The organism is Azospirillum soli, assembly GCF_017876165.1.
Classification (GTDB): domain Bacteria; phylum Pseudomonadota; class Alphaproteobacteria; order Azospirillales; family Azospirillaceae; genus Azospirillum; species Azospirillum soli.
The window spans coordinates 1-57,671 of the sequence record NZ_JAGINQ010000023.1 but is presented as its reverse complement, the minus strand read 5'-3'; the positions used below and the strand labels follow the sequence as shown (position 1 = coordinate 57,671).

Here is a 57,671-nt window from a genome sequence, read left to right as displayed (position 1 = left end):
GCGCGGTGGCCTTCCTGGCCGGCTTCGCCGTGCTGCTGGGGGGGGGCATCACTTATTACTGGTCGCCGCACCGCGCCCCGCAGTCGCGCAACTTCGACATGGCCCGCCTGCCGCACCGGCAGTGGGAAAGCGTGATGGCGGCGGTGACCGCCAACACCTACGCCGCGAAGCTGGAGTTCAAGGACGGCAAATGGACCGTCGAAACCCTGGCCCAGCCGGCGCCGAAGCCGTAAGTCGTCTTCAGGCCGCCGCCTTACAGACCACCGTTTCCGGCGAGGGCCACGCAGACGCGGTCCTTGCCCTGGAGGCTGCCGCAGCCGCCGCTGTCCTGCGACACGAAGCGGATGATGACGCGCTCGCCATGATTGGCGACGTTGGCCGGCAGAACGGCCTCGGCCACCAGCGTTTCGACCGAGCGGGACGGCTCCTTGCCCGGCTTCGCGGCAGGGTTCTTCGTCGTTTTCCAGCGGTGATCGGCCGAGGCGACATACTGCGCGGAAGGCTTTGCCTCTCGGGTCCGGAGCGCAGGCGCCGATTCCAGTTTGGCGACGGCGACCGGCGCGGGTGCCGGCTCCGGACGGGATTCGGGTTTGGGCGTGTTGGTGGGCGCAGCGGAGGGCGCGTTGGCCGGGACGACCGCGACCTCGATGGCGGTGGCGCCGGAGGACTGCGACGGCTCGCGCGGGTCGGTGCCGCGCAGGACGGGGGTCAGCGCCGCGACGTACATCTTGGTTTCGCGCGGCAGTTTCTGCTTGCCGGCGAGGTGGGCGGCATAGCAGGCCGGGCCACAGTTGTAGGCGGCGAGGAAGCCCGGCGCACCAAACAGGTCGTACATCTCGCGCAGGTACGCGGTGCCGGCCATGATGTTGTCGCGCGGGTTGGACGGGTCGGGGCCGAAGCCGTATTGCTGACGCACCATCTCATAGGTGCCGGGCATCACCTGCATCAGGCCGATGGCGCCGGCGCGGCTGGTGATGGTCCGGCCGTTGACGGTGGCACGCCCGCCGCTTTCCCGCATCATGACGGCGCGGATCCACTTCTCCGGCATGTCGAACCGTTCCGACGCCTCGCGGATGTGCGGGACCCAGGGGGCCAGGGGATCGTTGGGGTCGATCGGGTTGATCGCCACCTGCGGAGCCGTATCGGGCGAGGTCGCCGTCTCCGGAGCATTCGAGGCGCAGCCCGCCACGCTGAGAGCAAGGAACAGGGCGGCACCGGCGGCGCGAGCCGTCGCGAAGTCTCGATAAGCCACGAGGGAGGGTCCGTGCTGGTGGCGCAGAGATCGAAAGTGTTACCACTTCTTTGCGATGTATAGGCGGTCGGTGTCAAGCAACAACGCGGCTGTATTGCCCTCGACCTACGTATGTCCGCATTACATCAGTATCCGAAATGGTTTTCCCGAAAATGCCGTTAGTTTGCTTTTTGCCGGATTTTGTCCGATCGCGCAACCCGGATTTGACGCGGATTCGGATGCACGGGAACATGCGATTCTCTGGTTTTGCTTGCGATCAAAACGTGCGCCGACGCGTGACGGGGCGCGGACCCAACCCCTTGACTTGGAAGGGGCGAGTGCATATTGAATGAACGTTCATTTAGCATTGTGACCGCATGCCCGACAGCACTCCTCTACCCGCCCCCCGCCGATCCCGCCGCAAGGAGGCCCGCCCCGCCGAGGTGATCGAGGCGGCGCGCGACCTGTTCATCGAGCGCGGCTTTGCCGCGACGAAGCTGGAAGACGTGGCGAGAAAGGCCGGCGTCAGCGTCGGCCTGCCCTACCTCTATTTCGAAAACAAGGAAGGGCTGTTCAAAGCGGTCGTGCGCGAATCGATCCTCCCCCAATTCCGCATGGGCGAGGAGATGCTGGAAAGCTTCACCGGCACCAGCGAGGAGTTCCTGCGCATCCTCGCCGAAAAATTCTGGGAGATGGAGCGGAGCCCCAGCGCCGGCCTTTCCAAGCTGGTGATCGCGGAGGCCGGCAACTTCCCGGACCTCGCCCGCTTCTACATGGAGGAGGTGGTGCTGCGCAGCCGGCGCTTCTTCGCCCGCATCCTCCAGCGCGGCATCGACCGGGGGGAATTCCGCCCCATGGACGTGGAGCAGATGGCCCGCGTCGTCGCCGCCCCGCTGACCATGCTGTCGCTGTGGAACCGCTCGTTGCGGGCGTTCGAACCCGATCCCGCGGACGCCGCCGCCGAACCGTATCTCGACGCTTACCTCGACCTCATCCTGAACGGCTTGAAGGCCGTGCCCAAGGACGCTTCCCATGACTGACATCACCGCCCCTTCCCGCAGCAACCTCCGCCGGTTCGTGCTGCCGGTACTGCTGGTCGCGGCGCTGGGCGCCGGCGGCGCCGTGTGGAAGACGCGAACGGCCGGAGATGCCGCCGCCGTCCCGGCGGTGCAGGCTCCCCTGCCCCCGTCGGAACGGCCGGTCGAGCTGGCGGCGGTCGAGGTGACGCGCGTGGTGCCCCGGCGGCTGACCGAGACGGTGCGCCTCAGCGGGTCGGTGGAGCCGCTGAACCAGTCCCTGGTGAAGTCCGAGGTCGCCGCAAGGCTGGTCGAGGTGCCGGTGCGCGAGGGCCAGGCCGTGCGCAAGGGCGAGGTGCTCGCCCGTTTCGACACGGCGGAGCTGACCGCCAAGCTGAACGAGAAGCTGAGCAACCTGGAAGGCGCCAAGGCGCAGCTGGTGCTGGCCGAAAAGACGCGCGCCAAGAACTTGGCGCTGCGCCAGAAGGACATCGTCGCCGAAACGAACCTGGATCAGGCGCAGAGCACCTTCCGCTTCCAGCAGGCCACCGTCGCCGCGCTGGAGGCGCAGGTGGAGCTGGCGCGCAAGGCATTGCGCGACGCGGTGGTGGTCAGCCCCATTGACGGCACCGTGGCCGAGCGCGTGATCAACCCTGGCGAAAATTTGGCGGTGAACACCAAGATGTTCTCCGTCGTGGATCTCAGCCGCGTGGAGGTCGAGGCGACCGTGCCGGCCGACGACGTGGCCCGGCTGAAGCCCGGCCAGTTCGTGCGTCTGCGCGTCGAGGGCTTCGGCGAGCGGGACTTCGAGGGGCGCATCGCCCGCATCAACCCCGTGGCGCGGGCCGGAACGCGCGCCATCCCGGTCTATGTCAGCCTGGACAACGCCGACGGGTCGTTGCGCGGCGGCATGTTCGCGGCCGGCGACGCGGTGGTAGCCGAGGCCGGGCACGCCTTCGCCCTGCCGCCCGCCGCGCTGCGCCACGACGACCAGGGCGACTTCGTTCTGGTGGTGGCCGGCGACCGGGTCGAGCGGCGCAAGGTGGAGAAGCGCGGGCTCTGGTCGCGCGGCGACCTCGTGCAGGTCGAAGGTCTTCAGGAGGGCGACGTCGTGGTGACCGCCCCCTTGCCGGGCCTCGCCGCCGGGCGCGCCGTGAAGGTCGTGGGGAGCTGAGGACCAGCCATGCCGATCACCCGCATCAGCGTCGACAACCCCGTCTTCGCCACCATGATGATGGTGGCGCTGATGGTGCTGGGCCTGTTCTCGTACCAGCGGCTGAACGTCGATCAGTTCCCCGACGTGGATTTTCCGCTGGTCGTCGTCTCCACCGAATATCCCGGCGCCAGCCCGGAATCGGTGGAGACCGACGTGACCCGGCCCATCGAGGACGCCGTCAACACCATCGCCGGCATCAAGACCCTGACCTCGCGGTCTTATGAAAGCCGGTCGGTGGTCATCGCCGAATTCGACCTGAAGACCGCTTCTCATCAGGCGTTGCAGGACGTGCGCGAGAAGGTGGCGGCCCTGCGTCCGGCCTTCCGGGACGAGGTGAAGGACCCGCAGATCACCCGCTTCAACCCGGACGACCAACCGATCCTGTCCATCGCGGTGAAGTCGGACATCCGCACGCTCCGCGATCTGACGACCATGACCGACCAGATCGTGCTGAAGCGTCTGCAGAACGTGCGCGGCGTCGGGCGGGCGACCATCGCGGGCGGCGTAAAGCGTCAGATCCAGGTGCGGCTGCGGCCGGAACGGCTGGAGGCGCTGGGCGTCGGCGTCGATCAGGTCATCAAGGCGATCAAGGACGAAAACCAGGACCTGCCCGCCGGCACCGTGTCGGGCAGCGGGTCGGAGCGGGTCGTCCAGGTGGACGGCCGTGTGGTCGATCCGCGCCAGCTTCTCGACCTCATCGTCACGCGGCGCGGCGGGGAGCCTGTGCGGCTGCGGCAGGTGGCCGAGGTGCTCGACGGGCAGGAGGAGCAGGAGTCGGTCGCGCTGTTCAACGGCCGGCCCGCGCTGGCCGTCGATGCGGTGAAGGTGCAGGGCGCCAACACGGTGGAGGTGGCGCGCGGCCTCTACAAGGCGCTGGACGAGCTGCGGCGCGACGGGTCGCTGCCGAGCGACGTGGTGCTGGACGTAGTGCGCGACACCTCGCGCGGCATCACCAACTCGCTGGACAACGTGCAGCGCACGCTGGTCGAGGGCGGCGTGCTGACCGTGCTGATCGTGATGGTCTTCCTGGGGTCGTGGCGCAGCACGGTCATCACGGCGCTGACGCTGCCGGTGGCGGTTCTGGGCACCTTCGGGGTGCTGGCAGCCTTCGGCTTCACGCTGAACGTCATGACCATGATGGCGCTGTCGCTGGCCATCGGCATCCTGATCGACGACGCCATCGTGGTGCGCGAGAACATCATGCGCCACCTCGGCAAGGGCCAGGGGCACCGACAGGCGGCGCTGGACGGCACCAAGGAGATCGGTCTGGCCGTGCTGGCGACGACGCTGACCATCGTCGCGGTGTTCCTGCCCGTCGCCTTCATGGGCGGCATCATCGGACGCTTCTTCCTGCAGTTCGGCATCACCGTGTCGGCGGCGGTGCTGATCTCCCTGTTCGTGTCCTTCACGCTGGACCCGATGCTGTCCAGCCTCTGGTACGACCCGGCGGCGCACGGACAGCACGGGCGGGGGTTCTTCGGCCGCTTCGCGCGGGGGTTCGAGCGCGGGTTCGAGGGCGTGGCGCGGCTCTACGGGCGGGTGCTCGGCTGGGCGCTGCGCTGGCGGTGGCTGGTGCTGGTGCTGGCGCTGGGCATCTTCGTCGGCAGCTTCTTCCTGGTGCCGCGGATCGGCGTGGAGTTCGTCCCCGCCGCCGACCTCGGCGAGACGATCGTCGAGGTGGAAACGCCGGTCGGCTCCTCCCTCGACTACACGCAGGCCAAGCTGCGGCTGGTGGAGGCGGCGGTCCGCGAGTTTCCGGAGGTCGCCTACACCTACACCACCGTCAACACGGGCGCGTCGGTCGGCAAGAACCGGGGCAGCGTCTACGTGCGCCTGAAGCCCATCGGGGAGCGCAAGCGATCCCCCAACGACCTCGCCCAGCCCCTCCGCGAGCGGCTGGCCGCAATCCCCGGCCTCACCATCGGCATCGGCATTCCCGGCGTGGGCGGCGTGCAGAAGCAGATTCAGGTGTCGGTGCAGGGCCGCGACATCGCGGAACTGGACCGAATCGCCCAGCAGGTCACCGCCGCCATGGGCCGCATCCCCGGCTTCGTGGACGTGGACAGCAGTCTGAAGGCGGCCAAGCCGACCCTGTCGGTGAGGCTGGACCGCGAGCTGGCGAGTGATCTGGGCGTCGGCACGGCGCAGGTGGCGAACACGTTGCGGCCGCTGTTCGCGGGCGACAAGATTTCCACCTGGAAGGCCCCGGACGGCGAGACCTACGACGTGTTGGTCCGCCTGCCGGAAGGCGACCGCGTGGGCCGCGCCGACCTCGACCGCATCTACCTGACGGGTTCGAACGACACGGCGACGGGGGCACCGCGCATGGTGCCGCTGTCGCAGGTCAGCCGCGTGGACACGACGCTGGGCGCCTCGCAGATCAACCGCCGCGACCTGTCGCGCGAGGTGAACGTCATGGCCAACGTCTCCGGCCGCCCGGCCGGCGACGCGGGCAAGGAGCTTCAGGCCGCCATCGCGGAGATCAAGCTGCCGCCCGGCTACCGCATCGTGTTCGGCGGCTCCACCAAGGACATCGCGGAGACGACGGGCTACGCGGCGCAGGCGCTGCTGCTGGCGGTGATCCTGATCTACCTGATCCTGGCCTCGCAGTTCGGCAGCTTCCTCCAGCCCGTCGCCATCATGGCGTCGCTGCCGCTGTCGCTGATCGGCGTGTTCCTCGGCCTGCTGGCCTGGGGATCGACGCTGAACATCTTCAGCGCCATCGGCTTCATCATGCTGATGGGTCTGGTGACAAAGAACGCCATCCTACTGGTGGACTTCGCCAATCAGGCACAGGCGCGCGGCGCGGACCTTCGGGACGCGGTTGTGGAGGCCGGCGTGATCCGGCTGCGGCCCATCGTCATGACCACCATGGCGATGATCTTCGGCATGATCCCGCTGGCGCTGGGCATCGGCGAGGGCGCGCAGCAGCGGGCGCCCATGGCGCACGCGGTGATCGGCGGGCTCATCAGCTCGACCGTGCTGACCCTGCTGGTAGTGCCGGTGATCCTGACCTATCTGGACGCGCTGTCGCGGCGGCTGAAGCGCTGGTTCGGGCGCAAGAACCCGGACGCCATGGCGCATGGCGCGGCGGCGGAGTAAGGACGCTTCAGAGCAACGACCGAAGGGCCAGGTGACCGCCCAGCACGAGCAGGCCCAGGAAGAAGCAGCGCCGGAACACCTCCGGCCGGACGCGCAGCCGGAGCCATTGGCCCAGCACCATGCCGCCCAGCGCCGGTGCCAACGCCAGCAGGGAGGCTCCGGCGAGCGCGCCCTCGAACACGCCGTGGTGGGCAAGCCCGGCGGCCAGCGCCAGCGTCGAGATGGTGAAGGAGAGGCCGAGCGCCTGCACCAGATCCTCCTTCTCCAGGCCAAGTGCCTGGAGATAGGGAACGGCGGGGATCACGAAGACGCCGGTCGCGGCGGTCACCAAGCCAGTCGCCACCCCGACCAGCGGTGACAGCCAGGACTCGGCGTGGTCCGGCACACGGAACCGCAGCGGGGACAGCCCCACGACCGCGTACACCATCAGGGCGACGCCGAGCGCCGTCACCGCGTCACCGGACATGCTCGTGGCGAGAAAGCCGGCCCCCGCCCAGGTTCCCAGGCCAATGGCCGCCATCATCGGCCACAGGCGGTCCAGCAGTTGCCCGAACCGGGGACCTGCGGCCAGTTGCCAGACGTTCGTCACAAGCGAAGGCACGATCAGGAGAGAGGCCGCCTCGGCCGGCGCCAGGACGAGGCCCAGAAGCCCCATGGCGACCGTCGGCAGGCCCAGCCCGATCATGCCCTTGACGAAGCCGGCCAGGAGAAAGGCAAGGGCTACAACGGCCAGAAGGGAGGGAGGTGTGTCGATCATGGGGAAGACTTGATCGCACCCCCGGCAACGGGACAATGTGGATGTTCCTGAGCCTGCCTTCGGCTGAAGCGAAGGCTCATTCATCGCCGTGGAGCGGCCATGCGCTTCGACCTCACCGACCTGCGCCTGTTCCTGCACGTGATCGAGGCCGCCAGCATCACGCATGGGGCGGAGCGGGCGCACATGGCCCTGGCCTCCGCCAGCGCGCGCATCCGCGGGATGGAAGAGACGCTGGGCGTGCCGCTGCTGGAGCGCGGACGCCGAGGGGTGCGGCCGACACCGGCCGGTCAAGCCTTGGCCCATCACGCCCGCATCATCCTGCAACAACTCGAACGCATGCGGGGGGAACTCGGCGAGTACGCGCGCGGCCTGAAGGGGCATGTGCGCCTGCTGTCCAACACATCCGCGCTGACCCAATTCCTACCGGAGGCGCTGGCCGGCTTCCTCGGCGCCCATCCCAACATCGACGTCGATCTGGAGGAGAAACCCAGCCACGAGATCGTGCGGGCGGTGGCCGAGGGGCTTGCCGACATCGGCATCGTGACCGATTCGGCCGATCTGGCCGGCCTGGAAACCTTTCCCTTCCGGGTCGATCGGCTGGTGCTGGTGGTGCCGCGCGGGCATGAACTGGCGACACACCGCCAGATCGCCTTCCGCGAGGTGGTCGGGTACGAGTTCGTGGGATTGAGTGCGGGCAGCGCGCTTCAGGAACACCTCAACCAGCACGCCATCCGCGCCGGGCATCCCCTGAAGCTCCGAGTGCGGGTGCGCGGCTTCGAGGCGCTTTGCCGGATGGTGGAGCATGGCGTCGGCCTCGGCGTGGTGCCCGAGACGGCGGTGCGGCAGAACGGGCGCTCCTCCGCGATCCGGGCCGCGATCCGGGCGGTGCGTCTGACGGATCCCTGGACCTTGCGGAAACTGACCATCTGCGTGCGCCGGTTCGACGCGCTGCCGCTCCACGCCCGGCAGCTGATCGAGCACCTGAAGGATCAGGGCGGCAAAGCGCCCTGACCTTCGGTGCGATCACTCCCCGCCCGGCACCGGCTGGGCATCGTGGGCGGCGTCCGTGCGGCCCTTCCACAGCCGCGCGGCGAAGCGGCCGGCGTCCTCCATGTAGAGGTACAGCACCGGCGTGATGTAGAGCGTCAGAAGCTGCGACACGCACAGGCCGCCGACCACCGCGAGGCCGAGGGGCTGGCGCAGCTCGGCGGCGGCGCCGTGGGCGACGGCGATGGGCAGCGTGCCCATGATCGCCGCCATGGTCGTCATCATGATCGGGCGGAAGCGCAGCAGGCAGGCCTGCTCGATCGCCTCGCGCGGCGGCATACCTTGGTTGCGCTGGGCGTCGATGGCGAAGTCGATCATCATGATCGCGTTCTTCTTCACGATGCCGATCAGCATCAGGATGCCGATGATCGCGATGACGCTGAGTTCCTGCCCGAACAGCATCAGCGTCGCCAGCGCCCCGATGGCCGCCGACGGCAGGCCCGACAGGATGGTCAGCGGGTGGATGAAGCTTTCGTACAGCACGCCCAGCACGATGTAGATGACCAGCACGGCGGCGAACAGCAGCAGGCCCTGGCTCTCCTGCGCGTCCTGGAACACCTGGGCGGTGCCGGCGAAGCCCGTCGTGATGGTGGCGGGAAGGACCATCTCCTGCTCGATCCGGCGGATGGCGGACACCGCATCGCCCAGCGACGCGCCGGGGGCGACGTTGAAGGACAGGGTGACGGCCGGCAGCTGGCCCTGGTGGTTGACCGTCAGCGGCCCGGCCGTGCGCCTCACACTGGCGAAGGCGTCGAGCGGGACCAGCTTGCCCGTGCTGGAACGCACGTAAACGCGGGACAGGGCGCTGTCGTCCTGCTGGTACTTCGGCGCCAGCTCGATCAGCACCTGATAGTCGTTGCTGGGCGTGTAGATGGTCGAGACCTGACGCTGGCCGAAGGCACTGTAGAGGGTCGAGCGCACCTGATCGACACCGATGCCCAGCGTCGCCGCCTTCTCGCGGTCAATGTGGACGTAGGCCTGCGGGCTGTTCAGCTGAAGGTCGCTGGTCACGTCCTGAAGGATCGGCACGTCGTGCAGGGCGCGCTCCAGCCGGCCGGCCCACTGGTACAGCTCCTCCAGGTTCAGTCCCTGGATGGTGTATTGATAGAGGCTCTTGGACGAGCGGCCGCCGATGCGCAGGTTCTGCACCGGCTGCATGAAGACCTGCATGCCGGGCACGCCGCCCAGCTGGCGGCGAAGCTGCTGGATCACCTCGGTCGCCGGGGGACGCTCGGCACGGGGCTTCAGCACGACGAACATGCGCCCGCCGTTCACCGTGGCGCCGCCCGCCCCGACCGAGGAAGTGACGTCGGCCACCGCCGGGTGGGCCTTGATGATGGCGGCCACCTGCTGCTGGCGCTCGGCCATGGCGGGGAAGGAAATGTCGGGCGCCGCTTCGGTGGACACCTGGATCTGGCCGATGTCCTCCGTCGGGAAGAAGCCCTTGGGAATCGCCTGGAACAGAAGGACCGAGCCGACCACCGTGCCGACCATGACGAGGCCCATGATCGGCTTGTGCTTCAGCGACCAGCGCAGCGTGACCGCATAGCCCTTCAGCAGGCCGTTGAACCCGCCCTCCAGGATGCGGCCGAACAGGCCCTCCTGCTCCCCGTGCTTCTCGCGGGACAGGAAGCGGGAGCACAGCATCGGCGTCAGGGTCAGCGACACGAAGGCCGAGGCCGCGATGGCCATGGTCACGACCACGGCGAATTCGTGGAACACGCGGCCGACCACGCCGCCCATCAGCAGGATGGGGATGAAGACCGCCACCAGCGACAGGGTGATGGAGATGATGGTGAAGCCGATCTCGCGCGAACCCTTGATGGCCGCCTCGAACGGCCGCATGCCCTCTTCGACGTAGCGGACGATGTTCTCCATCATCACGATGGCGTCGTCCACGACGAGGCCCACCGCCAGCGTCAGCGCCATCAGCGAGATGTTGTCGATGGAAAAGCCGAACAGATGCATGCCGCCAGCCGTCGCGATCAGCGAGATCGGCACGGCCAGCGCCGGGATCAGGGTGGCCGACAGGCGGCGCAGGAACAGGAAGATGACCAAGACCACCAGCGCGATGGTCAGGCCCAGCGTGAACTGCACGTCCTCCACGGCCTCGCGGATCGAGGTGGAGCGGTCGTTCATCACGTTGACGGTGGCGCTGGGCGGCAGTTGGGCGCGGAAGGTCGGGATCTGCGCCTTCACCCGGTCCACCACGTCGACGGTGTTGGCGTCGGGCTGGCGCTGAACGGCCAGCACGATGGCGCGGGTGCCGTTGTACCAGCTGGCGGTGCGGATGTTCTCCACGCTGTCCAGCACGGTCGCCACGTCGCCCAGCCGCACCGGCGCGCCGTTGCGGTAGGCGACGATCAGGTCGCGGAAGGCGGCGGCGTCGGGAAGCTGCGGGTTGGCGGCGAGGATCAATTGCTGGCGCGCGCCGGACAGCGTGCCGACCGGCGTGTTGGCGTTGGCGGCGGCCAGCGCCTTTTGCAGTTCGTCGATGCCGATGCCGCGCACGGCCAGCGCGTTGGGATCGACCTGGACCCGCACCGCGTATTTTTGGGAGCCGTAGACCAGCACCTGCGCCACACCCGGCAGGGTCGCGATCTTCGGCTGCACCACCGTTTCGGCGAAGTCGTTCAGCTGCGACAGCGGCAGCGTCGGCGAGCTGAGCGCCAGGAGAAGGATCGGCTGGTCGGCCGGGTTGACCTTGCGGTAGCTGGGCGGGTTGGTCATCTCCGTCGGCATGCGGCGCTGGACGCGCGCGATGGCCGCCTGTACGTCGGCGGCGGCGGCGTCGATGTCCCGCTCCAGCACGAACTGGATGGCGATGGAGGTCGAACCGAGATTGGACGACGAGGTGATCGTGTCGATGCCGGCGATGGTGGAGAATTCGCGCTCCAGCGGGCTCGCCACCGAGGCGGCCATGGTCTCCGGGCTGGCGCCGGGCAGATTGGCGGAGACGTTGATGACCGGGAAGTCCACGCGCGGCAGCGCCGCGACGGGAAGCTGCCGGTAGGCCGCGAGACCGCCCAGGACCATCGCCGCCGTCAGCAGGATGGTCATCACCGGGCGGCGGATGCACAGTTCGGACAGGTTCATGACGCGCCTCCGGTGACCGGGGCGGGGCCGCCCTCGCTCCTCTTGCGGCCCTCGCCGGGCTTCTCGCCGCCGCGGTCGGCGACCTTGGCGCCGGGGTAGAGGCGCGACTGGCCGTCCACCACCACGCGCTCGCCCGCCGACAGTCCGCTCGCGATGACGGCGAGGCCGTCCTGGGTCCGGCCCACGGTGACCGGACGGACCTCCACCGTGTCGTCGGGCTTGACGACGTAGACGAAGCGGCCCTGCTGCCCGGTCTGCACGGAGTCATCGGGCAGAGTGAGCGCCTGCGGATCGACGCCCAGCGTCAGGACCACGTCCACGAACTGGCCCGGCCACAGGCGGGTGTCGGCGTTGGGGAACTGGCCCTTGACCAGAATGGTGCCGGACAGCTGGTCCACCTGACTGTCCACGAAGCTGAGAACGCCTTCGGCCGGCGGACGGCTGTCGCCGGGGATGCCGGCGCTGACCGGCAGCTTGCCCGTCTCCATCGCCTTGCGGATGGTCGGCAGGTGGCGTTCCGGCACGTTGAAGGCGACGGTGATGGGGCGAAGCTGAGTCAGCGTCACCAGCGGGTTGGCGTCGGCCGCGCGGACCATGGCGCCCGGCCGCGCGTTGACCGCGCCGGTGCGGCCGTCCATCGGCGCGACGATGTGGGTGAAGCTGAGCGCCACCTTGGCCGCCTCGATGGCGGCATTGTCGGCCTTGACGGTGCCCTCCAGCGCCTCGGCGGCGGCGACAGCGGCGTCATACTGCTGACGGGCGACGGTGTTGGAGCGCACCAGTTCCGAATAGCGCTTCACGTCGCCGCGTGCCTTTTCCAAGTTCGCCTTGTCGCGTTCGAGGTTGGCCTGGGCCTGACGGAGCTGAGCCTCCAGGGCGCGCGAGTCGAGGGTGAACAGCGGATCGCCGGCCTTGACCTCCTGCCCCTCGGTGAAATGGACGGCTTCCACCACCGACTCCACGCGCGCCTTGATGGCGATGGCGGCGAGCGGCTGGACCGTTCCGATGGTGCCGATTCGCTCCGGCATCGGACGGGCTTCCACCGGCCTGATGACGACCGGCACGGCGCGGGGACCGGCGGCCGGAGCCGCGGCCTTGGATTCGCCGGTGCCGCCGGCCCTCTGCGTGTACCAGTACCCGCCGGCACCCAGCACAACCAACAGCAGCGCCAGCAGAAGAATGCGTCTCGTCACGTGGAACTCCCGGCTCGCTGGCCCGGCATCCTGGCCAGTGCATTGAGGGCGCCGGCCCTTGTCATGGTGTCAGCTGTCTTGATGTCAGCGTCGACGGAAACCGCGTCACCGGCGAGAACGGTTTCTAGGATTCCCTTCCGATCAGTAGCCATTATGGCAGGTCGCGCTTTGCACGTTAATGTCCACGGAGGGGGATTTTCGTAACAGATTGTAACAGCATTGTCGGAAGCCAATACCCCCGCATGCATGGGCCCTTGCAGACGGCGCAGGATGGCGGGAAGATCGTTGAAAATCCGTTGTCCGGCATGAGCCTGGCCGGGCATCAAAACAGGGAGAGTTCACACGATGACCGCGATCAGCCTGCGTTCCCGCCTAGCCTCGTCCCTTTGGGCCGCAGCCTTCGGCGTCGGCCTTGCCGCTACCCCGGTGGCCGCCGTCGCCGAGACCTGGGACATGCCGACGCCCTACCCCGACACCAACCTGCACACCATCACGGTGCGCCAGTTCGCCGAGGACGTGAAGACGGCCACCGGCGGCAAGATCCAGATCACCGTGCATTCCAACGGCTCGCTGGTGAAGCACCCGGAGATCAAGCGCGCCGTCCAGTCCGGCCAGGCGCAGCTGGGCGAGGTGCTGATCAGCAGCTGGGCCAACGAGGATCCGCTCTACGGCCTCGATTCCGTGCCGTTCCTTGCGACCGACTTCGCCTCGTCGAAGAAGCTGTACGAGGTGTCGAAGCCCTATCTGGAAAAGAAGCTGGAGCGGCAGCGGCTGAAGCTCCTCTACTCGATTCCGTGGCCGCCGCAGGGCCTGTACGTCAAGCAGGAGATCGGCTCGGTCGATGACCTGAAGGGGCAGAAGTTCCGCGCCTACAACCCGGCCACCACCCGCATCGCCGAACTGGCCGGCGCCGTGCCGACCAAGATCGAGGCGGCCGAGGTGGCGCAGGCGTTCGGCACCGGCATCGTGACGGCAATGATCACCTCGGCCGCCACCGGCGTGGACTCCAAGGCCTGGGACTTCGTGAAGGTCTATTACGACACCCAGGCCTGGCTGCCGCGCAACATGGTGTTCGTCAGCACCGAGGTCTGGAAGGGTCTGGACGCCGGCACCCAGAAGGCGATCACCGAGGCGGCGGCCAAGGCCGAGGCGACCGGCTGGGCCGAGTGGGAGAAGAAGACGGCGGAGCTGAACAAGACCCTGGTCGACAACGGCATGAAGGTTTTGCCGCCGTCGGACAAGCTGAAGCAGGGCTTCGCCGCCATCGGCAAGACCATGACCGACGAATGGACGAAGGCCGCCGGCGCGGACGGCGAGGCGATCATCGCGGCGTTCAAGAAGTAGGATTGCTCTTGTTCCCTCCCCCGCCCTTCCCCACGAGAGCGGGGGAGGGTTGGGGGATTGCATCCTTTATTTCCCCCTATTCCAGAGGTGGTCGCGTCATGCGTGCCGCATTGACCGTTCTTTACCGTGCCGCCGAGTTTTTGGGCGCGGTGTTCCTGGTTCTCATCGGCGTCCTGATCGTGTCCCAGGTGTTCGCGCGCATGATCGGGCGGATGGTGCCCGGAGCCGACGAACTGGCCGGCTACTGCATGGCTGCGTCGTTCTTTCTGATGCTGGGACCGGCGCTGCGCCGGGGCGCGCACATCCGCGTCGGCGTGTTGATCGAGCGCCTGCGCGGCGGCGCCCGAAAAGGCATGGAGCTGGCCTGTCTGCTGTTCGCCACGGCGCTCAGCGGCTATTTCGCGTGGTTCTGGCTGCGCATGACCTACGATTCCTACGACTTCGGCGATCTGGGCCAGGGCGTGCTGCCGATCCCGCTGTGGATCCCGCAAGCCGCCATGGCGGTCGGTCTCGTCATCCTGGTCGTGGCTCTGCTGGACGATCTGCTGGCCGTGCTGATGGGCCGGCCGGCGTCCTACGAGAGCGCCGGCATGCAGAGCGAGGGCTGAGCCATGGACCAGACAACCGCGTCCATCGTCCTGGTCCTGGCGATGTTCGTCATGCTGGGGGCTGGCGTCTGGGTGGCGCTGGCGCTGGCCGGCGTCGGCTTCGTCGCCATGGCGCTGTTCACCACGCGCCCCATCGGCCTCGTGATGGCGACCAATGTGTGGGGGGCCAGCACCTCTTGGACGCTGACCGCCCTGCCCTTGTTCATCTGGATGGGCGAGATCCTGTTCCGGACGCGCATATCGTCGGACATGTTCAAGGGGCTGGCCCCCTGGATGGGCTGGCTGCCCGGCCGGCTGATGCACGTCAACATCGTCGGATGCTCGATCTTCGCGGCGGTGTCCGGCTCCTCGGCGGCGACGGCGGCGACCATCGGGCGCATGACCATCCCGGAACTGACCCGGCGCGGCTACGACCCGATGATGATCGTCGGATCGTTGGCCGGGGCCGGCACGCTGGGCCTGCTGATTCCGCCGTCGATCATCATGATCGTCTACGGCGTCGCGGCCGACGTGTCCATCGCGCGGCTGTTCATCGCGGGCGTTATTCCGGGCATCCTGCTGACCGCGCTGTTCATGGCCTATGTCGCGGGCTGGTCGGTGCTGAATCCCGACCGGGTGCCGCCCCCCGAACCCAAGCAGAGCCTCAAGGAAAAGATCCGGGAAACCGGCGCGCTGATCCCCGTGATGCTGCTGATCGTCGCGGTTCTGGGGTCGATCTATGTGGGCATCGCCACGCCGACGGAGGCCGCAGGCGTCGGCGTCCTGGGCTCGCTGGTCTTGGCGGCGGCGACCGGCACGCTGACCTGGGCCACCTTCCGCGACAGCGTGCTGGGGGCCGCGCACACCTCCTGCATGATCGGTTTCATCCTGGCGGGGGCGGCCTTCCTGACCGTCGCCATGGGCTACACCGGCATTCCGCGCCTTCTGGCGGAGTGGATTTCCGCCATGCAACTGTCCACGGCGGCGTTGTTGATCGCGCTGACCATCTTCTTCATCATCATGGGCTGTTTTCTGGACGGCATCTCCATGGTGGTGCTGACGACCTCCGTCATCCTGCCGATGGTGCAGAAGGCCGGGATCGACCTGCTGTGGTTCGGCATCTACATCATCATCGTGGTGGAGATGGCGCAGATCACGCCGCCGGTGGGGTTCAACCTGTTCGTCCTGCAGTCCATGACCGGCCGGAACATCTTCACCATCGGCAAGGCGAGCCTGCCCTTCTTCGCGGTGATGATCCTGATGGTGGCGATCCTATGGATCTTCCCCGGCATCGTCACGTGGCTGCCGTCGAAGATGATCGGGTAAGAACACTCCCAAGGTCCCTCTCCCCTGAAGGGGAGAGGGACTGCGGATATCATTCTGCCGGGTGCGGGGCGGCGCCGTGGGGCGGGTGGGCGATGCCCTCTTCGCTCGGGAAGGGCTTCTTCTTGGCGATGTAGCTGTACACGGTGGGGACCACGAACAGCGTCAGGAAGGTGCCCAGCAGCATGCCGCCGACGATCACCGCGCCGATGGCCTGACGGCTTTCGGCGCCCGCACCATGGGCGTTGGCGAGCGGAACCGCACCCAGCACCATGGCGCCCGTCGTCATCAGGATCGGGCGGAGGCGCAGAACGGTCGCGTCCTCCACCGCCTTGCGGATGTCCACCCCTTCGCGCTGGAGCTGGTTGGCGAACTCCACGATCAGGATGCCGTGCTTCGTGATGAGGCCGACGAGCGTGACGAGGCCGATCTGGCTGTACACGTTCATCGTGGCGCCGGTGAGGTGAAGGGCGGCCAGCGCGCCGGTCATCGACAGCGGCACCGTCAGCAGGATCACGAACGGGTCGATAAAGCTCTCGAACTGCGCGGCCAGCACCAGATAGATGAAGGCCAGCGCCAGCACAAAGACGAAGTAGAGGCCCGTCGCCGACTCCCGGAATTCGCGGCTCTGGCCGGCGTAGTCGGTCTGGGCGGTCGGCGGCAACACGCGATCCGCCGCAGCCTGGAGGTAGCCCAGCGCCTCGCCCAGCGAGGTGCCCGGCGCCAGCGTGGCGGTGATGGTGACCGAACGCAGCTTGTTGAAGTGGTTCAGTTCCTTCGGCGCCACGCGCTCCTCGATGTGGACGAGGTTGGCGAGCGAGATCATGGCCCCGGTGGACGTGCCGATGCCCGTCGCCGCCGCAGCCGTTGGCGTGCCGCGCACGTAAATGGAGGCGATGTCGTCCGGGTTGCGGCGGTCCACGTCGGCGACCTGCACCACCACATCGTACTGCTTGCCTTCCTTCTTGAAGCGGGTGACCTGACGGCCGCCAAGCAGGGTTTCCAGCGTGCGGCCCACCGTCTCCACATCCACGCCCAGATCGGCCGCCTTGTCGCGGTCGATGGTGATGCGCAATTCCGGCTTGTTCAGCTTCAGGTCGGTGTCGACGTTGGTCAGGCCGGGGAACTTGCGCGCCTCGGCCATCAGGGCGTCCACCATCTTCTGAAGCTCGTTGTAGGGCAGCGAGCTTTGGATGACGAAGTTGACCGGCTTGTCCACCGGGCTCTGTCCCAGCGACGGCGGGTTGGTGACGAAGGCCAGGATGCCGGGGATGCCGAACATCTTCGGGAACAGTTGGGCGGTGATCGCCTGCTGCTTCACGTCGCGCTGGTCCCAATCGACGAGGCGCACGAAGCTGATGCCCTGGTTGACCACCGGGAAGCCGACGACCACGAAGAACTTTTCCAGGACGGGGATGTCGCGGAACAGCGCCTCCATGCGCTTGGCGTAGCTTTCCGTGTAGTCGAGGGTCGAGCCTTCCGGCGCGATGGCGATGCCGACGATGGTGCCGCGATCCTCGACCGGCGCCAGCTCGGACTTCAGCCCCGTGAACAGCGTGTAGCTGAGCCCGGCGACGGCGATGCCGACCAGGATGACCAGCGGGCGGACGCGCAGCGACAGGCGCAGCACCGACCGGTAGCCGTTGGTCATGCCGTTCAGGAAGCCTTCGATGAGGTTGTAGACGACGTTGTGCTTCGTCTGATGCTTCAGCAGCTTGGAGCACATCATCGGCGATAGCGTCAGCGCGACGAAGCCCGACACGATCACGGCGCCCGCCAGCGTCAGTGCGAATTCCGAGAACAGGCGGCCGGTTCGGCCGGTCATGAAGCCGATGGGGGCGTACACGGCGGCCAGCGTGATGGTCATCGCGATGACCGCGAAGCCGATCTCGCGCGAGCCCTGCAAGGCCGCCTGGAAGGGCGGCATGCCCTCCTCGATGTGGCGGTAGATGTTCTCCAGCATCACGATGGCGTCGTCCACGACGAGGCCGATGGCCAGCACCATGGACAGCAGAGTCAGCGTGTTGATCGAGAAGCCGAAGGCGTACATCAGCGCGAAGGCGCCAACCAGCGACACGGGAATGGTGACCAGCGGCACCAGCGTGGCGCGCAAGGAACGCAGGAAGAAGAAGATGACGAGCACGACCAGAACGATGGCTTCAAAGATCGTGCTGAACACCGCGTCGATGGACTTCGCGATGAAGACGGAGCTGTCGTAGCCCACGTCCACCGCCATGCCCTCCGGCAGGGCGGCGCGGATGGCCGGGAAGGCGCCGGTGACCGCCTTCGACACGTCGAGCGGGTTGGCGGTGGATTGCTTCACCACGCCGATGGCGACGGCGGGGCGGCCGTTGAAGCGGGCGCTGACGCGCTCGTCACGGGCGCCCAGCTCGGCGCGGCCGACGTCCTTGAGGCGGACGAGATAGCCGCCGTCGTCGCGCAGGATGATGCGCTCGAACTCCTCCGGCGTGCGGAGATCGGTTTCGGAGACAACGGTGAACTCGCGCGCTTTGCTTTCCACGCGGCCGGCGGGGATTTCGACGTTCTGCTTGCGCAGCGCGTTCTCGACGTCCTGCGGGGTGACGCGGTAGGCGGCCATGCGCTGCGGGTCGAGCCACAGGCGCATGGCGAAGCGCCGCTCACCGAAGATGCGCACCTGGGCCACGCCGGGCAGGTTTTGCAGGCGGTCCTTCACGTAGCGGTCGGCGAAGTCCGTCACGTCCAGCGACGAATGCCGGTCCGAGGAAAAGGCCAGATAGATGATCGGCTGGGCGTCGGCCTCGACCTTCGCGATGACCGGCTCGTCGATCTCGTTGGGCAGCTGGGCGCGCACGCGGCCGACGCGGTCGCGCACGTCGCTGGCAGCCACGTCCACGTTGCGGTCCAGGCGGAAGCGCAGCGTGATCTGGCTCTTCTCCGCGCGGCTGATGGAGGACATCACGTCGATGCCCTCGATGCCGGCAAGCGAGTCTTCCAGGATCTGGGTGACCTGGCTTTCGATGATTTCGGCCGACGCGCCCTTGTAGGTGGTCTCGACCGTGACGACGGGCTCGTCGATCTTTGGATATTCGCGCACCGACAGGCGCTGGTACGAGACCACGCCGATCAGCATGAGCGCGAGGCTCATCACCGTCGCCAGAACCGGCCGGCGAATCGAGATGTCGGAGAGGACCATGGGTTCAGCTCCCGGCCGGCTTGTTGTTGATGACCACCACCGGCGCGCCGTCGCGGATCTTCAGCTGGCCGGCGGTCACCACCACGTCGCCGGGGGCCAGCCCCTTGGTGATCTCCACCTCGGCGTTGCGGCGCTCGCCCAGCGTGACGGGGGCTTGCGCGACCTTGCCGTCCACAACCTTGAAGACGAACTGGTTGTTGCCGAAGGCGACAATGGCCTGTTCCGGCACGAGGACGGCGTTCGGCTGCACGTCCAGCGTCAGCGCGACGCGCGCGAACAGACCGGGGCGCAACGCACCGTCCGGATTCGCAACGCGGGCGCGGATGACCACGGCGCGGCCGTTCACGTCCACCAGCGGGTCGATGGCGTAGACCTGACCGTCGAAGCTGCGGCCGGCGAAGGCGTCCACCGACACCTTCAGCGTCTGGCCGACCTTCACGGTGGGGAGGTACAGCTCCGGCACCCGGAAATCGAGCTTCAGGGTGTCGATCGCCTCCAGATTCACGATGTCCTTGCCGGCGGTGACCATGTCGCCGACCGACACCTTGCGCAGGCCCAGCACGCCGTCGAAGGGTGCCGTCAGGGTCAGCTTCTCCAGCTGCGCCTTGGCGAGCTGGACCGCCGCCTCGTCGGCCTGGAGCTTGGCCGCCGCCTGTTCGCGGTTGCGGGCCGGGCCGGTCTTCTGGCGAAACAGTTCGTCGGCGCGGGCCAGTTCGGCGCGGGAGAAGGCGATGCTCGCCTGCGCCTGGGCCAGCGTGGCGCGGGCGATGGAATCGTCCAGGCGAATCAGCACGGTCCCCTTTGTGACGCGCTGGCCTTCCTGAAAGGCAATCTCGGAGATGCGGCCGGCGACCTCGGGACGGATCACCACCGATTCGTTGGACAGCAGCGAGCCCACGGCGGTCACCGTGCGGGCGACCGACCCGACCTTGACCGGCACCGCTTCCACCGGCATCGGCGGTGTGCCACCGGGCGGGCCACCGGCGCCGGGCTTGGCATCGGACGCGCCGCCGGGCGATGGAACCTTGCCGGCCAGAAGGGTGTTGATGGTGCCGCCCTGCTTCACGAAGTACCAGTAGGCCCCACCGCCGAGGGCGACCAGGATCAAAATGGCGACGATGCGAAGCGTATGGCGCATGGGAACGTGACTCGCGCAGGCCCGACGGCCCGGCCCCGGACCCGCGGGATGTTTCGTTGCTGCCATGCCGCAACAAAATGCGACCGGCGAACTGAACTATATCGTTCAGTTCAGTTCCGATGTCGAGAAGGTTACGCGTATCGACGCATCATAGAAGCATCAGGGGGCCGCCACCATCTGCCCGCCTTGCATATCCATGCGCCAACCCTGAGGCGTCGTCAGGGTCAGATCGGCCGGCTGGCCCGGCCCGATGCGGCCTTGTCCGTGAAGAGGTGCCACCGCACCGCCGTCGAGATCGAGGCCCGGCGCGCAGCAGGGAGCCCCTCCGGCCGGCAGCACGGCGCGAATCAACCCATCCTCGATTCGGATGTCGAAGAGTGGCTCACCCTCCCCCATCTCCGCCATTCGGTGGCGCGGATCGATGTGGGCGCGCTTCAGCCAGAACTTGCCGTTCGCCGTCAGGCGCTTGAGGAGGATGCTGGTGGAGCCGGACATGCCTTGTCCCGGTGCATGGCTTCCGTTTGGTGAGTCACTGTAGTCACGGAAGTGTAAAGGAAGTTTTGCGGCGTCATGTTTTAAGGCGTCATGGGGCGCTTGCCCGACGGGGCGAAATCGGCGATGTGGAAAGGGTCCGCGCCGCTTTCCTGACGGGTGCCCGATGCTGATCGCCCAAATCTCCGACCTGCACGTCACGGCTCCCGACGCGCGCCGCACGACCGCCTACGACAACAACGCCCGGCTCGCCGCCGCCGTGGCGCATCTGAACGCGCTGGAGCCGCGCCCCGATCTGGTGCTGATCACCGGCGACCTCGTCAACGGGCCGAAACCCGGCGAGTACGAGGCGCTGACCGAGATCCTGGAGCCGCTCGCCATCCCCTACCGGATCGTGGCGGGCAACCACGACGACCGCGACAGGTTGCGGCGGACCTTCGGGGCGGCGAATTGGATGCCGGTGGACGGCGACTTCATCCAATACGCGGTGGAAGAATTTCCGGTCCGGGTGCTGGTGCTCGACTCGGTGGTGGCGGGCAAGGCGGTGGGGGCGTTGTGCGAACGGCGGCTCGCCTGGACGGCGGAACGGCTGGCCGAACAGCCGGGGCGACCGACCATCGTGGCGCTACACCACCCGCCTTTCGACACGGGGCTGGCCTTCCTTGACACGCTGCGCTGCATCGAGGGGGCGGAGGAGCTGGGGAGGCTGGTGCGCGCCCATCCGAACGTGCTGGCCGTGCTGTGCGGGCACACGCACCGGCAGACGGCGGTCAGCTGGAACGGAACTTATGGCTATGTGGCGCCGTCGGTCGCCTATCAGGTCGCGCTCGACCTGACGCCCGAGCCGCCCTACCGCTGGACTGAGGAGCCTTCGGCCGTCGCGCTGCATCTAGTGCGGCCGGACGTGGGCCTGATCACGCACCTGAGCCCTGTCGGCGATTACCCGGCCAAGGCGTTCTCCTGAAGCGCCATAAATTCCTGGAAGTTGGCGCAGCGGCCGGCCTTGTGGGCGGCCTCATAGGCGGCGTTCAGGGCACGCTTGGCCTCAATGGCGGCGGCGAAGCGGCGGCGCAATGACTCGTCCGCAATGCCCAGCCCATCACCGGCGAGCCGCGCCAGGACATGGCGGTAGCAACGCTCCGCCCGGTCGCCGCTGTCGGATGAGAAGGTGATGGAGCCTTCGCGCTGCCGGTATTCGTAAAGCGGCCAACGCACCAGCGGCAGGCGGCCGAGCCGGTCGAGGACCTGCACGTTGAAGACCACGTCGTCGCAGAAATTGACGTCCTCCTCCCAGCGGGGCGCCCGATCTCGCCGCACCACGAAGAACATCGGGACGGAGGTGGCGAGGAAGGTTTCGGCATCCAACTCCGCCGTGCCGTCACCGGGCGGAAACAGCGTGGACAGGGGAGAGCCGTCGCGGTCGCGCACCACCGCCACATTGTCGGCCGCCGCACCGTGGTCGGCGGCGAGCGGTGCCAGCAGGGCCAGCCGGTCCGGGTCGAACCGGTCGTCGGCGTCGAGCGGGGCGATCAACGGCTTGGTCGCGGCGCGCAGGCCGGCGTTGCGCGCGGCGGGCGCCCCGGCCCCGACGCGGCCGGTGTCGGTGAAGACCAGGCGCGACTCGGCGAGGCCGGTGGAAGCCAGCGTGGGGCGGTAATCGGTGCCGTCGTCGCTGACGATCACCGCCTCCCAATCGGTCCAGCGCTGGGCGGCAAGGCTGGCGACCGCCCGCGCGATGGTATCGTGGGCCTTGTGGGCCGGGATGATGACCGAAACGCCGCAGCCCACCATGCCCTGCCCTCCGTCCTGCGCCAGACTGTCACGGACGATCAGTGTGCCGAGCGGTTGGCGCCCTCCGCAAGCCCTTGAGGCACACCGCCGCCCCGCTTCCCACCCCGCCCCACCCTGCCTATGCCCTTCCTATGTCCATTCCGGCCTGGGTTTTGGCGTCGCGGGGCGTTGAACATGAACCCGATACGGGCTATGTGGAGAACCGAGAGAGGCGCAGTGCGGCTCACATCCGATAGCCTAAGCCCGACACCAGGGAGACCAAAAACGATGGCGCACGACGGATACACCCGCTTCGACGACGAACCCGAGCAGGAGCCGGACGAGAAGTCGAAGGAAAGCGCCCAGCCGCCCTTCGCTGCCGTCGCGCAGAATCTGTTCAAGGCGCGCACGGTGCTGATCTTCGGCCAGATCGACATGAAGCTGGCGCAGGCGGTCTCCGCGCAGCTCCTCGCGCTGGCGCACGAGAGCGACGACGACATTACGGTGGTGGTGAACTCCCCCGGCGGTCACGTCGAGGCGGGCGACACCATCCACGACATGATTCGCTTCGTGAAGCCGCGCGTGAAGATGCTGGGCACCGGCTGGGTCGCCAGCGCCGGCTGCCACATCTTCCTGGCCGCGAAGAAGGAAGACCGTTTCTGCCTGCCGAACACGCGCTTCCTGATCCACCAGCCGCTGGGCGGCACCGGTGGCCGTGCGACGGACATCGCCATTGAGGCGAAGGAAATCATCCGCATGCGCGAGCGTCTGAACAAGATCATCGCGCGCGAAACCGGCCAGCCGGTGGAGAAGGTCGCCAAGGACACCGACCGGAACTACTGGATGCTGGCGGACGAGGCCCGCGAATACGGCATCGTCAGCCACATCATCGAGAACTTCGACGAGTTGAAGTGATCGATTCGCTGCGGCATGCTGAAACCCCTCTCTCCGGAGAGGGGTTTTTTTGTGTGCTTATCTACGCCGCGTAGCGCTCTCCAATCCCTGCGCAACCACAGGGCGCGGGGAGCGGCGCATCAACGTCACGGCAGAGAAAACGGTCAGGATAACGGTCAAACGACCAGATTGATGTTCTGGCCGCGCGTTTCGGTGACGTTGCCGCCGCCCGCCTGAAGCAGAGTGGCGACCGTCTGCTCCTGCTGCTGGGCCGCCTGGCTCAGGGCCTTCACGCCGAAATCGAACTGGCCCTGCGCCTGACGCAGGCCAATGGCGGCGCCCATGGTCGAAGAGGTGACGTCGAGGGACATCGTTCAGCGCCTTTCCGGATCGTCCGGTTCAGATCACCACATTCACGCGCCCGGTGCCGGACGTGCCAGCGACGACGGCTTGAGTGATCGCTGGGGACGAGGATAGCACGGATGCGTGCGTTCCGGAAGAAGACGGCGATAATGGCGGCGACGAAGATAATGAGGGCGATGGTGGCGGTGTGGCGACCTTGCCACGGGCGGAGGCGTTGGCGTCGTCGCCCCCGACCTTGCCGTCGTCGGCTCCGACCAGAAGCGCCAGAGACGAACGCCCGGCCTTCCGTTCCTTCAGGGCTTCCTTGTACTGCTTCAGCGCCGCTTCGGTCGGTATCTGCGACACGGTCGAACCGTCCGCCGGGTCGCGGAACAGCATCACCAGACGTTCGGCGTCCGCATCGTAGGAAAAGGCGATGTTTGGGTAACGCCCGACGAGCGGAGCTTCCTTGTCCGCAGCACTCCCAGCCTTGGCCGGAGTCCGGGTGTCGGCCCCCTCGTCAACGGTTGCGCCGTTGCGGGCCGCCATGAAAGCCAACGGCTTCGAAGCCGTCGAGGTGGCAAGGGCCACGTTCATGACTGACACACCGGATGGTAGACAACACCAATTGTGATCATGCGTCCTCCGCGGCACCTTGTAAAGGGTTTGTTCACCATTTTTTGGGCGCAAACGGCCGATCCCTACCGTCGTATGCACAGACCGGCCGGGGGATTCGCCTTTCGCGCTCCCGACGCACACCGATTTCACAAGGGTCACGCTTGCGGCGGGTGAGCGGGCCGCTTAAGCCTTACCCATGGCTACGATTGCAGAAGCGCTGGCACTCGCCCTGGACCATCATCTCGCCGGCCGGCTGGCCGAAGCGCAGGTGCTCTACACGCGCGTCCTGGACGCCGAGCCGGATCAGCCCGACGCGCTGCATTTCCTCGGCGTTCTGGCCGGCCAGTTGGGCGAGCACGCGGTGGGGCTCCAGCTCATCGGCCGGGCGATCGACCAGCGGCCGGAAGCGGCCGACATGCACGCCAACGCCGCCAACGTCCTGCGCGCCGCCGACCGCGCGGCCGACGCGGTTGCCGCCTACCGGCGGGCGGTGGCGCTGCAGCCGGATTTCGCGGAAGCCTGGGCCGACATGGCGACCGCGCTGCGCACGAACGGCGATACCCGGCGCGCCATCGTGGCGCTGGAACGCGCCTTGGCGGCGGCCCCACAGCTGACGGCGGCGCAGGAGCGGCTGGGGCCGCTGCTGCGCGAACACGGGCGGCTTCTGGTGGAATCTGGGCTCGGGGTCGAGGCTCTCCCCCCGCTGGCCCGCGCGGCGGAGCTGCTGCCGCTCGATGCCGACATCGCTTTCCTCTACGGCAACGCGCTGTACGCCACCGGCTTGCGCGAGGATTCGCTGACCGCCTACCGTAACGCGCTGGCAATCACGCCGGACTATCCGTCGGCGGCCTTCAATCTGGGCATCGCGCTGGCCTTCGTCGGCCGGCTGGACGAGGCGGCGGCGGCGCTGGAGCACACCTTGCGACTGGACCCGCGCCACGGCGAGGCGCGCGAGAAGCTGGCCGTCACCCTGTCCCTGCTCGGCCGCGAGGATGAGGCGCGAACCTGGGCGGCGGAACCGGAAACGGTCAGGCCCGCGCCGCCGTCACGACCAGCCCCTCGACCGGATCGCCGCTCTCGAAACGCAAGGTCGCGCGGTCGAGACGCGTGATCGTCAGGCCGGCGGCGGCCAGGGTCGCCCGGACGTAATCCTCGGCGTGGGCATAGCGGCCGTGCGGGCTGACCCGGTAGGGCTCGGTCGCCGGATCGAGCCGCTCCACCGTGAAGGCGAGCCGTCCGCCGGGGCGCAGGGCCGCCGCCCCGAGAGCCAGCACCGCATCGAGCGCCCCGAAGTAGCACAGCACGTCGGCCGCCACGATCAGGTCGAAGCCGCCCGGATGCGCCGCGAGGAAGGCACCGAGTTCCGCCTCGGCCAGCGAGTCGTAAAGGTTGCGGGCGCGGGCGTGCTCCAGCATGCCGGAGGACAGATCCACGCCGACCAGGGTGCGGGCGTAAGCGCGCAGGAAGGGCGCGCACAGTCCCGTGCCACAGCCGGCGTCGAGAACGCTGAGCGCTGCGGCGGGCGGCGGGGCTTCGGCGGCGACGGCCTCAGCCAGCAAGGCCGGCGCGCGGTAGCCGAGTTCGGCGAGCTTGCGGTCGAACTCCCCGGCGAAATGGTCGAAGACCTGCCGGACATAATCGTCCGATGCACGGGATTCCGTGGACAGTCCGGCGATGGCCGTGCCGATGTGGCGGGCGACGGGGTGGTCCGGGTGATCGCGCAGCCAGAGCCGGGCGAAGCGCTCGGCCTCGGCTGTCCGGCCGTCCTCGTGCAGCAGATAGAGCGCGCCGGACAGGTTGTCGTGCGCCTCGTCCCAATCCGGGCGCAGGGCCAGCGCGCGGCGGTAGGCGGTTGCGGAGTCGACCAGCCGGTCCTGCTCGCGCAGCAGGTTGGCGAAGTTGTTGAAGGCCTCCGCATAGTCCGGCTGCATGGCCAGGGCGCGGCGGAAGGATCGTTCGGCCCCCTGCCCTTCCCCAAGCTCCTTCAGCGCGGAGGCGAGGTTGTAGTGAACCAACGGGTGGTCGAGGCCGCAGGCGAGCGCCTCGCGGTATTCAGCCGCCGCCTCGGCCGCGCGGCCCAGCGCCCGCAGCACATTGCCGAGGTTGTTGTGCGCCTCGGCGAAGCGCGGGTTGACCGCCAGGGTGCGGCGGTAGGCGGCCTCCGCCTCCTCCGCAAGCCCCTGGGACGCGAGCGCGTTCGCCTCGCCATACAGGCGCATCGCCTGCGCGGCGAACCCTGCCATGCGGAACGGGGTGCGCGGCTCGGTCACGATCGGTCTCCCTGCTTCAGGAAATAACAGCATCTTTACCTTGATCGGCGGATCATGGCACTCCCTTCCGGGATAAACGCTGACGAAGGCGATGGACATGAAGAAGTCGGCCAAGAACATCGCCGCGCAACTCGGCCGCGCCGTCGCGCACCATCAGGCCGGCCGCTTCTCCGAGGCCGAGCAGGACTACCGCGCCGTTCTGAGCGCCGACCCGCATCACGCCGACGCGCTGCATCTGCTCGGCGTGCTGGCGCTTCAGGTCGGCCAGCCGGAACCGGCGGTGGAGCTGATCGGGCGCGCCATCAAGCGCGCGGGCGGGGTCGCCGACTATCACGACAATCTGGGCAGCGCGCTGGGCGCCCTGGGCCGGCACGCGGAGGCGGCGGAGGCGCACGCCCGCGCCATCGCACTCAACCCCGGATCGGCCCAGGCCCGGCACAATCTGGGCAACGCCTATCAGGCGCAGAACCTGCCGGGGCTGGCGGCGCTTGCCTTCACCTCGGCGGTGCTGCTGCGGCCGGACTACGCCAAGGCCTGGTACAACCTCGGCAACGCACTGCGCGCCCAGAATCGGACGACCGACGCCGTGTACGCGCTTCAGCACGCGGTGGCGCTGGCGCCGGGCATGGTGGAGGCGCACAACAACCTGGGCGACGCGCTGACGGCGGCCGGCAGGCTGGACGAGGCCCTGGTTCAGCACCGCATGGTGGTCCAGCTGCGCCCCGACGACCCCAACGCGCACTACAATCTGGGCGCCGTGTTCCAGCGCAAGGGTGCCAACGAAAGCGCGGAGATCGCCTACCGCGCGGCGCTGAAGCGGGATCCGAACCACGTCATCGCGCTGAACAATCTGGGCGGCGTGCTGAAGAAGCTGGGCCGCCTCGACCAGGCGGAGCTGTGCTTCCGCAAGGTGCTGGAGCTGCGGCCGGACTTCGTGGAGGCCATCTACAACCTGGGCAACGCGCTGCAGGCGCAGGGCAAGCTGAAGCAGGCCGAGATCTGCTTCGAGGAGGCGCTGGCGCGCAAGCCGGGCCTCGCCACCGCCTCCTACAACCTGTCGCTTCTGGCGCTGACGCACGGCCAGCTGGACCGTGGATGGTCCGGTTACGAGGGACGCTTCGCGGCGGGCGAGGTCATTCCCGACCGCAACATCGACGCCCCCCGCTGGCAGGGGGAGGTGCTGCGCAGCCGCCGCCTGCTGATCTGGCGCGAGCAGGGCGTGGGCGACGAATTCCTGTTCGCCTCCTGCTACGGCGACGTCGTCGCCTGGGGCGGCGGCCCGGTGACCATCGAGACCGATCCCCGGCTGACCAGCCTGTTCGCCCGCTCCTTCCCCCGCGCCACCGTGCGGGCGCAGTCCTGCACCCTGGACGGCGAAGGGAACGCCACCGAGACCATCGTGCCGCTGGACTGCGACGTTCACATCCCGGCCGGGTCCCTGCCGCGCCTGCTGCGCGGGGCGGTGGCGGCCTTCGACGCGCCGGGGCCCTGGCTGGTGCCCGACCCGGCGCGGGTGGCGCTGTGGCGGGAGCGGCTGGCGGCGCTGGGGCCGGGGCTGACGGTCGGCATCGGCTGGCGCAGCCGCTTGATGACGGAGGAGCGCAAGGGCGCCTACACGACCCTGGAGCAGTGGGGGCCGCTGTTCCGGGTGCCCGGCGTGGTGTTCGTGAACCTGCAATACGACGACTGCGCGGCCGAGATCGCGGCGGCGGAGGCGCGCTTCGGCGTGCGCGTCCACCGCTGGGCCGACCTGGACCTGCAGGACGATTTCGAGGCGGCGGCGGCGCTGACCGTCAACCTCGATCTGGTCATCACGCCGGCCATGTCGGCGGGTGAACTGGCGGGGGCCTTAGGCGTGCCGGTGTGGCGCTTCGGCCATCGCGACTGGACCCAGCTGGGCGCCAACGCGCGTCCCTGGTTCCCGACCATGCGGCTGTTCCAGCCCCGGCCGGGCGAAGCCTTCGACGACGTGCTGGCCCGCATGGCGCGGGAACTGGCGTCTCTGCAATCTCCGCCGGCAGCGGCGGAACCGCCGGGCGCGGGGGTGGAGGCGCGGCTGGCGCAGGCCATGCAGTTGCATCGCCTCGGCCGGCTGGACGGGGCCATGGCCGGCTATCGGGAGGTGCTGGATCGCGACCCGCGCCACGCCGACGCGCTGCACCTGCTGGGACTTGCCACCCATCAACTCGGCCGGCCGGAGGAGGCGGAACGCCACATCACTGCCGCGCTGCGCATGGATCCGGAGTTCCCGAACGCCTGGAACCATCTGGGGCTGGTGCTGGATGCGCTGGACCGGCCGGACGGGGCGAAGGATTGCTTCGTCCGGGCGGTGGCGTTGCGGCCGGACTTCCCGGAGGCGCTGACCCATCTGGGGCTGAGTTGCGGATCGAACCCGCTCGACCGCGACGGCGCACGGGCGGCCAGGCGCTGGCACCACCGCTCGGTCACGCTGGCCCCCGGCAACCCGGCGGCCCACACCAACCTCGGCCACGCCTGCGAGGTCGAGGGGCGGTTCGCCGAGGCCGCCGCGCATTACCGCAAGGCGCTGGCGTTGCGCCCGGAGGCGGCGGACACGCTCAACAACCTCGCCAGCGTCGCCAAGCTGGAGGACCGGATTCCCGAGTCCAGAAAGCAGGTGCGACGAGCCATGCGGGCCGATCCCGGCTTCGCACTGGCGGCCTGGAATTTCGGCCTTCTGGCGCTGGCCGACGGCGATCTGGCGGCCGGCTGGGCGGGGTACGAGCGCCGTTTTTCCGCGAGGCAGTTGCAGCGGGCGCGGCGCATCCCCCTGCCCGTCTGGTCTGGCACGCCGCTGGAGGGGCGGCGGCTGCTGGTGTGGGCGGAACAGGGCTTGGGCGACGAGATCCTGTTCGCCTCCTGCTTCGACGAGTTGAAGGAGGCCGGCGGGCCGGTGGTGCTGGAATGCGACCGGCGGCTGGTCCCGCTGTTCGCCCGTGCCTTCCCCTGGGCCACCGTGCGCGCGGAGACCGTCGATTCCAAGGGGCGGGAGTTGAACGATCCGCCGGACTGCGACCTGCAAATTCCCGCCGGGTCGCTGCCGGCGCTGCGGCGCAGGGAGCTAACCCGCTTCCCGGCGCGCCCGGCCTTCCTCCGCGCGGATCCGGACCGTGTGACCATGTGGCGCGCGCGGGTGGATGCCCTGGGTTCCGGCCTGAAGGTCGGCATCGGCTGGCGCAGCCAGGTGGTCACCGCCCGGCGGGAGTCCGCCTACACGCGCATCGAGGACTGGATCCCGGTTCTGGATCTTCCCGGCGTGCAGACCGTGAACCTGCAATACGGCGACTGCACCGCCGAATTGGCGAGAATCGAAACGGACGGGCGGCGGCTGCACCGCTGGGACGATCTGGACCTGAAGGACGACCTAGAGGGCGTTGCCGCCCTGATGTCCTGCCTCGATCTCGTCCTTACTCCGGCCACGGCGGTGGGCGAGCTGGCCGGGGCGCTGGGCGTGCCGGTCTGGCGCATCGGCGGCCACGACTGGACCCATTTGGGCAGCGGCGTGCGCCCCTGGTACCCGTCCATACGGCTGCTGCAACCCCGCCCCGGTGAGACGCTGGCCGACGTGGTGCGCCACGCCGCCCGGCTGCTGGCCCGCATGACCGCCGTGGCGTAGCGGCCCATGGCGACGGTGGCGGCAATTCTCGACCACGCCTTCGAACGGCACCAGGGCGGCCTGTTCGACGAGGCCGGGGCGCTGTACCGGCGCGCCCTCGCCGTCCAGCCGGACGCGCGGGACGCGCTGCACCGCCATGGCCTGCTGCTCGCCCAGCTTGGCGATCTGGAGGCGGGGGCGCGGCTGGTGCGCCGGGCCATCGCCGTCGATGGAACGCCGGTCGAACCGCACGTCAACCGGGCAAAGCTGCTGCGCGCCATGGGTCGGCCGGCGGAGGCCGCCCGCGCCTTCGCCACGGCGGCCGCGCTGTGCCCCGGCCGCGCCGACGCGCTCAACGGGCTGGGCCATGCGCGGCGGGATCTGGGAGACATGCGGGCGGCGGCAACGGCCTTCGGGCGGGCGGCCCGCTGCGGCGGCGGCGCCCCCAGCCTGCACCAGCAGGGGATGGCCCTGGAAGCGGCGGGACGGCGGGAGGACGCCGTGGACGTCTTGATGCACGCCGCCGCTCTCGATCCGGAATCCGGACCGGTGGCGGTGCGGATCGGCGCGCTGCTTTTAGCCCTTGGTGATATCGAGAGAGCAGGCCGTTGGTATCGGCACGCCCTGACCCTTCGGCCGGGGCATAACGAAAGTCTGCGCGGATTGGTCGCAGCCGACGCGATGTCGGGCAACGAAGCTGCGGCGGCGCGCGGAAAAAGGCGCGCCGACGCCCTTCTGCCCGAACGAACATGACCGCTTCATCATCCCCCACCGGCCATGCACGGCGCATCGCGCCCTATCCCAATCGTTAGAGGCGGCATTATCCTTCTTTGGAGTACTAGGACCAAAGTTTAGGGTTGTTTGGCGGCACGGATGGGTGAACACTATGGTTTCCGGCATGCCGGGCATGGCGAAAGCCAGAGCGGGTATGAGCCGGTTGATTAGACGGAGAGCAGCCCATGCACACTGATGCTCGTCTATCTTCCCTGCAAGAAAAGCACATGCGCCTCGACCGCATGATTATGGACGAGGAAAAGCGCTCTTGGCCGGACGAGACCGCGGTCAAGCGCATGAAGCTCGAAAAGCTACATCTCAAGGAAGAGATTGATCGCTTGACGAGGACCACCAGCAGGGTGAATTAACTCCCCCAATAAAAGTCTTCCCATTCGACGAGAAGCCAGGGGTGGTTTTAAAAGCTGCCTCTGGCTTTTTATTTTAAAAGTTTGCTGTTCGATCAGCCTGCCGCCAAGCGTTTCAAGCGCCGGGCGATCACGGGAAGGGCGCCGGACGCCGTTTCCCCATCAGGCGCTGTGATCAGGCTCATGCTCGAAAACCATGGACGCACCCCGGTGCCGAGCGCGGTCCAGTCCCCTCGCCCCCCGAACCGCCAGACAGGCACGCCGAGCGCCCCCGCCAGTTCCCCCACCGAACTGGCCGGCACGATGACGAGGTCGAGACCCGATATCAGGGCCGCCACGGCCTCCAGATCGTCCTTTAAATCGAGATCGGGCCAGCCGTGGATCGGCACGCCGAAGCGCGCCTCGGCATCTTCGATCTCCTGGGCACAGTCGCCGTACTGAAGATTGACGAAGGCGATCCCCGGCACGCCGAAGACCGGTCCCCACTGGTCGAGCGCGGCGTAGGCCCGCCGCCGCTCTGCCGTCATCAGACCGCTGCGCCACGCGATCCCGACTTTGAGACCGGGTTCCAGCGCGTTCAACCGGTCGCGCCAGAACCTCACCAATTTGGGATCGGGAACGAGAAAAGCGGAACGCACGGGAAACTCACCCAGCGTCCGCCGCAGCCAGCGAGGCAGAGAGCCCATCGCCGCATGAAGGTCGATGCCGGGGCAAGGCACCTCCGGATCCGTGGGCGACGGTCGCACTATTGCCGCAGGAAAGGATCGCGCGAACAGCGGGACAAGGCGGCGGTCGCATTCGACCGTGACGGATGCGGCGCGCGCGATCACCTGCGGCAGGCAGTCGGCGAACATGATCTCGTCGCCGATCCCCTGTTCCCGCCAAACCAGCAGACGGCGGCCGGACAGGTCCTCGCCGGCCCAGGCGGGGACGCCGGGAACGCGGGCGGCACCGGCAAGCTCGCGGGCACTGAAACGGCTATCGTACCCGGTCCACCCCCGGTCCAGATCGCCAACGGCGAGCCGCAGAAGCCCTCTGTTGAAGGATGCCGCCGGATGGCCCGGCTCCACGGCAAGGGCACGATCACACCAGACCGCCGCCTCGTCCGGGTCCGCCATCTCACGCAGCAGGCGGCCGAGGTTGGCGAGCCCGTCGGCCAGCGCCGGGTCCAAGGCCAGCGCCCGCCGCAGCGCGGCCAAGGCCGTCCCGAGGCGCCCGCTCCGCCGCAACGCGATACCGAGGTTGAGCCATCCCGACAGGTGCGCCGGGGCCAGCGACAGGGCTTGGCGGTGCAGCAGTTCCGCCGCCTCCGGGTGGCCCAGCCGGGAGAGGACGGCCCCCCAATTGTCGTGCGCTTCGGCCAGCGCGGGTTCGGCGGCGGCGGCACGACGATGGGCGACGGCGGCGGCCGGCAAATCGTAAGACGCTTCCAGCGCGTTGCCGAGATTGGTCAGCGCGGCGGCGGACGACGGTTGCAGGGCCAACGCCCGCCGAAAACGCTCAGCCGCGGGGATCGGGCGCCCAAGCGACAGAAGCACGGTGCCGAGGCTGGTCTGCGCGGCGGCATAGCCCGGCAGATGGCCGATGGCTTGCGCGATCCGTGCGGCGCCCGCCTCCGAAGCCCCGGTCTGATGCGCGAGAAGCCCGGACAAGTGAAGGGCGACCGGATCGTCCGGCCGGACGGCCAGGACTTGCTCATAAAGCGGAGCCGCCTCGCCAAGACGGCCCGTGCGGTGGTGGTCGGCGGCGGCTTCCAGCAGCGCGTCGGGATCGACCGGCGCGGGCTCCTGCTTGCCCTCGGGAGTGGAGGCACTCCCATTCGACAACAGCGCCGCCATGCGGGCCAGCACGTCGTCGAAGGTCTCGCCCGTCCGGGGCTGGAACAGCCGCATGGACGGGAACCAAGGGCGCACGCCGCTGCCCAGCTGGGTCCAGTCGCGATGGCCCAAGCGCCACACCGGCACGCCCAAGGCCCCGGCCAGTTCGCCCGCCGACATCGCCGGGGTGATGACCAGATCGAGGTTGGCGGTCAACGCCGCCGCCGCCTCGAAGTCGTCCTTCAGGTCCAGGTCGGCCCAGCGGTGGATGCGCACGCCAAAGCGCGCCTCGGCAGTGTCCAGCTCGGCCGCGCAGTCGCCGTATTGCAGGTTCACGAACACCACGCCGGGCACCGCGAACAGCGGCCCCCACTGCTCCAGGGTCGTGTAGGCGCTCCGGCGCTCCATGGTCATCAGCTGGCTGCGCCAGCCGATGCCGACCGTCAGCCCCGGCCCCAGCGCCGCAACGCGCTCGCGCCACACCGCCACCCGCTCCGGATCGGGCACCAGCCAGGACGGGCGTTCCGGGAAGCGCTTCAGATCCGACCGCAGCAGGCGCGGCAAGCTTCCGGCCGCGACGTGGACGTCCGCGTCGCGGGGGTTGGCGGTTTCGGACCGGACCGTCGCCCCAGGGAAGGAGCGTGCGAACAGCGTGACGAGGCGCCGGTCGCATTCGATGACCAGATGCCCGGCGCGCTGAAGCAGGTCCGGGTAGCAGGAGGCGAACAGGATCTCGTCACCGACTCCCTGTTCCCGCCAGACGAGCAATCGGGAGGACGCGATGTTCTCGCCGCGCCATGCGCGGGCGGACAGAGCACGCTCCTGCCCCTGGAACTGCGGCGTGCCGAAGCGCCATTCATGCTCGGCCCAGCCCTGACGCAGAATGCCGCTCTCCAGCAGGAGAAGCGCGAGGTTGTAGTGGGCCTGCGCGAATTGCGGATCGGCCTGCAGGGCTTGCAGATAGGCCTCCGCTGCCTCCTCGCGGCGTCCCTGGCGGTTCCAGTGCATGGCCAGATTGGCGTGCGCCTCGGCCATGCCGGGAGCGCGCTCCACGGCCATGCGGTGGCAGGCGTAGGCTTCCCCGTGGCGCCCGAGGCTGTCCAGGGCGTTGCCCAGGTTGGTCCAAGCCGCAACCGCGCCGGGATCGAGGACGGTGGCCCGGCGGAGAACCCGCGCGGCCTCCACGAAACGCTCCGACGCCTGGAACGCCGAACCCAGATTGATGAGGGCGTCCACGCCGGACGCAGCCAGCACCAATGCCCGGCGATGGCAGAGCGCCGCCCCCGCCGCCTCGCCACGACCGGCCAGCAGGTTGCCCAGATGGGTGTGCGCCAGCCCGAGGTCCGGACGCAGGCGAAGCGCGCGGCGCACGCAGGATTCCGCCTCCCGGTCGCGGCCGAAGCCGCGCAGCAGAGCGGTGCGGTTGACCCAATGTTCCGCCGCATCGGGCTGCGCGGCGGCAGCGTGGCGCAACGCGGCCTCGGCGGCGTCGTACCGGCCTAGCGCCTGCAACGCGTTGGACAGCGCGGCATGGGCCGCGGCGTTGCTCGGCTCGCTGGCGGTCGCGCGGACCAGGAAGCCGGTGGCCTCCTGCGCGTCGTTCCGGCGCAACGCCATCACGCCCAAAAGATGCAGGGCGACCGCATGGTCCGAAACCCTGTCGAGCGCGCTGTGGCACAGCCGGGCGGCCTTGTCCAGGTCACCGGCGCGATAGCGGGCGATAGCGTCGGCGACCAGAGGTTCAACGGATTGCGGTTTCGGTGGAGGTGGCCGGGAAGCCACCACGCGCGCTTGATCGAGCGCTCGCGCCATGCGGGCCAGCACGTCGTCGAAGGTCTCGCCCGGCCGGGGCTGGAACAGCCGCATGGACGGGAACCAGGGACGCACGCCGCTGCCCAGCTGGGTCCAGTCGCGATGGCCGAAGCGCCACACCGGCACGCCCAAGGCCCCGGCCAGCTCGCCCGCCGACATGGCCGGGGTGATCACCAGATCGAGGTTGGCCGTCAACGCCGCCGCCGCCTCGAAGTCGTCCTTCAGGTCCAGGTCGGCCCAGCGGTGGATGCGCACGCCAAAGCGCGCCTCGGCAGCGTCCAGCTCAGCCGCGCAGTCGCCGTATTGCAGGTTCACGAACACCACGCCGGGCACCGCGAACAGCGGCCCCCACTGCTCCAGGGTCGTGTAAGCGCTCCGGCGCTCCATGGTCATCAGCTGGCTGCGCCAGCCGATGCCGACCGTCAGCCCCGGCCCCAACGCCGCCACCCGCTCCCGCCACAGCGCCACCCGCGCCGGGTCGGGCACCAGCCAGGGACCCGGCGCGTCGAAGGCCGCCACCGCCCCGCGCAGCAGGCGCGGCAGAGACCCGGCCGGGATGTGGGCGTCGCAGTCCAGCGGCACGATGGTTTCCCGGCCATCCGGCGCAACGCTCTCCGCACGCACAGTGGCGCTGGGAAAGGAGCGCGCGAACAGGGAGACGAAACGCCGGTCGCACTCGATCACCAGACCACCGACCCGCCGCGCGAGGTCCGGAAAGCAAGAGGCGAAGAAAATTTCGTCGCCGACCCCCTGCTCACGCCACACAAGAAGGCGCTTACCAGCCATCGCCTCGCCCTCCCACAGGGGGGCGGCGATGGCGCGGTTCTCATAGCCCTTGGCGCGGAACCGCCACTGGTAGGACTTCCACCCTTCGGCGAGCTTGCCCTTGGCAAGACGCACAAGGCCAAGGTTCAGGTGTGCCGCCGCCAGGGTCGGATCGAGATCGAGGGCACGCTGCAACGGGGCTTCCGCCAAATCGGCCCGCCCGGTCTGCCAGAACAGCATGCCCAGATTGGCGTTCGCCTCCGCGTGCTGGTCATCGGCCGTCAAGGCGGCCCGGTGGGCGGCCTCGGCTTCGCCCATCCGCCCGATGACCTGGAGTGCCAACCCCCAGGAGGTGCGGGCCACGGCGCTGCCGGGGTTCAGAAGGACCGCTCGGCGGTGCACGCGCTCGGCCTCCGGCACGCGATCCACCTCCTGCAATCCCGCACCCAGGTTGGTGTAGGAATCGGAGTAGTCCGGCTGCGCGGCAATGGCCATGCGATACAGTCGGATTGCGGGGCCGAGCCGACGCAAGGCCTTATGGACGTTCCCCAGATTGTTGAGCGCTTTCCCGTAATCGGGCTGCAGGGCAAGCGCCCGCCGATAGCTGACCGCAGCCTCGTCCAGCCGCCGCAAGCCATCATAGGCCGTACCCAGGTTGCTGAAGGCCACCGCGTCGTCCGGCTGCACAGCGATGCCGCCGCGCAACGCAACGATGGCAGCGTCGAAAACCCCGAGGTCGAGCAAGGCGACGCCGATATTGTTCCGCGCGGCGGTCAGCCCCGGATCAGCGGCCAGCGAGAGGCGGTACCGGGAAACGGCGTCGGCCCAACGTCCCTGCGCTTGGAGGACCCGGCCGAGGGTGAACTGCAACAGCGCGCTCGACGGGTCGGCCGCCACCGCCGCTTCGAGCACCGCCTCCGCCTCGGCCGCGCGCCCCTGCTCATGCAGGAGGTTCGTCAGTTCGATGGCCAGTTCGGCGTCAGCTGGCGTGCTGGCCAAGGCCTGGCGCAGACAAAGCTCGGCGTCGGCATGGCGCAGCGCGCGCAGCGACAGGGCCAGATTGCGCCACGCCGGGGCATAGCTCGGCACCGCCTTTACAACCTCGTGGAAGCAGACCGCCGCAAGGTCGTTGCGACCCGCCCGACGGTAAATGCACCCCAGATCATGACGCACACCGGCGAGGCCCGGATCGCGTGCCAACGCGTCGTCGTAGGCGGCGACGGCTTCTCCGTAGCGCCCGACCCCCTCAAGGGCCTTGCCCAGATTGCCGAACACCTCGGCGTCGCCGTCCTGCAGCGTGATGGCACGCCGATAGGCGGCAACCGCCTCCTCCAGCCGGCCTTGGGCGGCGAACGCGTTGCCAAGGCTGTTGCAGGCCGCCGCGAAAGCCGGGTGAACGGCGAGCGCCGCGCTGATCCACCCGACCGCACGACCCGACTGGCCCGCCTGATGAGCGGCAAGACCTGACAAGTGGAGCACATCGGCGTGAGCGGGCGCCAAAGCGAGAATATGATCGTACAGCGCCTGCGCCTCGGCAAGCCGACCTGCCCGGTGATGATCGATGGCGGCGTCGAGCAGATCGCCGACCGATGGAATCGCGTCGGCGTCGCACCCGGACGGCGGCTGCGTCACGGCGCCGGATCGGATGAAGGATCGGCGGCAGCCTCACCGGAGGAATCCGCGCCACCCTTGAACAGCTTCCGGCACAGCTTCAGCGCACGGTAGTAGTTCCGCGCCTCAACCAGACGTTCGATGTCGTCCAAATCCTTGCGGCAGTCGGGGCGTGCGTCGCGCGTTTCTTCCAGGATGGAGGTGAAGCGCTGCAGGTTCAGCACCGTGTCTTCCGGAAAGATGTAGATGAGCTGGATGACGAAGTAGAGCTTCTTCTCGATGCTATCGATCTGCTCTTCCTTCAACACCTCGCGCCCGCGCAGGAAATTGGCGGTGTTGTAGAGGAAGAACGAGCCGGGACGGTCACCGGCGCCGATGACGGCTCCGTTGATGATGACCTTCTCGTTGGGGCGAAGAACGAACTTCAAAGGCATGAGAACGGACCCGGTGCTTGCTGGCTGGCGTCTGGCGGCGCGAGGGACAGAACAGGGCGAGCCCCAAAACGGCACCATGGACCAAATGGAACGGGCGGCGGCTTGCGCCGCCGCCCGCCGGGCGTGATCCTACCCGAAGTTCCCGCCTTAGAACAGGCGCAGGATGGACTGCTGCGACTGGTTGGCCAGCGAGAGGGCGATGGTGCCCAGCTGCTGCCGGGTCTGCAGCATCAGCAGGTTCGCACCTTCCTCGTTCTGGTCGGCCAGCGTCAGCTTGCTCGCACCTTCCTGCAGCACGTCGCTGAACTCCTTGGTGAAGTTCTCACGGGTCGTGATGATGTTCAGGTTGGTGGACAGCGTCTGCGAGGACGAACGCAGCGTCTGCTTCGCGTGGTCGATGCCGGCGACCGCGTTGTCGATGTCGGCGCGGTCGGTCCAGTTGTTCTGAGCGTAGTCGAGACGCAGGCCCTGGCCGCTGGTGGTCAGGTTCTGAGCCTTCACCGTGATCGAGTTGGTGTTGCGCTCGTTCAGCTGAACCGTCAGGTCGTTCGCCGTGTTGGCGTCGGTCACCTGCACCGTCACCAGGTTCGCCGCCTTGTTGCCGGAAGCCGCTTCCTTGATGGTCTTCTGGTCGACGTCGACGCGCACCGTGCCGCTGTCGAAGGCGAAGGACTGCTCGCCACCCGACAGCTTGCCCTCACCACGGTTGGCCATGCCGTCGCGGGTGATGGTGTTGCCAGCCAGATTCGTGGCGGAGATTTGGATGTCGACCTTCTTTTCGATGGTCGAGACGCCGTTGCCGCCGTTGGCCGCCTGCTCCAGAAGCTTGCGGTCGACCGTGAAGGACACGACCGTGCCCGACGCGAAGCTCTCGGAGATGCGCTTGGTCAGCGCGTTCTCGGCGCTGGCCGAGACGGTCATCTCGCGGGCCACGCCCGTGGTCGTCGCGCCCGTCAGGGAGATCGTGCCGCTGGTGCCGACCGACACCGAGGCCACGTCCTTGCCGGCCAGGCGACCGGTGCCGCCGATCTGGGCGCTGATCGAGGCCTGCAGCTTGGACGCCACGTTCGCGGCGGCGTTCTGGCCGATGGCCGTGTCTTCGGCGGTCGCCTTGTAGGTGAAGGTCTGGCCTTCCACCGTGATCGAGAAGCTGTCGCCCGCTTCGATCGTGCCGCTGACGTTGACGTTGGTCACCTGCGCCACGCCGGAGGTCGCCGCCGTCGTGGTGTTGGCTTCGATCTTCTGGGTGTTGTCGAAGTAGGTGATCGTGCGGGACTCATTGCCGTCCGAGACGATGAAGGAACGCTCGCGGCCGACCGCGCCGCGCACCTCGATCTGGACGTCGGAGAAGGAGCCCAGCGTGCTGGACATCGTGCCCGACAGCTTCATGCCGGTCAGGCCGTGCGCCATTTCGGCGTTGGCGATGTCGCCCGCCGCACCCTCGATCGAGCCGTCGCCCTTGACGCGCACCGTGTAGGTGTCGGCCGACACCACGTTGGTCACGCGGGCGTTCTCGAGGCCGGCGACGCTGTTGACCGCAGCGCGCGAGGCGGCGGTGGAGTCCATGCGCATGCCGTTGCCGGCCAGCAGGTTCTTGCCGCCGTAGCTGGAGTCGCCGGCGAGCTTGTCGATCTGGTCCTTCAGCGCGTTGAACTGCGAGGCCAGCGACTTGCGGGTGGCCACCGAACCGGCGTCGTTGCCGAGAGCCGCGTAGGCGGCGGTGGTCAGACCGCGGGCCTGCTCGATCATCGCGTCGATCGAGGTCAGCCCCTTGTCGGCGGCCTTGATGGTGGTGATCGCCTGGCCCATCGTGTCCTTCAGCGCGGTCAGGTCGCCGGCGCGCTGGTTCAGGCCCTTCGCCGCGAAGAAGGCGGTCGGGCCGTCGAGGGCGGTGTTGATCTTGTTACCGGTCGCGAGGACGTTCTGCTTCTGCGCAATCTTGTCCTGAACGCCCTGCAGCTGCAGGAGGTTCGTGCGCATGCTCGCAGAGAGGGAGATGTCGCCAACAGCCATGGTAGTCACTCCTTTTGGAGGATGTCGATCCAATCCGCCTTGTGCGGACGGAGAGGGACTAATTCCCTCGTGACTACGTTAGGCAAAAAGCGGGCCAGTCCAAAATTGCCGTACAATCGAGGCAATCTCTGCCTCCCGGAAGAAAGCGACCCGGCAAATTTTGCCTAGGCCCCGGCAGAAAGTGCCGCCTCCCCGGCATCCTTTGCCGCCCCGCCCGTCGCCTCGGCAGAATCTGCCGGGTTACCACCAGCGGTGAGCAGGATGGTCTCACACACGGCGAGCGGACCGGCGGCCAGAACGACGGTCCCCCAGGACCAGCCGACGCCGAAACCCGACAGCAGCAACCGGCGGGCGCCGGCGCGCAACGGTTCCACCAATTCCGAAGCCAGTGCCAATGGGACGGAAGCCGAACTGGTGTTGCCGTAGCCGCCCAGCGCCAGCACCGTCTGCGCAGGCGTGGCGCCGAGCTTTTGCGCCAGATGGCGGATCATCTGGGCGTTGGCCTGATGCAGGACGACATGGTCGACGTCGTCCACGGTCCAGCCGGCGAGGTCGAGGGCCGCGCGAATGTTGCCCGGCACCTCACGCAGGGTGAACGCGAAGACCTGCGTGCCATCCATGAACAGGTGGGCCGGCGCTTCGGGGCGGCGCAGGCCACCGCCCGGAACGGTCAGGTAGGGGGCGCCCGCCCCGTCGCTGCCCAGCGCGAACGCCATCGGGGAGGCGTCGGCGTCGATCTCCAGCGCGGTGGCGGTCGCCGCGTCGCCGAACAGCGGCGCCACGGCGCGGTCGTTGGGGTCGAGCACGCGCGAGGTCGTGTCGCCCGCGATCAGCAGGGCGCGCCGACCCCCGGCCACCTTCAGCATCGCGGCGGCGGTCCACAGCCCGTAGACGTAGCCGGAGCAGCCGAGCGTCAGGTCCAGCACCGCCGCGCCCTTGCCCAGCCCCAGCCGGTGGTGAAGGAGGTAGCCGGAAGCCGGCAGGATGTGGTCGTGGGTCTGGGTGACCATGACCAGCAGATCCACCGAGGCGGGCTCCCAGCCCATCCGGTCCAGCAGGCGGCGACCGGCGGCCTCCGCGAGGTCGGAGGTGCATTGGTGCGCCGGCACGAGATGGCGGGCCTCGATGCCCGTCGCCTTGGCGATCTTGCGCGCGGCGTCCTCGCCGAAGCGGGCGGCCAGGTGCTCCACGGTCTCGCGCCCTTCCGGCACGCAGGCGACGAGGCCCTTCAGCCCAACGCCCTCGATCACGCTGGCGACCATGGGGAACTCCTTCTCGCCTTCAGCAGGTGATCCCGCCATCGACCACGATGGTCTGGCCGGTCACGAAGGCGCCACCGTCGCCCAGCAGGAAGCGGACCACCGGCACCACGTCGGCCACGTCGCCGAGTCGGCCGAGCGGCGTGCGCCGCACGATTTGCTCGCGCTGCCCCTCGGCCAGCGTGCCCGACATCTCGGTGGTCAGATAGCCGGGCGCGACGGAATTCACGGTCACCTGAAGCCGCCCGACCTCGCGGGCCAGCGCGCGGGTCAGCCCGTCCAACCCGGCCTTCGACGCCGAATAGGCGGCAAGCCCGGTGTAGCCGCGCTGCCCGATGATGGAGGAGACGTTGACGATCCGCCCCGGACCGCGCCGCACCAGCTTGGCGCGCAGGAAGGCGCGGGCGGTCTGGATCGCGCCGACGAGGTTGGTCTGGATGACCTCCTCCACATCCACCTCGGGAAAGCTGGCGAGCACGCCCTCGCGGGCGATGCCGGCGTTGTTGACGAGCCCCCACAGCGGCGACGGGCCGGCCCATTCCACGGCAGCGTCGAGAAAGGCGCGCACCTCCCCGGCGTCGCCGATGCGGCAGGCCTTCCAGAACAGGTCCGGTCCGGCGAGGCGTTCCAGTGCGTCGCTTGGGGAACGGCTGCAGGTCGAAACGCGGTAGCCGTCGGCCAGCAGAGCCTCCACCAGCCCAAGGCCGAGTCCGCGGCTGCCGCCGGTGACGATGACGTGTTGCTTGGTTCCGGTCATGCGGCCCCTTCCCGCTTCTTCTTGCCCGCCGATCCCAGCGGGATGTTCTCGACCATGGAAATGACGCGCGGGCGCGCGGCCGGCGGCAGAGCCGCCGACGCATCGCGGATGGCGGCGCGCAGGGCCGCTTCCTCCACGCCGGACAGCGGCACCACCGACGCGGTCAGGATGTGCCCGGTGATCGGGTTGGCCGCCGGCCGGACCAGCGCGTCCAGCACGCCGGGAACGGCGAGCAGAAGCTGTTCAACCGCTTCCGGAGAGACCTTCACGCCGCCGACATTCACCCGGCCATCCAAGCGGCCGGCGAACAACACGCGGTCGCCGCGCCGTTCGACGACATCGCCGGTGGAGAGCCAATCCTCGGAAAGGCCTGCTGCGTCGGCGTAACCGAGCATGGCGCGGGGGCTGTTCACTTCCAGAACGCCGTCGCGGATGCGCAGGCCCACGCCGTCCACGCCGGTTTCCAGCCACGCCGCGGGAAAGCCGGCGCGCCCGTCGGTGACGGCGAACAGGGCGCCGGCCTCGGTGGACGCGTAGATGTGGCGCAGCTTCGCGTTGGGAAAGCGCTCTTGGAGGCGGTCGAGAAGCGGCTGGTCGGCCGCCTCACCGCCCAGCGTGATGGAGGTCAGCGGCGGGCGCTCGTTCCCAAGGGTCATCAGAAAGGCGCGCCAGAAGCTGGGCGTTCCGCTGATGTGGGTGGCCCCATGCCGGACGGCGGCGCGGGCGAGGTCGGCGGCGTTCGCACCGGGGACGGCGATCAGAGTGGCGCCGGAGGCCAGCGCGGTCAGAATGACCTGGAGGCCGGCGAAGGCTCCGGAATCGTAGGTCAGCAGCCAGCGTGCGGATGAATCGGCGGTGCCGCGCAGGCGTCCGCGCAGGCGTTCGAAATCGTGTCGGGCGCGCTTGGGCGTTCCAGTCGTGCCGGAGGTTTCAAGGAGGACCGAGAATCCACTGGTCCGGCCGTTGGCCGCCCCCTCATCCCAATCCTTCTTGCCAGAGGGGAGAAGGGCTTTGTGGCGCTTCAGCAGCAACGCTACCCCAGCCCGCTCCGCAGCGGCTAAGGCAGCCACGACGGTGGTTGGACGCACTGCCTCCACGACGGCTTGACCGGCTGTGCGAAACTCCGCCTCAAGATGGTCGGCCTCGGCCGCAATCTCCGCCCAACCGTACGATTCGTCCGTCTCGATCAGGCGGGCGTCCGAGGCGAACCAGGGCGGAGGGGCTGCGGTCATGCCGCGTTGGGTCGATAAAGGGCCGCCAGTTCGCCCACCGTGTTGAACTGGATGAAACCGGCGCGGAACGGATCCTGGCCGGTGCGCTGCTCCAGCACCACCAAAAGAGTAGCGAGGTCGAGGGAGTCGATCGGCAGGTCACCGCCAAGGAAGGCGGAATCCGGGTCGATGGCCGGCAGGGTTTCGCCCTTGTCGGCGGCAATGTGGGCGAGTTCTTCGGCGATCAGCGCGAGGATGGTGTCGGTCATGGAGTGTCGCAGGCGGTGAGAAAGTCGCGGAGAAGGGCCGTGACGGGGCTGGCGGCCTCACTATGGGGCAAGTGCCCCGCGTTGTCGAAGAGATGAAGTGGGGCGGACGGCGGCAGACGGTCGCGCGGCGGCAGCGGGATGATGCGGTCGTCCCGTCCCCACAGCAATTGGACCGGCATGCGGATAGTGGTCCAATCCACCGGCGTCCAGCGCTCGGCGGCACCGGCGAAGGAGCCCTCGACGATCCGCTCCAGCGCGGCATGGCGCGCCGGATCGGCGGCCTGGGCGTGCAGCACCTCGCCGATGCGGGCGGTCAGGGGGGATGGCTGGGCGAACAGGCGTTCAGCACAGACCACACCCTCTTCGACCGAGGCCAGCGATGTCACCCGGCGCAGGAAGGCAAGGTCGAAATCGGGGCCGAGCCCGGCGCTGGCGATCAGGGAGAGGCTCGCGACGCGCTCCGGCGCGTGCCGCGCCAGTTCCAGCGCGACATAGCCGCCCATGGAATGCCCGACCAGATGGACGCGCGGCACCTCCAGCGCGTTCAGGAAGCGCACCAGCCACGGCGCCAAATCGCCGATCCGGCCCTCGCCCACATCGAGCGTGGAACCGCCATGCCCCGGCAGGTCCACCGCCAGCACCCGGCGCTCGGTGGCGAGCGGCGACAGGTTGAACTGCCACGTCAGCAGGTCCCCGGCGAAGCCATGCAGCAGCAACGCCGGCACGCCACCGCGCCCAAGCGACAGGTAAGAGGCGGGGCCGCCGTCGATGTCGGCCCGCGCGCGGCGGAGGCGGACGGCGGCGTCGCTCACAACAGACAGAACGCTGGACGTCAGGCGGCGACGGCGACGGCGACGCCGACCAGAGCCAGAAGGTCGGCCACGGTCTTGGCCTTGGCCAGCTTCTCGCCTTCCACGACGGTGCCGAACGTCTCGTCCACCAGGGCGATGAAGCTGATGACGGCCAGCGAGTCCCAGGAATCGAGCGAGGTCAGTTCTTCGTCGCCGGTCAGGGTGCCGGCGTCAAGTTCCAGCATCTCGTCGAGAGCGAGCAGGAAATCCTTGCGGTCCATGGATGTCTCCAATGTCAGTGGGCTGTGGGTCAGTGGATGATGCGTCAGTGAGCGGTGCGTTGCCGCACGTCGCGGTTGATGTCGGCCCAATCGGGATGGTCGCGCAGGACGTTGCAACAATCCTGCCAGCCAAAGTCGGGCTTTGCGGGGATGAGCGTTTCGAGCAGACGGCTGACGAGGTCGAAATCCGCCTGTTCGTCCACGCACCAGCGTTGCTCCACAGGATCACCCTCATGCCGGAGCGGAGAAGCCAGACGGAAGCGTTCCGGGCGGCGGTAGATGTAGGCGGTGACGTGCTCGCGCTCGGCCGGATCGCTGGCATTCGCGGCGGCATCGATCAGCGCGGCGCGCGTGAAAACCTCGGCGTCAAGGCCGCGCGGGTAATGGAAAACGTCAACTCCCCGGTAATCGACAGGCGGGTCCGACGCCAGGAACTCCGCGACGACGCGGTCCACCAACGCCGGGTCGATCAGCGGGCAGTCAGCGGTCACCCGCACAACCACGTCGGCCTTGGCCATCTCGGCGGCGCCCGCGTAGCGCGACAGCACGTCATGTTCGCTGCCCCGGAAGACCGGCACGCCGAGCGCAGCGCCCAGTTCGGCAACCGGGTCGTCGGTGGCGTTCACCGTGGTCGCCAGCACCAGCGCGTCCAGGGTCCGGCAGCGCGACAGGCGGCCGAGATGGTGGGCCAGCAGCGGCTTGCCGGCGGCCTCCATCAGCACCTTACCGGGCAGACGGGTCGAGGTCATGCGCGCCTGCGAGATGCAGACGACGTTGGGTTTGGTGGCGCGGGGCTTCCGCGTGCTCATGATTGAGCCTCCGGCAGCAGCATGTCCCAGCGCAGGGGTTCACCGCGCCTCAGGGCGCGGGCGGCTCGGCGGCCGAGGACGGCGGGGAGGTGCTTCGGTTCCATGCCAAAGCCGGGACGGATGGAACGGACGTTTTCGGCCGTCAGCGGCGCGCCGGCCGGAACGTCGGCCACCACGTAAAGGGAGCGGCGGTAGTCGCGCCCGCCGGCCTCGCTGGGCTTCACGCCGTAATGGACGCGGCCCAGCGCCGCCCAGGCAATGCGGACGGCATCGGCCATCGCCTTGAACTCGGCCGGTTCCAGGGAGAAGGCGCTGTCCACCCCACCCTCGGCGCGGGACAGGGTGAAATGCTTCTCGATGACCACGGCGCCGAGCGCGGCGGCCGCCACCGGCACGGCGGTCCCGTGGGTGTGGTCGGACAGGCCGGCGGCGACGCCGAAGGCCTTGCCAAGGTGCGGGATGGTGCGGAGGTTGCTGTCCTCCGGCGGAGTCGGGTAGCCGCTGACACAGTGCAGGAGGACCAGCGGCACATCGCCCGCCGCCTCCACCGCCTCGCCCACCTCGCCCAGCGTGGCAAGGCCGGTGGACATGATCAGCGGCTTGCCCGACCAAGCGGCGCGGCGGATCAACGGCAGGTCGTTCAGCTCGAACGACGCGATCTTGAAGGCCGGGGCGTCCAGGCGCTCCAGCAACTCGACGGCGGTCTCGTCGAAGGGGGAACTGAAGATGGTCAGGCCGAGCGAGCGGGCGTGTGCGAACAGCGGCTCGTGCCACTCCCAAGGCGTGTGCGCCTCGCGATAGAGATCGTGCAGGGTGCGGCCCTGCCACAGCCCACCTTCCAGCCGGAAACCGGGACCGTCGTGGTCGATGGTGATGGTGTCGGCCGTGTAGGTCTGAAGCTTCACGGCGTCTGCCCCCGCCGCCTTGGCGGCGTCGATCAGCGCCAGCGCGCGGCTCAGTTCGCCGTTGTGGTTGCCCGACAACTCGGCGATTACATAGGGCGCGTGGCCGGGGCCGATGGGACGGCCGTCAATGATGACGTCACGGGTCACGGGGGCGGGATCTCGGAAATTGGTTCGTGGACGACAGTGCCACGGGCTCGGTTAACGAGCCTTAATTTTGCGCGGGCGACCGCAAAAGATTCCTGGCCTCCTCGCCGTATTCCAGCAGGCGGGCCGTGCAGCGGTGCCGGTCGCCGACCGTTTCGAACCGGATGCGGGACAGTTCGGCCTGCTGGGCGCGGACGGCGGGATCGGCGAACAGAGCGGCGGCGCGCTCCACATAAGCGGCCCAGTCGGGCACGGGAATCCCCTCCCCCGCCACGCTGGCGACGTCGCCCCAGTCGAGCGTCACCACGGGCAGCCCCTCGGCGATGGCGTAGGCGCCGCTGCCGCCGCCGCCCTGGCGGGAGGGGTTCAGGAAGGCGTGGCAGCGCCGGTAGAAGGCGCGGATGTCCTTCAGGTGCCCCACGCTGCGCATCCGGACGGCGTTGCGGGTGGTGGCGAGCCGGGCGGGCAGTTCCTTGACGCCGCCAGCGAAGGCGATGATGGCGCCGGGGCAGCGGTCGAGGACCCGGTCGGCGATCTCCAGGAATTCCGGCGTCACCTCAAGGTCCAGGCGAGTGCCGACCACGGCGAAGAGGAAGGGCGGGCTGCCGAGACCGAAATCCCCCTGGTCGCCGGAGGTCGGCGGCGGCGAGAAGCCCAGGGTGAAGGGCCGGAAACGCTTCGCGAAGGGCGCGCGGTAGAGGGCCGGCAGGTGATCCGTGTAGTTGCCCTCGTCATAGCCCAGGACGATGTGGGCCAGCGAGATGGTAAGGCCCGAGGTTGTCGGCAGGCACACCACCGGCCGCGCGTTGGCCTCCGCGAACAGGTCGCCCACGACGTTGGAACCGCCGAAGGTGACCAGCAGGTCCGGGTCGTAGCCATCGATGGCCTCGACGATGGTGGACAGCTTCTGCGCCGAGAAAGCCCGGTCGGTGAAGGACGCCACCTTCACCTGCCGCCCGAACATCTGCATGGCGCAGACGCCCTCAGACTCCTCGACCAGCTGGGCGTTCATGGGCGGAATGAACATGCTCTCCACCCGCAACGGCATCGTGTTGCAGTTGATGATCGCGACATCGAGCCCGAAATCGTCCTGCAGGCGGCTGGCGTAGTCGAAACAGTCGCGCGACGGCTGGTGCTGGTCGTTGGTGAACTGGTTGGTCAGCACCGCCACCTTGCGGATCGGGCCATCGCGCGGAATCCGGCGCGGCGGCTTGATGCCCCAGTTCCGCATCACGGAGCGCACCAGCGCCTGGTAAAATCGGAACAGATCGCAGGGGCCGAAGGACGCCCCCTTTTCCGGCGAAGCGGCGCTGAGGAAAAGCTGCCGGTTTATGCACCAGTAGGTGTAGTGCAGCAGCTCTGGCCCGACCTGATCGCCGCCCAGCAGCAGGTAATGGAGTATGCGCTCGTAGTGGTAGAGGTCGCCGGTCAGCTGGAACAGCACCGAATGCAGGAGAACCGTCTGCCCGCCCGGCGCCACGCTCTCCAGCCGCTCGGCAACGGCGAGGCGGGTTTCAGCGTCCACATCGCGCCGCACCGCCTCGCAATGGGCCGACAGCCGGTTGATCGTATCTGCGTTGAACTGGCGTTTGGCCAGGAAGGCTGTCAGGGTGGCGACCTGCGCCTCGATGGTGTCGGACATTGCTGATACTCCGCGCGCTTGGGCCGCTGGTGCCCTTGCCCGCCGCCCTGATAGCCCCGACCCAGTCGAGGTTTCAAGAATTTGCCCCTCCGACAATGACGCGGGCAGCGGCGGCCAGACTTTCGGGGGTTCCGATGTCGATGAAATGCGCCTTCGCGACATGGGCGTTCAGGGTGCCGGGCGGCACCTTCTCCAGCACGTCGCGTTCCAGAGAGGTGGCGCCGGATGCGACAAGGCGGTCGAGGAAGGCACCGGAAAACAGATAAACACCGGCGTTGATGGTGCCGCTGCCTGGAGCCTTCTCGACAAAACTGCGTATCCGGCTATCGGGGCCGATCTCGACCCGACCGAATCGGGACGCATCTTCCACCTGCACACACAGTACGGAAGCGTCGGCACCCGATAAGCGATGCGACGCGACAAAGGCGCGAAGGTCGGCATCGACGAAGGTGTCGCCGTTCACCACCAGCACAGTGCCGGAGCGCAGTTCCTTGCGAACGTATCCCAGCGCCCCGGCGGTGCCGAGCGGGCGCGGTTCGATCTGGCAGACCACGTCGAGCGTACCATTGGCGTCGCCCTGCGCCAGCCATGCGGTCACGCGGTCGGCGAGGTGGCCAAGGCACAGGACCACCCGCCTTGTGCCGTAGGCCGAGAGATAGTCCAGCAGGTGACCGAGAAAGGCACGGCCGGCAACCGGCGCCAGCACCTTGGGCGTGTCGCCCAGCACGCCGCGTATGCGCGTGCCGAGCCCGCCCGCCAACACCGCGACGTCGATATCTGCCAAGGCTTCGTCAGGCCGCACCGATTGTCCTCTCTAAGGCCGGCATCTCCTCCGGCGTCCGTCAGCGTGACGTCTGCCTCGCCGCAACCGTATTGATTACACCCGCCCGATGCAAGCGCCCCCGATGCAAGCACCTGCGGAGTGCCACGTCGCCGATCTTTCGACCTCGACTTCGCCCATGTTCTAAGCCAGAGTGAACGAGGCGTTTGGACCATTGTGCGATCATGGCTGTCATCATCTGTGTTGTCGGAGACAAGGGCGGAATCGGCAAGTCAACCTGGGCACGAGGCATGGCCGACGTTTGCCGTCGGCATCAGATCAAAGCCGCTCTGTTCGACGCCGATTGGATTTCCCGTAGTCTCTTCAAGGTCTTTTGCCTAAAGAGCAAGGATGGGGCGGTGGTGCCGCTGAACCGGCAGGACCCGCGCGCCGGGTGTATTCTTTACGATATACACAACCGTGACTTGGGCCGCGATTTCCTGCTGAACAGCATGGGGGTGCCCGGTGTGGACATCATCCTGCATGACATGCCCGCTGGATTCCGCGCCGACTTCTCCCGTGTCATGGGAATTTCCCAGCACGAGCAAGCCTTGCAGGAGTTTGTCGCATCCTGCCGCAGTATTTCGATCCGTCCGGTGTTCGTCACTCCCCTCACGCCGCATTGGGCAGGGCATCAGACCGCCGCATGGCTGGCCGAAGCCGTGTCGCAGACCGCCACGGTCATCGCGGTGCGCAATGAGCAGTACAGCGACGACCAATTCGCGCTCTGGCGCAACGGTGACCAAGCCCGCTTCCTCAAGGCCGGCGGGCTTGAAATCGCCATGCCGGGGTTGGACACGCAGACATATTTGACCTGCGATACGCACGCCGTTCGTTTCAACACGGCCGGCGAACACCCCGCCCTGTCGTTGGCGGACAAATTGCGCGTGGGCTCGTGGATGCGGCGATTCGAGGCGGAGCTTCAACCCGTGCGGGACTTCCTTGCCCTGAAGGAACTGCCAGAGGCGGGGCCGACCCCCGATCTGGAAAGCGACGCCGGGAAGCAAAAGGAAGCCGTGGTCCAGTGACCCGGCAGACTGGATGATCGCGACGCATGAGCACGAATCATGGTGATGACCCCGACGTGAACGGGATCTGGCGGCAGGCCGCCGAAGTCAATCGTCGCATTGACGAGGCTGTGGAAGCGTTCGAACGGCAGATTCGCGGCGGTGCGCAAACCGTCCCGACGCGTCCCCCGCCCCAACTCCGGCGAACCACGCGCGATGCGCCGACGCCGCTCAACCTTCGCCCCCCATCAGACCGTCCACCTGTGGCCGGTCTGCATGGCACGCTCACGGTTTTGCCGTCGCGGGCAGCCCCCCGCTTTCCCGCGCCCCGCCCGCGCGTGGATTTGGACACCGTTGACGCGCAGTTGCGCGCGGAACTGGACGCCTTGGAGGCAAAGCGTGCCGAATGCCGGGCACCGGAAGCGTTGGCGTTCTCCGTGCCGTGGAGTGCGATGCCGCGCCCGCTGTTCATCGCCGATTCCGATGGACGCCTCGTTCCGAACCCCGTCTCCGACGAGGAGATACGCGACATCGTCCAACCGCACTGGCGCGCCGTGCACGAACAGGCGAACGCTGCGGACAGCGCTTTGATCGAGTCCCGCGACGCATTCGAGCGGGCAGGCCTGTTCCGCCGATTGAGCGGCGCCCGTAGGGCCCTGACCGCCGCGCAGGAGGACTGGGACGAGGCGACGCTCGCCAAGGAAACGCTTGACCTCCTCTGGCAGGGGGAATCAATGCGACGTCAGTTCGAGCATTTCCGAACCATGGCGGACGAATCCTTCAAACAGGCCATGGCGACCACGGGACAGGACGACGAGGTGACTGCGCGGATTGTGGAGATCGAGCGACAGAAGGCCATCGTCGCCGCCCTGCGTGCCGGCGGTGTCACGGCATTGGAGCCCGATCCCAAGCAGACGCGCGCGCAAGCACTTGAAACGGCCCTGATTCGTCTCGCCCCCCCACAACCCGCCGATTCGAAATCGGATTATCCGCCCCACTCCGAGCCAGTGCACGCCGTGGACGGCGACACAAGTGCGGTCGATTCCCACAAGCCAACGGCCAAGCCGATGAAGACGGAACCGGCCGTTCAGGGCTGAACCACGTCATTCTCTGGCAATTTGCAAAAACTTAACTTACTGGTGTCGCAATTGCGCGGCTGGGCTGGCTTGCCGGTTTCGTTCGGCACTCCTGCCGAATACGGGTTTGTTCAACCCGTCGTTATCCTCAGACCGCGACTTCATCAGGAGGACGGACGGTGACTGCAATGGCGCCGACGATGGAGGTGGGGGCGCCTCCCAGCAGCACCGGATTGTGGTGCCTGGTCGCTGTTGCGCGCTTTCATGGCGTGGACCTGTCCGAGGAACATCTTGCCCACAGCTATGCCCTTGGACCCGGAGAGGTTGCGCCCCGCCAAGTCGTCCGGTGCGCGCGCGATGCAAAATTGCAGGCGCGCAGCCTCCGCCAATCCTGGGACGGGCTCATCCGCCTTGGCGAGGCGTTTCCAGCCATTCTGCGGCTGCGCGACGGCAGCTATGTGATCCTGTCCGGGGTCCGCGAGGATCGTGGCGATCCGGAGGTGGTGATCCGCAACCCGCTGGCGCCGCTGGGCGGGTTCGAGTTCTGGAGCCGCTCGATCCTCGAAAAAGTGTGGTCGGGGGAACTGATCCTCATAAAGCGCCGATACCAGCTGGGCGACGCCGACCGACCGTTCGGTCTTTCCTGGTTCATTCCGGAGATCCTGCGCCAAAGCCGAGCCTTTTGGGACGTCGCCATTGCCGCGATCGTGCTTCAACTGCTTGGGCTGGCGTTGCCCATGTTCTTCCAGTTGATCATCGACAAGGTGGTGCTGCACCAAGCCTATTCGACACTGACCACGCTCAGCATCGGCGTTCTTTTCGCCATCGGCTTCGACGCGGTGCTGAATTGCCTGCGCACGTATCTTCTGCTCCAAGCCACGGCCAAGATCGACATCCGAATGGCAACGCGCGTCTTCGCCCATCTGTTGACGCTGCCGTTGCCCTACTTCGAGCGGATCTCATCGGGCATGCTGCTCAACCATATGCAGCAGGCCCGCACGATCCGCGAATTCCTGACCGGGCGCGTGTTCTTCGCGGTGCTGGACTCCGCGGCGCTGTTCGTCTTCGTGCCCGTTCTGCTGCTCTACAGCACCACTCTATCGGCGGTCGTGCTGGGATTCGCTGCAGCCGTGGCCTTGGTCATTGCCGTGGCCGCCCGTTCTTTCCGCCGCCGCCTGAACCTGCTGTATAAGGCCGAAGCCGAATGTCAGGCGCATTTGGTCGAAACCATCCACGGCATCAGCACGATCAAAGCGCTATCCCTGGAACCGACGCAACGCCAGCAATGGGATGACCGTTCCGCCGACGTGGTGGAGCGGCACATTTCGGTCGGAACATTGTCCGCCGTGGCGCGCGCCGTCTCGTCGTTCCTCGAAAAAACGATGACGGTCGCCATCGTCTGGGTGGGTGTCGAGATGGTGTTTTCAGGCACCCTGTCGGTTGGCGAACTCGTCGCCTTCCAGATGCTCGCGGGTCGGGTCACGGCGCCGCTGATGCAACTCGTCACCTTGATCAACGATTACCAGCAGGCCGCCGTGTCGGTGAAGATGCTGGGCGAGGTGATGAACACAACGCCCGAACAGGGAACGAACCGCGGTCTGCAACCCCGGCTGGCGGGGATGCTGTCGTTCGAGAACGTCTCCTTCCGCTACCCGTCCGGCACGTCGTCCGCGCTCGATCGCATCAGCTTCACGGTTCCAGTCGGTGGCGTTCTGGGCATCGTCGGACGCAGCGGTTCGGGCAAGTCGACGCTCGTGCGCATGCTGCAGGGCCTCTATACGGCACGGGAAGGCATCATCCGCATCGACGGTTACGATTTGCGCGACATCGACCGTGTCCACTTGCGCCGGCACATCGGTGTCGTGCTTCAGGAAAGCTTTCTGTTCCGCGGAACGGTGCGCGACAACATCGGCGTCAGCCGGCCCGACGCCCGCTTCGAGGAGATCGTCGAAGCCGCGCGGCTGGCCGGCGCGGAGGAGTTCATTCAGAAGCTGCCACAGGGCTACGACACCCGCATCGAGGAGGGCGGCTCCAATCTTTCCGGCGGGCAGAAACAGCGGCTTGCCATAGCCCGCGCGTTGCTGCGCCAGCCGTCCCTGCTCATTCTCGACGAGGCGACGAGCGCGCTGGACCCGGAAAGCGAGGCGATCCTGCAACGCCACATGCCGCTGATCACCCGCGGCCGGACGACGCTGATCGTGTCGCATCGGCTGCCCTCCATCCGAAACGCCGATGCCATCCTGGTGCTCCACGAGGGGCGGATGGTCGGCTTCGGCCCGCACGAGCAATTGCTCCAGACCTGCGAGATGTACCGCCACTTATGGAACGTCCAGACGGAAGCCCTGCGTTAGCCGAACCTCCTCACGCGTCACCGGCGGATGCCTCGGCGAGCGCAACGAAACCGCGCGCACCGAAGCCCCGGACGGGCGCACTGAGCGCCTTCCAGTCGGCTGCGACCGCCATTGAGGAACGACCGATCCCGTGGCCGGCCCGCGCGATCCTGCACAGCATCGTCGCTCTGATCGCCATATTGCTGGTGTGGGCATCGCTGTCCGTGGTCGATCGGGTCGTGGTCGCGTCAGGACGCCTGATCACGACCAAGTCGCTCATCATCGTGCAGCCGCTGGAAACGGGGGTGATCCGCACGCTCGACGTGTCCGTTGGAGCTGCAGTCCGTGCCGGCGACCGGCTCGCCACGCTGGACCCGACGTTCGCCGAAGCCGACGCGACGGGACTGGAGGAGCGCCTTACCAGCCTGACCGCCGAGGCCGAACGCCTGCGCAGCGAAATCGATGGAACGCCTTTCATCGCGCCGCCAAACGATCCGGTGCGCGCCTTCCAGGCGCAGCTGTACGAGCAGCGTCTTGCGGAGGACCGCTCCCACATCGCCTCGCTGGATTCGAAACTCCAGCAGTTGGACGCCGGCCTCGCCGCCAACCGTCAGGCTCAGCGAAGCCTTCAGGAGCGGCTGAAGGTGGTCAGCCAAATCCTCGGCATGCGCGAAGAACTCGTCCGGCGCGGTGTCGGGTCGCAACTTCAGTTCATGGAGGCGCAACTCAACCAGCTCGCCATTAAGGAACAGCTCGCCGCAAAGACCGCTGAAGAGAAGGAGTTAGAACATCAACTGGCCGCCGCGCGGTTCGAACGACAGTCCTATGATCGCGAGCGGCAGCGAAGCAGCAGCGAAAAGCTCCTGGCCGTCAGCCGTGAAATGGACGCCACCCGCCAGCAGTTGGCCAAGGCGAAACGGCGCACAAGTCTCGTCGAACTGCGAGCGCCCGCCGATGGCGTGGTGCTGGAGATCGCCCAGCGCTCGGTCGGCTCCGTCGCGCGCGAGGCCGATCCGCTCATCACCATAGTGCCGATGAATGTTCCGCTGGAAGTGGAGGCGGAGATCAAGACGGCCGATATCAGCCGCATCCGCACCGGACAATCCGCGCGGATCAAGCTGGAGGCGCTGCCCTACCAGCAGCATGGCCACCTGGAGGGCGCCGTGCGCGTGATCAGCGACGACGCATTCCGCCCCGAAAACGATAAGAGCCGCTCCATCTATCGCGCCCGCGTCAGCATCGACCGGGAAAATCTGCGGAACATTCCGCCGGATTTCCGGCTGATCCCCGGCATGTCGGCATCCGTCGAGATCGTCATCGGCCATCGCTCGGTGATCTCGTACTTCCTTTATCCGGCGTTGCGCGTCTTCAATGAGAGCCTGCGGGAGCCCTGATCGGGAACGCCTATCCTTTCGTTGCACTCCGCCTGTTGCATTTTGGTGCAAAAGCAATGATGCATCATCATTCGAAAGCGTATAAAATACCCACAAATTAGAAGGATCGGCTGGCGACGGCCTAGCCAGATGGTGGGGCGGTTATGGACATCAAGGACCGGCTTCTCGATTCGCTGCTCAGCGGCATGACCCTGACCGCCATGGGCGTCCGGGATGTGGACGGCGACGGCGACTTGGATCAGGTCTGGCGCGTCCACAACCCCTATTGGGCCAACATCAAGCTGCAATGGGGCATCGTCGGCAGCAGCGAAACAGGCTTTTTGAAGGTCCACAAGGAGAGCGACAGCTACTTCTGGACCGACGCCGACAAGGGCACCGCCACCCTCTCCTACCGCTTTGCGAACCAGACCTATTGGCAGATCACAAGCGCGACGGCAAATTCCAATCCGCTGAACTGGAATCCCTTCCAAAACGGGGATGATTCAGGTTCCGGTTCGGGCGGCAATCCGTCCAACCTGCCCGACCTGTTCACCGACGAACGCGACACAGTGTTCTTCGACAGCACCGTCAAGCAGGAGAATTATCGGCCGGGGACATCGACCTACGCGGCGTTGGACGGCGACGACTACGTCGTCCTTCCAACCAACGACAACTGGGCTTACCAAGCGGGAATCGCCTTCGACGCTGGCGATGGGGACGACTTCGTTAAAGGCGGCGCGAAGGGCGATTTGCTTTTAGGCAGCCTCGGTAACGACAGCCTGTTGGGCGAAGCTGGAAACGACACGCTGGCGGGCGGCGACGGTTTCGACGTGATCCGGGGCGGCGAGGGCACCGATACCGCGGTGTTTGTCGGCACCCTTAGCGACTACTCGATCCAGCGCATCGCCTCCACCGTGTATGTCAAGCATGGCGTCACCGAGGAGATGGACCGCGTCGAAGAGGCGGAGCTGTTGCAGTTCGGCGACCGGGTCTACCGGATCAAGGATCTGCCGTCCTATTTGCCGGCCGGAAGCAACGTCAGCGGAATCAACTATTCCGCTCCGGGCGGGACGGGCGGCGATGGCCCGGCCCAAGGCGCCCTGTTCACCGATTATAACGAATTTGTCCACCTCGGTGACGTTGCCGAGTCGGACTACAAGCCAGGAACGCCGACCCATGCGGCCGGGGGCGGCAACGATTACGTCAGCTTTCCCAATGCGAACAACTGGGCCTACACGGCGGGCAAGGCCTTCGACGCGGGCGCCGGGGACGACATCATCAACGGTGGCGCGAACGGTGATTGGATACTCGGTAACACCGGAAACGATGTGCTAAGCGGCGGAGGCGGAAACGACACGCTGGATGGTGGTGACGGTGTCGACGTGCTCCGGGGCGGCGAGGGCACCGATACCGCAGTGTTCGTCGGCACCCTTAGCGACTACTCGATCCAGCGCATGGGTTCCTCCGTGTGGGTCAAGCATGGCGTCACCGAGGAGATGGACCGCGTCGAAGAGGCGGAGCTGTTGCAGTTCGGCGACCGGGTCTACCGGATTAAGGATCTGCCGTCCTATTTGCCGGCCGGAAGCAACGTCAGCGGAATCAACTATTCCGCTCCGGGCGGAACGGGCGGCGATGGCCCGGCCCAAGGCGCCCTGTTCACCGATTATAACGAAATCGTCCACCTCGGCGTCGTTGCCGAGTCGGATTACAAGCCAGGAACGCCGACCCATGCGGCCGGAGGCGGCAACGATTACGTCACCCTTCCCGACACGGACAACTGGGCCTACACGGCGGGCAAGGCCTTCGACGCGGGCGCTGGGGACGACGTCGTCATTGGTGGTGCGAGCGGTGATTGGATAGTTGGCGGCAGCGGGAACGATGTGCTGTCGAGCGGGGGCGGCGGCGACACGCTGGACGGTGGTGGTGGCTATGACACGGCGGTCTTCAAAAAGCCTTTTAGTGACTACGTCTTCTCGCGCGACGGGAACAGAATCGTCCTCGATGACGGCATTCAGAAAAGCTATTTGATTGATGTCGAAGCGGTCTGGTTGGGTGACGATTTCACCTACACGTCGGACCTTCCCTTCACCGATGGCGGCGATGGCGGCGGCGATGGTGGCGGCGGCGGCGGAACCGACCCGACGGCGTTGTACACGGAAGGCGCCGACATCCTCAATCTCGGCAACCTCCGGCAAGAGGACCATCCAGGCGTCGTTCCGGCTCAAAATGCTCTCGGCGGCAACGACCAGATCACACTTCCCAGCGCGAACAACTGGGCCTACACGGCGGGCAAGGTCTTCGACGCGGGCGCCGGTAGCGACAGCATCACCGGCGGCGCGAACGGCGACTGGATCGTCGGCAACACCGGGAACGACACCCTCGTTGGCAACGGCGGAAACGACACGCTGGCCGGTGGTGCCGGAAGCGATTCCCTGAATGGCGGTGACGGTATCGACACGGCGGTGTTCGATGGCGCTATCACCGACTACATTGTGCGCCGCACCGGCGGGCAGATAACGGTCGCCAAGTACGACGGCACTGAAACAGACCGGCTGTCCGGTATCGAAACCCTGAAGTTCGGCGACAAGACCTACCAAGTCTCCGACCTTCGCACACCACGCGGCGACTTCAACGGTGACGGGCGCGCGGACGTGCTCTGGCGCGACGGCCGCACCAACGCCTTGAGCATCTGGGATCTGAATGGTTCCAAGATCGCCGCGGCCCGCGACGTTTCGGTGCAGGAAACCGGCGTGGCGCTCCCCGGAGCCAGTTGGGCTGTCGAGGCAACCGTCGATTTTACCGGCGACGGACGCGCGGATGTGCTCTGGCGGAACGGCACCAGCGGTCAGCTCGCGCTTTGGGAAATGAACGGCCACACGGTGGTGAGCGGCGCCAACACGGGCATGGTCAAGCTCAATGGCACCGATGCAGCTCCTGGGCTGGCGTGGAAGGTTGAAAGCACGGCCGACTTCACCGGCGACGGCAAGGCCGACATCCTGTGGCGCAACAGCACCAGCAACCAGATGCTGCTGTGGGCGATGAACGGCGGCACGGTGACCGCGACGGCGGCGGTCCAGCTGAACGGGACGGCCGTGGCGCCGGCGCAAGCCTGGAAGGTGGAGGGCGCGGCCGACTTCACCGGCGACGGCAAGGCCGACATCCTGTGGCGCAACGGCACCAGC

General features: G+C 67.8%; 43 protein-coding genes (1 of these 43 running past the window's edge). 19 read left to right on the top strand and 24 right to left on the bottom strand.

The genetic code is table 11. The features are described from left to right. Nucleotides 1-233, top strand: the 3' end of a protein-coding gene (locus J2852_RS25865; protein WP_343206824.1) for a hypothetical protein. It extends 502 nt beyond the left edge of the window; 233 of the gene's 735 nt are visible here — the last part of the coding sequence; its start codon lies off the left edge, out of view; it ends in the stop codon at nucleotides 231-233. A 20-nt stretch (nucleotides 234-253) separates the two neighbouring features. Here J2852_RS25865 and J2852_RS25860 read toward each other — a convergent pair whose 3' ends face one another. Beyond that, nucleotides 254-1,252 carry a lytic transglycosylase domain-containing protein gene (locus tag J2852_RS25860; RefSeq protein ID WP_209881253.1) on the bottom strand — a complete coding sequence of 333 codons (999 nt, stop codon included), beginning with the start codon at nucleotides 1,250-1,252 and terminating at the stop codon, nucleotides 254-256. A 356-nt stretch (nucleotides 1,253-1,608) separates the two neighbouring features. On the opposite strand from J2852_RS25860, the gene J2852_RS25855 reads away from it, so the two are divergent. Genes J2852_RS25855 through J2852_RS25845 form a run of 3 tightly spaced genes read left to right on the top strand, consistent with a single transcriptional unit; the run spans nucleotide 1,609 to nucleotide 6,565 of the window. Then, a complete protein-coding gene (locus J2852_RS25855; protein WP_209881251.1) occupies nucleotides 1,609-2,271 on the top strand; it encodes a TetR/AcrR family transcriptional regulator in 663 nt (220 codons plus the stop codon). Continuing rightward, the gene (locus J2852_RS25850; protein ID WP_209881249.1) at nucleotides 2,264-3,421 is read left to right on the top strand and encodes an efflux RND transporter periplasmic adaptor subunit; all 1,158 of its coding nucleotides are present in this window, start codon (nucleotides 2,264-2,266) and stop codon (nucleotides 3,419-3,421) included. The genes J2852_RS25855 and J2852_RS25850 overlap by 8 nt, the downstream gene beginning before the upstream one ends. A gap of 9 nt (nucleotides 3,422-3,430) precedes the next feature. Continuing rightward, the gene (locus tag J2852_RS25845) at nucleotides 3,431-6,565 is read left to right on the top strand and encodes an efflux RND transporter permease subunit (RefSeq protein ID WP_209881247.1); all 3,135 of its coding nucleotides are present in this window, start codon (nucleotides 3,431-3,433) and stop codon (nucleotides 6,563-6,565) included. 7 nt (nucleotides 6,566-6,572) lie between these two features. Here J2852_RS25845 and J2852_RS25840 read toward each other — a convergent pair whose 3' ends face one another. Continuing rightward, nucleotides 6,573-7,322 (bottom strand): sulfite exporter TauE/SafE family protein, encoded by a 750-nt coding sequence (locus J2852_RS25840; protein ID WP_209881245.1) that lies wholly within the window; start codon nucleotides 7,320-7,322, stop codon nucleotides 6,573-6,575. A 99-nt stretch (nucleotides 7,323-7,421) separates the two neighbouring features. Here J2852_RS25840 and J2852_RS25835 point away from each other — a divergent pair, with 99 nt between their 5' ends. Further along, complete coding sequence (locus J2852_RS25835) at nucleotides 7,422-8,333, top strand: LysR family transcriptional regulator (RefSeq protein ID WP_209881243.1); 912 nt, start codon at nucleotides 7,422-7,424, stop codon at nucleotides 8,331-8,333. 12 nt (nucleotides 8,334-8,345) lie between these two features. Here J2852_RS25835 and J2852_RS25830 read toward each other — a convergent pair whose 3' ends face one another. Both J2852_RS25830 and J2852_RS25825 read right to left on the bottom strand, forming a co-directional pair. Beyond that, nucleotides 8,346-11,465: an efflux RND transporter permease subunit gene (locus tag J2852_RS25830; protein WP_209881241.1), complete on the bottom strand. Its 3,120-nt coding sequence runs from the start codon at nucleotides 11,463-11,465 to the stop codon at nucleotides 8,346-8,348. Then, on the bottom strand, nucleotides 11,462-12,658 hold the full coding sequence (locus J2852_RS25825) for an efflux RND transporter periplasmic adaptor subunit (RefSeq protein ID WP_209881239.1): 1,197 nt from the start codon (nucleotides 12,656-12,658) through the stop codon (nucleotides 11,462-11,464). Before J2852_RS25825 ends, J2852_RS25830 begins: the two co-directional genes overlap by 4 nt. A 345-nt stretch (nucleotides 12,659-13,003) precedes the next feature. Between J2852_RS25825 and J2852_RS25820 the strand changes: the two genes are divergently transcribed. The 3 genes from J2852_RS25820 (at nucleotide 13,004) to J2852_RS25810 (ending at nucleotide 15,915) form a co-directional block, all read left to right on the top strand. Next, complete coding sequence (locus J2852_RS25820; RefSeq protein WP_209881237.1) at nucleotides 13,004-14,002, top strand: TRAP transporter substrate-binding protein; 999 nt, start codon at nucleotides 13,004-13,006, stop codon at nucleotides 14,000-14,002. Nucleotides 14,003-14,100: 98 nt separating this feature from the next. Next, the gene (locus J2852_RS25815) at nucleotides 14,101-14,610 is read left to right on the top strand and encodes a TRAP transporter small permease (RefSeq protein ID WP_209881235.1); all 510 of its coding nucleotides are present in this window, start codon (nucleotides 14,101-14,103) and stop codon (nucleotides 14,608-14,610) included. Between the two features lie 3 nt (nucleotides 14,611-14,613). Beyond that, on the top strand, nucleotides 14,614-15,915 hold the full coding sequence (locus J2852_RS25810) for a TRAP transporter large permease (protein WP_209881233.1): 1,302 nt from the start codon (nucleotides 14,614-14,616) through the stop codon (nucleotides 15,913-15,915). A gap of 49 nt (nucleotides 15,916-15,964) precedes the next feature. Here J2852_RS25810 and J2852_RS25805 read toward each other — a convergent pair whose 3' ends face one another. The 3 genes from J2852_RS25805 to J2852_RS25795 all read right to left on the bottom strand — a co-directional run bounded on the left by J2852_RS25805 (nucleotide 15,965) and on the right by J2852_RS25795 (nucleotide 20,720). Next, nucleotides 15,965-19,087 (bottom strand): efflux RND transporter permease subunit, encoded by a 3,123-nt coding sequence (locus J2852_RS25805; protein WP_209881231.1) that lies wholly within the window; start codon nucleotides 19,085-19,087, stop codon nucleotides 15,965-15,967. A 4-nt stretch (nucleotides 19,088-19,091) separates the two neighbouring features. Then, nucleotides 19,092-20,225, bottom strand: coding sequence for an efflux RND transporter periplasmic adaptor subunit (locus J2852_RS25800; protein WP_209881229.1), 1,134 nt, complete (start codon nucleotides 20,223-20,225; stop codon nucleotides 19,092-19,094). Nucleotides 20,226-20,384: 159 nt separating this feature from the next. Next, nucleotides 20,385-20,720 carry a hypothetical protein gene (locus J2852_RS25795; protein ID WP_209881227.1) on the bottom strand — a complete coding sequence of 112 codons (336 nt, stop codon included), beginning with the start codon at nucleotides 20,718-20,720 and terminating at the stop codon, nucleotides 20,385-20,387. Between the two features lie 163 nt (nucleotides 20,721-20,883). Between J2852_RS25795 and J2852_RS25790 the strand changes: the two genes are divergently transcribed. After that, entirely contained in the window at nucleotides 20,884-21,681 is a 798-nt protein-coding gene (locus J2852_RS25790) for a phosphodiesterase (protein WP_209881225.1), read from the top strand. Here J2852_RS25790 and J2852_RS25785 read toward each other — a convergent pair. Further along, on the bottom strand, nucleotides 21,657-22,508 hold the full coding sequence (locus tag J2852_RS25785; RefSeq protein ID WP_209881223.1) for a glycosyltransferase family 2 protein: 852 nt from the start codon (nucleotides 22,506-22,508) through the stop codon (nucleotides 21,657-21,659). The two genes, J2852_RS25790 and J2852_RS25785, sit on opposite strands and share 25 nt — an antisense overlap. 267 nt (nucleotides 22,509-22,775) lie before the next feature. Here J2852_RS25785 and J2852_RS25780 point away from each other — a divergent pair, with 267 nt between their 5' ends. Continuing rightward, nucleotides 22,776-23,402: an ATP-dependent Clp protease proteolytic subunit gene (locus J2852_RS25780; protein WP_209881221.1), complete on the top strand. Its 627-nt coding sequence runs from the start codon at nucleotides 22,776-22,778 to the stop codon at nucleotides 23,400-23,402. Between the two features lie 155 nt (nucleotides 23,403-23,557). On the opposite strand, the gene J2852_RS25775 is transcribed toward J2852_RS25780, so the two are convergent. Both J2852_RS25775 and J2852_RS25770 read right to left on the bottom strand, forming a co-directional pair. Beyond that, complete coding sequence (locus tag J2852_RS25775) at nucleotides 23,558-23,752, bottom strand: hypothetical protein (RefSeq protein WP_209881219.1); 195 nt, start codon at nucleotides 23,750-23,752, stop codon at nucleotides 23,558-23,560. 28 nt (nucleotides 23,753-23,780) lie between these two features. Beyond that, complete coding sequence (locus J2852_RS25770) at nucleotides 23,781-24,320, bottom strand: hypothetical protein (protein ID WP_209881217.1); 540 nt, start codon at nucleotides 24,318-24,320, stop codon at nucleotides 23,781-23,783. Nucleotides 24,321-24,537: 217 nt separating this feature from the next. On the opposite strand from J2852_RS25770, the gene J2852_RS25765 reads away from it, so the two are divergent. Continuing rightward, entirely contained in the window at nucleotides 24,538-25,452 is a 915-nt protein-coding gene (locus tag J2852_RS25765; protein WP_209881215.1) for a tetratricopeptide repeat protein, read from the top strand. Here J2852_RS25765 and J2852_RS25760 read toward each other — a convergent pair. Continuing rightward, on the bottom strand, nucleotides 25,370-26,611 hold the full coding sequence (locus J2852_RS25760) for a tetratricopeptide repeat protein (RefSeq protein WP_343206823.1): 1,242 nt from the start codon (nucleotides 26,609-26,611) through the stop codon (nucleotides 25,370-25,372). The two genes, J2852_RS25765 and J2852_RS25760, sit on opposite strands and share 83 nt — an antisense overlap. 97 nt (nucleotides 26,612-26,708) lie before the next feature. On the opposite strand from J2852_RS25760, the gene J2852_RS25755 reads away from it, so the two are divergent. The 3 genes from J2852_RS25755 (at nucleotide 26,709) to J2852_RS25745 (ending at nucleotide 31,366) form a co-directional block, all read left to right on the top strand. Continuing rightward, on the top strand, nucleotides 26,709-30,245 hold the full coding sequence (locus J2852_RS25755; RefSeq protein WP_209881213.1) for a tetratricopeptide repeat protein: 3,537 nt from the start codon (nucleotides 26,709-26,711) through the stop codon (nucleotides 30,243-30,245). Nucleotides 30,246-30,251: 6 nt separating this feature from the next. Then, nucleotides 30,252-30,977 (top strand): tetratricopeptide repeat protein, encoded by a 726-nt coding sequence (locus J2852_RS25750; RefSeq protein WP_209881211.1) that lies wholly within the window; start codon nucleotides 30,252-30,254, stop codon nucleotides 30,975-30,977. A 206-nt stretch (nucleotides 30,978-31,183) separates the two neighbouring features. Beyond that, a complete protein-coding gene (locus tag J2852_RS25745; protein ID WP_209881209.1) occupies nucleotides 31,184-31,366 on the top strand; it encodes a YdcH family protein in 183 nt (60 codons plus the stop codon). A 92-nt stretch (nucleotides 31,367-31,458) separates the two neighbouring features. Here J2852_RS25745 and J2852_RS25740 read toward each other — a convergent pair whose 3' ends face one another. The 13 genes from J2852_RS25740 to J2852_RS25680 all read right to left on the bottom strand — a co-directional run bounded on the left by J2852_RS25740 (nucleotide 31,459) and on the right by J2852_RS25680 (nucleotide 48,667). Continuing rightward, nucleotides 31,459-37,389, bottom strand: a complete 5,931-nt coding sequence (locus J2852_RS25740) for a tetratricopeptide repeat protein (protein WP_343206822.1) — start codon at nucleotides 37,387-37,389, stop codon at nucleotides 31,459-31,461. After that, the gene (locus J2852_RS25735) at nucleotides 37,386-37,802 is read right to left on the bottom strand and encodes a flagellar biosynthesis repressor FlbT (RefSeq protein ID WP_209881207.1); all 417 of its coding nucleotides are present in this window, start codon (nucleotides 37,800-37,802) and stop codon (nucleotides 37,386-37,388) included. Before J2852_RS25735 ends, J2852_RS25740 begins: the two co-directional genes overlap by 4 nt. Before the next feature lie 147 nt (nucleotides 37,803-37,949). After that, the gene (locus tag J2852_RS25730; RefSeq protein WP_209881205.1) at nucleotides 37,950-39,815 is read right to left on the bottom strand and encodes a flagellin N-terminal helical domain-containing protein; all 1,866 of its coding nucleotides are present in this window, start codon (nucleotides 39,813-39,815) and stop codon (nucleotides 37,950-37,952) included. A 164-nt stretch (nucleotides 39,816-39,979) separates the two neighbouring features. Then, nucleotides 39,980-41,077, bottom strand: a complete 1,098-nt coding sequence (locus J2852_RS25725) for a 3-oxoacyl-ACP synthase III family protein (protein ID WP_209881203.1) — start codon at nucleotides 41,075-41,077, stop codon at nucleotides 39,980-39,982. 19 nt (nucleotides 41,078-41,096) lie between these two features. Further along, nucleotides 41,097-41,831 (bottom strand): SDR family NAD(P)-dependent oxidoreductase, encoded by a 735-nt coding sequence (locus J2852_RS25720; protein WP_209881202.1) that lies wholly within the window; start codon nucleotides 41,829-41,831, stop codon nucleotides 41,097-41,099. Beyond that, entirely contained in the window at nucleotides 41,828-43,063 is a 1,236-nt protein-coding gene (locus J2852_RS25715; RefSeq protein ID WP_209881199.1) for an ANL family adenylate-forming protein, read from the bottom strand. The genes J2852_RS25720 and J2852_RS25715 overlap by 4 nt, the downstream gene beginning before the upstream one ends. Beyond that, complete coding sequence (locus J2852_RS25710; RefSeq protein WP_209881197.1) at nucleotides 43,060-43,311, bottom strand: acyl carrier protein; 252 nt, start codon at nucleotides 43,309-43,311, stop codon at nucleotides 43,060-43,062. Before J2852_RS25710 ends, J2852_RS25715 begins: the two co-directional genes overlap by 4 nt. Then, nucleotides 43,308-44,123 carry an alpha/beta fold hydrolase gene (locus J2852_RS25705; RefSeq protein WP_343206821.1) on the bottom strand — a complete coding sequence of 272 codons (816 nt, stop codon included), beginning with the start codon at nucleotides 44,121-44,123 and terminating at the stop codon, nucleotides 43,308-43,310. The genes J2852_RS25710 and J2852_RS25705 overlap by 4 nt, the downstream gene beginning before the upstream one ends. A gap of 20 nt (nucleotides 44,124-44,143) precedes the next feature. Continuing rightward, nucleotides 44,144-44,383 (bottom strand): phosphopantetheine-binding protein, encoded by a 240-nt coding sequence (locus J2852_RS25700; RefSeq protein ID WP_209881196.1) that lies wholly within the window; start codon nucleotides 44,381-44,383, stop codon nucleotides 44,144-44,146. A 44-nt stretch (nucleotides 44,384-44,427) separates the two neighbouring features. After that, complete coding sequence (locus J2852_RS25695) at nucleotides 44,428-45,192, bottom strand: cytidylyltransferase domain-containing protein (RefSeq protein ID WP_209881194.1); 765 nt, start codon at nucleotides 45,190-45,192, stop codon at nucleotides 44,428-44,430. Further along, nucleotides 45,189-46,244 carry a pseudaminic acid synthase gene (pseI, locus tag J2852_RS25690; protein WP_209881192.1) on the bottom strand — a complete coding sequence of 352 codons (1,056 nt, stop codon included), beginning with the start codon at nucleotides 46,242-46,244 and terminating at the stop codon, nucleotides 45,189-45,191. The genes J2852_RS25695 and pseI overlap by 4 nt, the downstream gene beginning before the upstream one ends. Nucleotides 46,245-46,305: 61 nt before the next feature. Next, nucleotides 46,306-47,883: a glycosyltransferase gene (locus J2852_RS25685; RefSeq protein ID WP_209881190.1), complete on the bottom strand. Its 1,578-nt coding sequence runs from the start codon at nucleotides 47,881-47,883 to the stop codon at nucleotides 46,306-46,308. 73 nt (nucleotides 47,884-47,956) lie between these two features. Further along, nucleotides 47,957-48,667, bottom strand: a complete 711-nt coding sequence (locus J2852_RS25680) for a nucleotidyltransferase family protein (RefSeq protein WP_211112339.1) — start codon at nucleotides 48,665-48,667, stop codon at nucleotides 47,957-47,959. 221 nt (nucleotides 48,668-48,888) lie between these two features. On the opposite strand from J2852_RS25680, the gene J2852_RS25675 reads away from it, so the two are divergent. From J2852_RS25675 to J2852_RS25655, 5 genes are all read left to right on the top strand, one after another. Further along, on the top strand, nucleotides 48,889-49,731 hold the full coding sequence (locus J2852_RS25675) for a hypothetical protein (protein WP_209881186.1): 843 nt from the start codon (nucleotides 48,889-48,891) through the stop codon (nucleotides 49,729-49,731). Nucleotides 49,732-49,757: 26 nt separating this feature from the next. Then, nucleotides 49,758-50,807 (top strand): hypothetical protein, encoded by a 1,050-nt coding sequence (locus J2852_RS25670; RefSeq protein ID WP_209881184.1) that lies wholly within the window; start codon nucleotides 49,758-49,760, stop codon nucleotides 50,805-50,807. 167 nt (nucleotides 50,808-50,974) lie between these two features. Further along, a complete protein-coding gene (locus J2852_RS25665; protein ID WP_209881182.1) occupies nucleotides 50,975-53,137 on the top strand; it encodes a peptidase domain-containing ABC transporter in 2,163 nt (720 codons plus the stop codon). After that, nucleotides 53,107-54,510, top strand: coding sequence for an HlyD family type I secretion periplasmic adaptor subunit (locus J2852_RS25660; RefSeq protein WP_209881180.1), 1,404 nt, complete (start codon nucleotides 53,107-53,109; stop codon nucleotides 54,508-54,510). Before J2852_RS25665 ends, J2852_RS25660 begins: the two co-directional genes overlap by 31 nt. A gap of 143 nt (nucleotides 54,511-54,653) precedes the next feature. After that, a partial coding sequence (locus J2852_RS25655; protein ID WP_209881178.1) for an FG-GAP-like repeat-containing protein occupies nucleotides 54,654-57,671 on the top strand: 3,018 nt, incomplete at its 3' end.

Bases quoted from the DNA above. Each gene is read 5' to 3' on its own strand.
- J2852_RS25855 (WP_209881251.1), top strand. From the start codon at position 1,609: ATGCCCGACAGCACTCCTCTACCCGCCCCCCGCCGATCCCGCCGCAAG.
- J2852_RS25850 (WP_209881249.1), top strand. From the start codon at position 2,264: ATGACTGACATCACCGCCCCTTCCCGCAGCAACCTCCGCCGGTTCGTG.
- J2852_RS25845 (WP_209881247.1), top strand. From the start codon at position 3,431: ATGCCGATCACCCGCATCAGCGTCGACAACCCCGTCTTCGCCACCATG.
- J2852_RS25840 (WP_209881245.1), bottom strand. From the start codon at position 7,322: ATGATCGACACACCTCCCTCCCTTCTGGCCGTTGTAGCCCTTGCCTTT.
- J2852_RS25835 (WP_209881243.1), top strand. From the start codon at position 7,422: ATGCGCTTCGACCTCACCGACCTGCGCCTGTTCCTGCACGTGATCGAG.
- J2852_RS25830 (WP_209881241.1), bottom strand. From the start codon at position 11,465: ATGAACCTGTCCGAACTGTGCATCCGCCGCCCGGTGATGACCATCCTG.
- J2852_RS25820 (WP_209881237.1), top strand. From the start codon at position 13,004: ATGACCGCGATCAGCCTGCGTTCCCGCCTAGCCTCGTCCCTTTGGGCC.
- J2852_RS25815 (WP_209881235.1), top strand. From the start codon at position 14,101: ATGCGTGCCGCATTGACCGTTCTTTACCGTGCCGCCGAGTTTTTGGGC.
- J2852_RS25810 (WP_209881233.1), top strand. From the start codon at position 14,614: ATGGACCAGACAACCGCGTCCATCGTCCTGGTCCTGGCGATGTTCGTC.
- J2852_RS25805 (WP_209881231.1), bottom strand. From the start codon at position 19,087: ATGGTCCTCTCCGACATCTCGATTCGCCGGCCGGTTCTGGCGACGGTG.
- J2852_RS25800 (WP_209881229.1), bottom strand. From the start codon at position 20,225: ATGCGCCATACGCTTCGCATCGTCGCCATTTTGATCCTGGTCGCCCTC.
- J2852_RS25795 (WP_209881227.1), bottom strand. From the start codon at position 20,720: ATGTCCGGCTCCACCAGCATCCTCCTCAAGCGCCTGACGGCGAACGGC.
- J2852_RS25790 (WP_209881225.1), top strand. From the start codon at position 20,884: ATGCTGATCGCCCAAATCTCCGACCTGCACGTCACGGCTCCCGACGCG.
- J2852_RS25785 (WP_209881223.1), bottom strand. From the start codon at position 22,508: ATGGTGGGCTGCGGCGTTTCGGTCATCATCCCGGCCCACAAGGCCCAC.
- J2852_RS25780 (WP_209881221.1), top strand. From the start codon at position 22,776: ATGGCGCACGACGGATACACCCGCTTCGACGACGAACCCGAGCAGGAG.
- J2852_RS25775 (WP_209881219.1), bottom strand. From the start codon at position 23,752: ATGTCCCTCGACGTCACCTCTTCGACCATGGGCGCCGCCATTGGCCTG.
- J2852_RS25770 (WP_209881217.1), bottom strand. From the start codon at position 24,320: ATGAACGTGGCCCTTGCCACCTCGACGGCTTCGAAGCCGTTGGCTTTC.
- J2852_RS25765 (WP_209881215.1), top strand. From the start codon at position 24,538: ATGGCTACGATTGCAGAAGCGCTGGCACTCGCCCTGGACCATCATCTC.
- J2852_RS25755 (WP_209881213.1), top strand. From the start codon at position 26,709: ATGAAGAAGTCGGCCAAGAACATCGCCGCGCAACTCGGCCGCGCCGTC.
- J2852_RS25750 (WP_209881211.1), top strand. From the start codon at position 30,252: ATGGCGACGGTGGCGGCAATTCTCGACCACGCCTTCGAACGGCACCAG.
- J2852_RS25745 (WP_209881209.1), top strand. From the start codon at position 31,184: ATGCACACTGATGCTCGTCTATCTTCCCTGCAAGAAAAGCACATGCGC.
- J2852_RS25735 (WP_209881207.1), bottom strand. From the start codon at position 37,802: ATGCCTTTGAAGTTCGTTCTTCGCCCCAACGAGAAGGTCATCATCAAC.
- J2852_RS25730 (WP_209881205.1), bottom strand. From the start codon at position 39,815: ATGGCTGTTGGCGACATCTCCCTCTCTGCGAGCATGCGCACGAACCTC.
- J2852_RS25725 (WP_209881203.1), bottom strand. From the start codon at position 41,077: ATGGTCGCCAGCGTGATCGAGGGCGTTGGGCTGAAGGGCCTCGTCGCC.
- J2852_RS25720 (WP_209881202.1), bottom strand. From the start codon at position 41,831: ATGACCGGAACCAAGCAACACGTCATCGTCACCGGCGGCAGCCGCGGA.
- J2852_RS25715 (WP_209881199.1), bottom strand. From the start codon at position 43,063: ATGACCGCAGCCCCTCCGCCCTGGTTCGCCTCGGACGCCCGCCTGATC.
- J2852_RS25710 (WP_209881197.1), bottom strand. From the start codon at position 43,311: ATGACCGACACCATCCTCGCGCTGATCGCCGAAGAACTCGCCCACATT.
- J2852_RS25700 (WP_209881196.1), bottom strand. From the start codon at position 44,383: ATGGACCGCAAGGATTTCCTGCTCGCTCTCGACGAGATGCTGGAACTT.
- J2852_RS25695 (WP_209881194.1), bottom strand. From the start codon at position 45,192: ATGAGCACGCGGAAGCCCCGCGCCACCAAACCCAACGTCGTCTGCATC.
- J2852_RS25685 (WP_209881190.1), bottom strand. From the start codon at position 47,883: ATGTCCGACACCATCGAGGCGCAGGTCGCCACCCTGACAGCCTTCCTG.
- J2852_RS25675 (WP_209881186.1), top strand. From the start codon at position 48,889: ATGGCTGTCATCATCTGTGTTGTCGGAGACAAGGGCGGAATCGGCAAG.
- J2852_RS25670 (WP_209881184.1), top strand. From the start codon at position 49,758: ATGAGCACGAATCATGGTGATGACCCCGACGTGAACGGGATCTGGCGG.
- J2852_RS25665 (WP_209881182.1), top strand. From the start codon at position 50,975: ATGGCGCCGACGATGGAGGTGGGGGCGCCTCCCAGCAGCACCGGATTG.
- J2852_RS25660 (WP_209881180.1), top strand. From the start codon at position 53,107: ATGGAACGTCCAGACGGAAGCCCTGCGTTAGCCGAACCTCCTCACGCG.